Annotated in this window: 55 protein-coding genes (1 of these 55 only partly in view); 33 read left to right on the forward strand and 22 right to left on the reverse strand. The window is 75.0% G+C overall.

Going from position 1 to position 56,613, the window contains the following annotated elements; all coding sequences use genetic code 11:
* Positions 1-107: 107 nt before the first annotated feature.
* Both ACPCUX_RS14245 and dapD read right to left on the reverse strand, forming a co-directional pair.
* Positions 108-1,085, reverse strand: a complete 978-nt coding sequence (locus tag ACPCUX_RS14245; protein ID WP_423389022.1) for a hypothetical protein — start codon at positions 1,083-1,085, stop codon at positions 108-110.
* A gap of 32 nt (positions 1,086-1,117) precedes the next feature.
* The gene (dapD, locus tag ACPCUX_RS14250) at positions 1,118-2,110 is read right to left on the reverse strand and encodes a 2,3,4,5-tetrahydropyridine-2,6-dicarboxylate N-succinyltransferase (RefSeq protein ID WP_396050922.1); all 993 of its coding nucleotides are present in this window, start codon (positions 2,108-2,110) and stop codon (positions 1,118-1,120) included.
* Positions 2,111-2,145: 35 nt separating this feature from the next.
* Between dapD and dapE the strand changes: the two genes are divergently transcribed.
* The 6 genes from dapE to ACPCUX_RS14280 all read left to right on the forward strand — a co-directional run bounded on the left by dapE (position 2,146) and on the right by ACPCUX_RS14280 (position 8,262).
* Complete coding sequence (gene dapE, locus ACPCUX_RS14255; protein WP_249355854.1) at positions 2,146-3,273, forward strand: succinyl-diaminopimelate desuccinylase; 1,128 nt, start codon at positions 2,146-2,148, stop codon at positions 3,271-3,273.
* 10 nt (positions 3,274-3,283) lie between these two features.
* Entirely contained in the window at positions 3,284-4,123 is an 840-nt protein-coding gene (locus tag ACPCUX_RS14260) for a TIGR00730 family Rossman fold protein (RefSeq protein ID WP_144722453.1), read from the forward strand.
* A gap of 13 nt (positions 4,124-4,136) precedes the next feature.
* Positions 4,137-5,132 carry a dihydropteroate synthase gene (gene folP, locus ACPCUX_RS14265; protein ID WP_186325262.1) on the forward strand — a complete coding sequence of 332 codons (996 nt, stop codon included), beginning with the start codon at positions 4,137-4,139 and terminating at the stop codon, positions 5,130-5,132.
* Positions 5,129-6,346: a hypothetical protein gene (locus ACPCUX_RS14270; RefSeq protein ID WP_423389023.1), complete on the forward strand. Its 1,218-nt coding sequence runs from the start codon at positions 5,129-5,131 to the stop codon at positions 6,344-6,346. The genes folP and ACPCUX_RS14270 overlap by 4 nt, the downstream gene beginning before the upstream one ends.
* A 122-nt stretch (positions 6,347-6,468) precedes the next feature.
* A complete protein-coding gene (locus tag ACPCUX_RS14275; RefSeq protein ID WP_064506638.1) occupies positions 6,469-6,636 on the forward strand; it encodes a DUF3117 domain-containing protein in 168 nt (55 codons plus the stop codon).
* Positions 6,637-8,262 carry a leucyl aminopeptidase family protein gene (locus ACPCUX_RS14280; RefSeq protein ID WP_423389024.1) on the forward strand — a complete coding sequence of 542 codons (1,626 nt, stop codon included), beginning with the start codon at positions 6,637-6,639 and terminating at the stop codon, positions 8,260-8,262.
* A gap of 9 nt (positions 8,263-8,271) precedes the next feature.
* Here the strand turns inward: ACPCUX_RS14280 and ACPCUX_RS14285 are convergent, their stop codons facing one another.
* The gene (locus ACPCUX_RS14285; protein ID WP_043659884.1) at positions 8,272-8,877 is read right to left on the reverse strand and encodes an O-methyltransferase; all 606 of its coding nucleotides are present in this window, start codon (positions 8,875-8,877) and stop codon (positions 8,272-8,274) included.
* Positions 8,878-9,120: 243 nt separating this feature from the next.
* On the opposite strand from ACPCUX_RS14285, the gene sigE reads away from it, so the two are divergent.
* The 7 genes from sigE (at position 9,121) to ACPCUX_RS14320 (ending at position 15,407) form a co-directional block, all read left to right on the forward strand.
* Complete coding sequence (sigE, locus tag ACPCUX_RS14290; RefSeq protein WP_051028660.1) at positions 9,121-9,738, forward strand: RNA polymerase sigma factor SigE; 618 nt, start codon at positions 9,121-9,123, stop codon at positions 9,736-9,738.
* On the forward strand, positions 9,735-10,703 hold the full coding sequence (locus tag ACPCUX_RS14295) for a zf-HC2 domain-containing protein (protein WP_423389025.1): 969 nt from the start codon (positions 9,735-9,737) through the stop codon (positions 10,701-10,703). Before sigE ends, ACPCUX_RS14295 begins: the two co-directional genes overlap by 4 nt.
* Positions 10,700-12,139, forward strand: a complete 1,440-nt coding sequence (locus ACPCUX_RS14300; RefSeq protein WP_423389026.1) for a trypsin-like peptidase domain-containing protein — start codon at positions 10,700-10,702, stop codon at positions 12,137-12,139. Before ACPCUX_RS14295 ends, ACPCUX_RS14300 begins: the two co-directional genes overlap by 4 nt.
* Before the next feature lie 9 nt (positions 12,140-12,148).
* On the forward strand, positions 12,149-12,490 hold the full coding sequence (locus tag ACPCUX_RS14305) for a twin-arginine translocase TatA/TatE family subunit (protein WP_034651176.1): 342 nt from the start codon (positions 12,149-12,151) through the stop codon (positions 12,488-12,490).
* A 67-nt stretch (positions 12,491-12,557) separates the two neighbouring features.
* Positions 12,558-13,649, forward strand: coding sequence for a tryptophan--tRNA ligase (gene trpS / locus ACPCUX_RS14310; RefSeq protein WP_081599752.1), 1,092 nt, complete (start codon positions 12,558-12,560; stop codon positions 13,647-13,649).
* Positions 13,646-14,209, forward strand: coding sequence for a 2'-5' RNA ligase family protein (locus ACPCUX_RS14315; protein WP_034651171.1), 564 nt, complete (start codon positions 13,646-13,648; stop codon positions 14,207-14,209). The genes trpS and ACPCUX_RS14315 overlap by 4 nt, the downstream gene beginning before the upstream one ends.
* Positions 14,210-14,219: 10 nt before the next feature.
* On the forward strand, positions 14,220-15,407 hold the full coding sequence (locus ACPCUX_RS14320) for a YihY/virulence factor BrkB family protein (protein WP_423389027.1): 1,188 nt from the start codon (positions 14,220-14,222) through the stop codon (positions 15,405-15,407).
* Between the two features lie 219 nt (positions 15,408-15,626).
* Here ACPCUX_RS14320 and ACPCUX_RS14325 read toward each other — a convergent pair whose 3' ends face one another.
* The 4 genes from ACPCUX_RS14325 to sdhC form a co-directional block, all read right to left on the reverse strand.
* Entirely contained in the window at positions 15,627-16,394 is a 768-nt protein-coding gene (locus ACPCUX_RS14325; RefSeq protein ID WP_034651163.1) for a succinate dehydrogenase iron-sulfur subunit, read from the reverse strand.
* Complete coding sequence (gene sdhA / locus ACPCUX_RS14330) at positions 16,394-18,226, reverse strand: succinate dehydrogenase flavoprotein subunit (RefSeq protein WP_021481377.1); 1,833 nt, start codon at positions 18,224-18,226, stop codon at positions 16,394-16,396. Before sdhA ends, ACPCUX_RS14325 begins: the two co-directional genes overlap by 1 nt.
* Positions 18,227-18,297: 71 nt before the next feature.
* A complete protein-coding gene (locus ACPCUX_RS14335; RefSeq protein WP_021481378.1) occupies positions 18,298-18,756 on the reverse strand; it encodes a succinate dehydrogenase hydrophobic membrane anchor subunit in 459 nt (152 codons plus the stop codon).
* Positions 18,756-19,139 (reverse strand): succinate dehydrogenase, cytochrome b556 subunit, encoded by a 384-nt coding sequence (gene sdhC, locus ACPCUX_RS14340; RefSeq protein ID WP_021481379.1) that lies wholly within the window; start codon positions 19,137-19,139, stop codon positions 18,756-18,758. Before sdhC ends, ACPCUX_RS14335 begins: the two co-directional genes overlap by 1 nt.
* A gap of 234 nt (positions 19,140-19,373) precedes the next feature.
* On the opposite strand from sdhC, the gene ACPCUX_RS14345 reads away from it, so the two are divergent.
* From ACPCUX_RS14345 to deoC, 14 genes are all read left to right on the forward strand, one after another.
* A complete protein-coding gene (locus ACPCUX_RS14345; RefSeq protein ID WP_114552702.1) occupies positions 19,374-20,522 on the forward strand; it encodes a mannose-1-phosphate guanylyltransferase in 1,149 nt (382 codons plus the stop codon).
* On the forward strand, positions 20,519-21,748 hold the full coding sequence (locus ACPCUX_RS14350; RefSeq protein WP_354806077.1) for an amidohydrolase: 1,230 nt from the start codon (positions 20,519-20,521) through the stop codon (positions 21,746-21,748). The genes ACPCUX_RS14345 and ACPCUX_RS14350 overlap by 4 nt, the downstream gene beginning before the upstream one ends.
* A 226-nt stretch (positions 21,749-21,974) precedes the next feature.
* Positions 21,975-23,087 (forward strand): BMP family lipoprotein, encoded by a 1,113-nt coding sequence (locus ACPCUX_RS14355; RefSeq protein WP_395413729.1) that lies wholly within the window; start codon positions 21,975-21,977, stop codon positions 23,085-23,087.
* Positions 23,088-23,291: 204 nt separating this feature from the next.
* Entirely contained in the window at positions 23,292-24,914 is a 1,623-nt protein-coding gene (locus tag ACPCUX_RS14360) for an ABC transporter ATP-binding protein (RefSeq protein WP_051027470.1), read from the forward strand.
* Positions 24,911-26,227 (forward strand): ABC transporter permease, encoded by a 1,317-nt coding sequence (locus ACPCUX_RS14365; RefSeq protein ID WP_423389028.1) that lies wholly within the window; start codon positions 24,911-24,913, stop codon positions 26,225-26,227. The genes ACPCUX_RS14360 and ACPCUX_RS14365 overlap by 4 nt, the downstream gene beginning before the upstream one ends.
* Positions 26,224-27,519, forward strand: a complete 1,296-nt coding sequence (locus tag ACPCUX_RS14370; RefSeq protein ID WP_034651148.1) for an ABC transporter permease — start codon at positions 26,224-26,226, stop codon at positions 27,517-27,519. Before ACPCUX_RS14365 ends, ACPCUX_RS14370 begins: the two co-directional genes overlap by 4 nt.
* 7 nt (positions 27,520-27,526) lie before the next feature.
* On the forward strand, positions 27,527-27,991 hold the full coding sequence (locus tag ACPCUX_RS14375) for a cytidine deaminase (protein ID WP_021482587.1): 465 nt from the start codon (positions 27,527-27,529) through the stop codon (positions 27,989-27,991).
* Between the two features lie 29 nt (positions 27,992-28,020).
* Complete coding sequence (locus ACPCUX_RS14380) at positions 28,021-29,355, forward strand: thymidine phosphorylase (protein WP_085388819.1); 1,335 nt, start codon at positions 28,021-28,023, stop codon at positions 29,353-29,355.
* 2 nt (positions 29,356-29,357) lie between these two features.
* A complete protein-coding gene (locus tag ACPCUX_RS14385) occupies positions 29,358-29,765 on the forward strand; it encodes a YidH family protein (RefSeq protein WP_034651145.1) in 408 nt (135 codons plus the stop codon).
* Positions 29,762-30,112 carry a DUF202 domain-containing protein gene (locus tag ACPCUX_RS14390; protein ID WP_423389029.1) on the forward strand — a complete coding sequence of 117 codons (351 nt, stop codon included), beginning with the start codon at positions 29,762-29,764 and terminating at the stop codon, positions 30,110-30,112. The genes ACPCUX_RS14385 and ACPCUX_RS14390 overlap by 4 nt, the downstream gene beginning before the upstream one ends.
* A complete protein-coding gene (locus tag ACPCUX_RS14395; RefSeq protein WP_423389030.1) occupies positions 30,109-31,068 on the forward strand; it encodes a hypothetical protein in 960 nt (319 codons plus the stop codon). The genes ACPCUX_RS14390 and ACPCUX_RS14395 overlap by 4 nt, the downstream gene beginning before the upstream one ends.
* 28 nt (positions 31,069-31,096) lie before the next feature.
* Positions 31,097-31,336: a hypothetical protein gene (locus tag ACPCUX_RS14400; RefSeq protein WP_034653952.1), complete on the forward strand. Its 240-nt coding sequence runs from the start codon at positions 31,097-31,099 to the stop codon at positions 31,334-31,336.
* Between the two features lie 63 nt (positions 31,337-31,399).
* A complete protein-coding gene (locus ACPCUX_RS14405; protein ID WP_423389031.1) occupies positions 31,400-32,530 on the forward strand; it encodes an adenosine deaminase in 1,131 nt (376 codons plus the stop codon).
* Positions 32,527-33,252 (forward strand): deoxyribose-phosphate aldolase, encoded by a 726-nt coding sequence (gene deoC / locus ACPCUX_RS14410; RefSeq protein WP_051027477.1) that lies wholly within the window; start codon positions 32,527-32,529, stop codon positions 33,250-33,252. The genes ACPCUX_RS14405 and deoC overlap by 4 nt, the downstream gene beginning before the upstream one ends.
* A gap of 102 nt (positions 33,253-33,354) precedes the next feature.
* On the opposite strand, the gene ACPCUX_RS14415 is transcribed toward deoC, so the two are convergent.
* Positions 33,355-35,199 carry a phospho-sugar mutase gene (locus ACPCUX_RS14415; protein WP_423389032.1) on the reverse strand — a complete coding sequence of 615 codons (1,845 nt, stop codon included), beginning with the start codon at positions 35,197-35,199 and terminating at the stop codon, positions 33,355-33,357.
* 1 nt (position 35,200) lies between these two features.
* Complete coding sequence (locus ACPCUX_RS14420) at positions 35,201-36,052, reverse strand: purine-nucleoside phosphorylase (RefSeq protein ID WP_043651298.1); 852 nt, start codon at positions 36,050-36,052, stop codon at positions 35,201-35,203.
* Positions 36,053-36,173: 121 nt separating this feature from the next.
* Between ACPCUX_RS14420 and ACPCUX_RS14425 the strand changes: the two genes are divergently transcribed.
* On the forward strand, positions 36,174-37,637 hold the full coding sequence (locus tag ACPCUX_RS14425; RefSeq protein ID WP_061267658.1) for an NAD(P)H-quinone dehydrogenase: 1,464 nt from the start codon (positions 36,174-36,176) through the stop codon (positions 37,635-37,637).
* A gap of 33 nt (positions 37,638-37,670) precedes the next feature.
* Here the strand turns inward: ACPCUX_RS14425 and ACPCUX_RS14430 are convergent, their stop codons facing one another.
* From ACPCUX_RS14430 to ACPCUX_RS14445, 4 genes are all read right to left on the reverse strand, one after another.
* Complete coding sequence (locus ACPCUX_RS14430; RefSeq protein WP_051027479.1) at positions 37,671-38,252, reverse strand: shikimate kinase; 582 nt, start codon at positions 38,250-38,252, stop codon at positions 37,671-37,673.
* A 1-nt stretch (position 38,253) separates the two neighbouring features.
* Complete coding sequence (locus tag ACPCUX_RS14435) at positions 38,254-38,727, reverse strand: hypothetical protein (protein WP_034653947.1); 474 nt, start codon at positions 38,725-38,727, stop codon at positions 38,254-38,256.
* Between the two features lie 81 nt (positions 38,728-38,808).
* A complete protein-coding gene (locus ACPCUX_RS14440; RefSeq protein WP_423389033.1) occupies positions 38,809-40,824 on the reverse strand; it encodes an endonuclease/exonuclease/phosphatase family protein in 2,016 nt (671 codons plus the stop codon).
* 91 nt (positions 40,825-40,915) lie between these two features.
* A complete protein-coding gene (locus ACPCUX_RS14445) occupies positions 40,916-41,452 on the reverse strand; it encodes an NUDIX hydrolase (RefSeq protein ID WP_043651364.1) in 537 nt (178 codons plus the stop codon).
* Positions 41,453-41,560: 108 nt separating this feature from the next.
* On the opposite strand from ACPCUX_RS14445, the gene ACPCUX_RS14450 reads away from it, so the two are divergent.
* Complete coding sequence (locus ACPCUX_RS14450; protein ID WP_423389034.1) at positions 41,561-42,859, forward strand: MFS transporter; 1,299 nt, start codon at positions 41,561-41,563, stop codon at positions 42,857-42,859.
* Positions 42,860-43,008: 149 nt separating this feature from the next.
* On the opposite strand, the gene ACPCUX_RS14455 is transcribed toward ACPCUX_RS14450, so the two are convergent.
* The 8 genes from ACPCUX_RS14455 to ACPCUX_RS14490 form a co-directional block, all read right to left on the reverse strand.
* On the reverse strand, positions 43,009-44,784 hold the full coding sequence (locus ACPCUX_RS14455; RefSeq protein ID WP_076405403.1) for an acetyl/propionyl/methylcrotonyl-CoA carboxylase subunit alpha: 1,776 nt from the start codon (positions 44,782-44,784) through the stop codon (positions 43,009-43,011).
* 205 nt (positions 44,785-44,989) lie between these two features.
* Complete coding sequence (locus ACPCUX_RS14460) at positions 44,990-45,649, reverse strand: Maf family protein (protein WP_423389035.1); 660 nt, start codon at positions 45,647-45,649, stop codon at positions 44,990-44,992.
* A gap of 35 nt (positions 45,650-45,684) precedes the next feature.
* Positions 45,685-46,605: an AEC family transporter gene (locus ACPCUX_RS14465; RefSeq protein WP_043651312.1), complete on the reverse strand. Its 921-nt coding sequence runs from the start codon at positions 46,603-46,605 to the stop codon at positions 45,685-45,687.
* 71 nt (positions 46,606-46,676) lie between these two features.
* Complete coding sequence (locus tag ACPCUX_RS14470) at positions 46,677-48,419, reverse strand: DUF885 domain-containing protein (protein ID WP_021483144.1); 1,743 nt, start codon at positions 48,417-48,419, stop codon at positions 46,677-46,679.
* A 10-nt stretch (positions 48,420-48,429) separates the two neighbouring features.
* Positions 48,430-49,143 (reverse strand): hypothetical protein, encoded by a 714-nt coding sequence (locus ACPCUX_RS14475; protein ID WP_423389036.1) that lies wholly within the window; start codon positions 49,141-49,143, stop codon positions 48,430-48,432.
* Positions 49,140-49,406, reverse strand: a complete 267-nt coding sequence (locus ACPCUX_RS14480; protein WP_409141074.1) for an acyl-CoA carboxylase epsilon subunit — start codon at positions 49,404-49,406, stop codon at positions 49,140-49,142. The genes ACPCUX_RS14475 and ACPCUX_RS14480 overlap by 4 nt, the downstream gene beginning before the upstream one ends.
* Positions 49,403-49,912 (reverse strand): hypothetical protein, encoded by a 510-nt coding sequence (locus ACPCUX_RS14485; RefSeq protein WP_409141075.1) that lies wholly within the window; start codon positions 49,910-49,912, stop codon positions 49,403-49,405. Before ACPCUX_RS14485 ends, ACPCUX_RS14480 begins: the two co-directional genes overlap by 4 nt.
* A gap of 61 nt (positions 49,913-49,973) precedes the next feature.
* Entirely contained in the window at positions 49,974-51,605 is a 1,632-nt protein-coding gene (locus ACPCUX_RS14490; protein WP_409141076.1) for an acyl-CoA carboxylase subunit beta, read from the reverse strand.
* A gap of 154 nt (positions 51,606-51,759) precedes the next feature.
* Here ACPCUX_RS14490 and ACPCUX_RS14495 point away from each other — a divergent pair, with 154 nt between their 5' ends.
* Together ACPCUX_RS14495 and ACPCUX_RS14500 are read left to right on the forward strand one after the other, a co-directional pair.
* Positions 51,760-52,635, forward strand: a complete 876-nt coding sequence (locus tag ACPCUX_RS14495; RefSeq protein WP_085388241.1) for a biotin--[acetyl-CoA-carboxylase] ligase — start codon at positions 51,760-51,762, stop codon at positions 52,633-52,635.
* 133 nt (positions 52,636-52,768) lie between these two features.
* Positions 52,769-53,851 carry an adenylate/guanylate cyclase domain-containing protein gene (locus tag ACPCUX_RS14500; RefSeq protein ID WP_395410277.1) on the forward strand — a complete coding sequence of 361 codons (1,083 nt, stop codon included), beginning with the start codon at positions 52,769-52,771 and terminating at the stop codon, positions 53,849-53,851.
* A gap of 54 nt (positions 53,852-53,905) precedes the next feature.
* On the opposite strand, the gene ACPCUX_RS14505 is transcribed toward ACPCUX_RS14500, so the two are convergent.
* Positions 53,906-54,673, reverse strand: coding sequence for an SOS response-associated peptidase (locus ACPCUX_RS14505; protein WP_061267671.1), 768 nt, complete (start codon positions 54,671-54,673; stop codon positions 53,906-53,908).
* A gap of 165 nt (positions 54,674-54,838) precedes the next feature.
* On the opposite strand from ACPCUX_RS14505, the gene ACPCUX_RS14510 reads away from it, so the two are divergent.
* Both ACPCUX_RS14510 and ACPCUX_RS14515 read left to right on the forward strand, forming a co-directional pair.
* A complete protein-coding gene (locus ACPCUX_RS14510; RefSeq protein ID WP_085388240.1) occupies positions 54,839-56,074 on the forward strand; it encodes a multidrug effflux MFS transporter in 1,236 nt (411 codons plus the stop codon).
* Between the two features lie 79 nt (positions 56,075-56,153).
* Positions 56,154-56,613 carry the beginning of an LCP family protein gene (locus ACPCUX_RS14515; protein ID WP_423389037.1) on the forward strand. Its footprint extends 908 nt past the window's final position, so 460 of the gene's 1,368 nt are visible here — the first part of the coding sequence; it begins with the start codon at positions 56,154-56,156; its stop codon lies beyond the right edge, outside the window.

Raw genomic sequence — 56,613 nt, forward strand, 5'->3', positions numbered from 1 at the left:
GACGAGTCGCGAGACGGGCCCCGCCGCGGGGTGCGCGAGGGCCACTTCTCCCGTCTCGGCGAGGCACCGTCCGCGACACCGCGCCGGCGCGGGCCGACGGCGGTCGGTCAGGACGCGTCGGGGACGGCGACGTGGACGCGCAGGGTGCCCGGGTCGAGCGGGGCGAGGTCGGCCGGGTCGGGGGTCGTCCACGTCGCGCCGTCGCGCGACCAGCGGCGGTCGCCGACCTCGACGGCGACGACGTTCGTGGCGTCCGCCGTCGCCACGGCCCACTGGGCGACGGCCCACGCCGACCGCTCGACGCCGCCGTCCTCCGCGGCGCCGGGGAGCGCGGACGCGTCGACCACGACCAGGCCCCCGTCCCCGCCGTCCGACGGGGCGAGGCGGACGGCGTCCCCGAGGTCGCGCGCGACGCGCTCCCGGAACGGCTCGGCCGGGTCGCCGTCGGCCGGGACCTCCTCCGCCGGGACCGCCGCGAGGTCGCACGTGAGCGACGCGGGCGACCAGCCGGTCAGCGCGGAGGCCCACGCGCGCGAGCGGGGCTCGTGCTGCGCGTACGCGTCGGGGAACGCGGACCGCTGGACGGTCTGCGCGGCGACGGTGACCTCCATGCCCTCGTACCCCTCGACGGTCTCCAGCGCGTCGTAGAACGTGTTGGTCGAGTAGACCGGGTCCATGATCTCCGCGACGGTGCCCCACCCCTGCGAGGGGCGCTGCTGGAACAGGCCGACGGAGTCGCGGTCGCCGTAGTCGATGTTGACGAGCCGCGACTCCTGCAGCGCGGTCGCGAGCCCGATCGTCGCGGCGCGGGCGGGCAGCCCGCGCCGCACGGTGGCCCCGGTGATCAGCGCCGCGTTGTCGGCCTGCGTCACGGAGAGGTACCACGTGCGGCCGTCGGCGGTCGCGGCGCAGCGCTCCGCGACGGGCGTCGCGTCGTCGAGCCGGTTGAGCGCGACCACGACCGCGCCGACCCCCACCGCGGCCACCGTGACGAGGGTGACCGCGGTGCGCAGGGGGCGTCGGCGCGAGCGGACGCGCCCCGGCGCCGGGGCGTTCGGGGAGCGCGGGGGCTGCGTCGTCGTCATCGTCGAGGCGGGGCGTGCTCGGCAGGGGCCGGTCAGTTCGCGTGCAGCGCGGCGTTGAGCTCGACGCCCGCGCCGGTCCGCGAGACCGCCTCGACCCCGCCGGTCAGCGAGTTGCGCCGGAAGAGGATGCCGGACCGGCCGGCGAGGTCGCGCGCCTTGACGACGAGCGGCTCGCCCGAGGCGTCCTTCTGCCCGACGACCGTCACCTTGGTCCCGGCGGTGACGTACAGGCCGGACTCCACGACGCAGTCGTCGCCGAGCGGGATGCCGAGGCCCGCGTTGGCGCCGAGCAGGGAACGCTGCCCGACCGAGATGACCTCGCGGCCGCCGCCGGACAGCGTGCCCATGATCGACGCGCCGCCGCCCACGTCGGAGCCGTCGCCCACGACGACGCCCGCCGAGATGCGACCCTCGACCATCGACGTGCCGAGCGTGCCCGCGTTGAAGTTCACGAAGCCCTCGTGCATCACGGTCGTGCCGGCCGCGAGGTGGGCCCCGAGGCGCACGCGGTCCGCGTCGGCGATGCGGACGCCCGACGGGACGACGTAGTCCACCATGCGGGGGAACTTGTCGACGCCGAGCACGGTCACGGGCTGGCCGGTCGCGCGCAGGCGCAGGCGCGTCTCCTCGAAGCCGTCGACGGCGCACGGGCCGTGGTTCGTCCACACGACGTTCGTCAGCACGCCGAAGAGGCCGTCGAGGTTCAGGCCGTGCGGCACGACGAGACGGTGGGAGAGCAGGTGCAGGCGCAGGTAGGCGTCGGCGGTGTCGGCGGGGGCGGCGTCGAGGTCGATCTCGGTCCGCACCACGACGACGTCCACGCCGCGCAGCTCGTCGCGCTCGGCGAGCGCGTCGAGGGACGCGGGGACGGCGGCGTCCGCCGGGGCGGCGCCGAGCTCCGGCGCGGGGTACCAGACGTCGAGGGTCGTGCCGTCGTCGGTGACGGTCGCCAGGCCGTAGCCCCACGCCGTACGCGGCTCGGACGCGCCCGCCGAGGGGGCGGGCGCGGGGGTCGCAGAAGTCATGCGCCCACCCTATCCGGCACCGGTAGGGTGCTGGCGTGACGTCTCCCACCCCTGGTACCGGACCCGTGCTCGACCTCCGCGGCGACCTCGTCGCCCTGTTCCGCGCGGTGTGCGACGTGCCGTCCGTGAGCGGGGACGAGCGCGCGCTCGCGGACGCGGTCGAGGCCGCGCTGAGCACGGTCGCGCACCTGGAGGTCGTCCGCGACGGCGACACGGTCGTCGCGCGCACGGCGCTCGGCCGGGAGCGGCGCGTCGTCGTCGCGGGCCACCTCGACACGGTGCCGCTCACGGTCCCGCCGAACCTGCCGACGCGCGTCGTCGGCGAGGGCGCGCACGCCGAGGTCTGGGGCCGCGGCACGGTCGACATGAAGGGCGGCGTCGCCGTCGCGCTCGCGCTCGCCGCGGAGCTCGACGCCCCGGCGCAGGACGTCACGTGGGTCTTCTACGACAACGAGGAGGTCGCGGCGGACCTCAACGGGCTCGGGCGCCTCGCGCGCAACCGCCCGGACCTGCTGGAGGCGGACTTCGCGGTGCTCGGGGAGCCCACGTCCGCCGGCCTCGAGGGCGGGTGCAACGGGACGCTGCGCGCCGAGGTGCGCGTGCCGGGCGTCGCGGCCCACTCCGCGCGCTCCTGGACGGGGACGAACGCGATCCACGCCGCGCACGAGGTGCTGGACCGCCTGGCCGCGTACGTCCCCCAGGAGATCGAGGTCGACGGCCTCGTGTACCGGGAGGGCATGAACGCCGTCGGCATCACGGGGGGCATCGCGGGCAACGTCGTGCCCGACGAGTGCGTCGTCACGGTGAACTTCCGGTTCGCCCCCTCCCGCAGCGTGGCCGAGGCCGAGCAGCACGTCCGCGACCTCTTCACCGGGTTCGCGGTCACGCTCACCGACGCGGCGCCGGGCGCGCGGCCCGGCCTCGACGACCCGCTCGCGGCGGACTTCGCGGCGGCCGTCCTCGGCGTGACCGGCGGGGCGCCGGCCCCGAAGTACGGCTGGACCGACGTCGCGCGCTTCGCCGAGCTCGGCGTCCCGGCGGTGAACTTCGGCCCCGGGGACCCGCTGCTCGCGCACAAGGACGACGAGCGGTGCCCCGTCGGGCAGCTCGCGCTGTGCCGCGACGCGCTCCGTGCGTGGCTGACGGCCGCCCCTGCGGCATAGGCTCGTGACCATGAGCGACACGGTGCGTGACCAGCCAGGTTCCGACGACGGCGTGCCCCAGACGGGCAGCGGGTACCGCAAGGGTCCGGTGCTGCTGCGCGGGGACCAGATCCCGGGCCAGACGACGGACCAGCGCCTCCTCGACTCGCGGGGGAGCGCGGACTGGGTGCACTCCGACCCGTGGCGCGTGATGCGGATCCAGAGCGAGTTCGTCGAGGGTTTCGGCGCGCTCGCGGAGGTCGGCCCGGCCGTCTCCGTGTTCGGCTCGGCGCGGACCAAGCCGGACCACCCGGACTACGCGCTCGCCGAGGACGTCGGTCGCCTCCTGGTCGACGAGGGCTTCGCGGTCATCACGGGCGGCGGCCCCGGCATCATGGAAGCAGCCAACAAGGGGGCGTCGGAGGCGGGCGGCCTGTCGATCGGGCTCGGGATCGAGCTGCCGTTCGAGCAGGGCATGAACCGCTACGTCAACCTCGGCGTGAACTTCCGCTACTTCTTCGCCCGCAAGACGATGTTCGTCAAGTACGCGCAGGGCTTCGTGGTGCTGCCGGGCGGGTTCGGCACGTTCGACGAGCTGTTCGAGGCGCTCACGCTCGTCCAGACGCACAAGATCACCGAGTTCCCCGTCGCGCTCGTCGGGACGGACTACTGGACCGGCCTGCTCGACTGGGCGCGGACCGCCGTCGTGGGGCGCGGCATGATCAGCGAGCACGACCTCGACCTCATCCACCTGTGCGACGACCCGGCCGAGGCCGTCGAGTACGTGTGCGACCGCGGCGCCGAGCTGCGCGCGGAAGAGCGCGAGGCGACCGAGGAGCTCGCCCGGGCGCAGGCCGGCGACGCGAGCTGACGGGCGCGGCACGATGACCGCAGGTCCCGGCGCGCCCGGCTCCGGCGGGGGCGAGCCGGGGGCGCGCCCGTCCGAGGGCGCGCCCGTCCCGCTGCCGCCGCTCGGGGTGCCGCCGCGCGGCACGTCGCTCGTGCTGCGCGGGCGCGAGCTCGACCGGCCCGCCGTGATGGCCATCGTCAACCGCACCGACGACTCGTTCTACGCCGGCGCGCGCCAGCTCGACGACCGCCAGGCGCTCGCCGCCGTCGAGCGCGCGGTCCGCGAGGGCGCCGAGATCCTCGACGTGGGCGGCGTGCGCGCCGGGGTCGGCCCGGAGGTCACCCCGGCGGAGGAGATCCGCCGCGTCGTCCCGTTCGTCGCCCGCGTGCGGTCGGAGTTCCCGGAGCTCCTCGTCAGCGTGGACACGTGGCGGGCCGACGTCGCGCACGAGGCGGCGCTCGCGGGCGCGGACCTCGTCAACGACACGTGGGCCGGGCACGACCCGCGGCTCGTCGAGGTGGCCGGGCAGCACGGGATCGGGGTGGTGTGCTCGCACACCGGGGGAGCGCGGCCGCGCACGGACCCCGTCCGCGTCGACTACCCGGCCCGCCCCGGAGCGGCCGACCCGCGCGACGGCGTCGTGCAGGACGTCGTGACGACGCTGCGGGCCGCGGCCGAGCGGGCGGTGTCGTGCGGCGTCCCGCGCGCGTCGGTGCTCGTCGACCCGACCCACGACTTCGGCAAGAACACGTGGCACTCCCTGCACCTGCTCCGCCGCACCGAGGTGCTCGCGGGGCTCGGCTTCCCGCTCCTCATGGCCCTGTCGCGCAAGGACTTCGTGGGGGAGACGCTCGACCTCCCGGCCGACGAGCGCCTCGAGGGCACGCTCGCGGCGACGGCCGTCGCCGCGTGGCTCGGCGCGCGCGTCTTCCGCGCGCACGACGTCGCGGCGACGCGCCGCGTCCTCGACCTGGTCTCCGCCGCCCGCGACGAGACGGCCCCGGCAGCGGCCCTGCGGGGCCTGGCGTGACGACGCCGCGCACGGCCGCCCTCCCCGCGGCGCGGGCGCGGCTGCTGCGGCCCGCCACCTGGCGGTGGTGGGTGCAGGTGCTCGTGGTCTACGCCCTGGCCCGGGCGGTGAGCGCCGGCGTCCTGCTCGTCGCCGCGCGGTCCCAGGAGCAGAACCTGTGGACCGACGCCGCGCCCTCGTACCTCGCCTACGTCGGCCGGATGTGGGACGCGAGCTGGTACGAGCAGATCTACGTCTCCGGCTACCCGGACACGCTCCCCGTGGGCCCCGACGGCGCCGTGCAGCAGAACGTGTGGGCCTTCTTCCCGCTCTTCCCCGCGCTCGTCCGCGCGCTCGACGCGGTCACCGGGCTCGGCTGGGAGGTGCTCGCACCGACCGTCGCGCTCGCGTGCGGGGCGGGCGCGGCGCTCGTCGTCCATCGGCTCGTCGCGACGGCCGGGGCGGCCGCCGTCGAGCGCCGCCCGGGCCTCCCGCTCGCGACGGTGCTGCTCGTCAGCGTCTTCCCCTCCAGCCCGGTCCTCCAGGTCGCCTACACCGAGTCGCTCGCCCTGCTCCTCGTGGCCGGTGCGCTGCTCCTGCTCGCGCGGCGCCGCTACGCCGGGGCGGCGCTCCTCGTCGTGCTCCTCGGCTTCTGCCGCGCGGTCGCGCTGCCGATGGCGGCGGTCGTGCTGTGGCACGGGTTCGTGCGGTGGCGCCGGGGGGACCTGCGCGGGCCCGACGCCGCCCGGCTGGGCGGGCTGCTGGTCGTCGCCCTCGGGAGCGGGCTCGTGTGGCCCTGGCTGTGCGGCGCGGTGACGGGCGTGCACCAGGGGTACTTCCGCACCCAGGAGGCCTGGCGCGGGGGCGCGGAGGTCGTGCCGTTCGTGCCGTGGGTGGACGTCTCGCGGTGGCTCACGGGCGACGCCGGCCCGTGGCTCCTCGCGCTCGTCCTCGTGGTGGCCGCCGCGCTCGTGCTCAACCCGGTGGCGGCGCGTCTCGGCCCGGAGATGCACGCGTGGTCCGGGGCGTACCTGGCGTACCTCGTGGCGACGGTCCAGCCGGGCACGTCGCTCGTGCGCTTCCTCCTGCTCGCGTTCCCGCTCGGCGCGGTGACGGTCGGGTGGACGCGGTCGCGGGCGTGGCTCGCGGCGGTGACCGTCGCGTGCGTCGTGGGCCAGGTGTGGTGGGTCTGGTCGCTGTGGCGGCTGGTCCCGCCGTCGGGCTGGCCGCCGTGACCGGGACGCCCGGGATGTCGGCACGCGTGAACTAGACTGTCCCCCGGGCGTCGTCCGAGGTCGGACGCCCCTCCTCGCGCGTGCGGGGTGGACTCGGGACAAACGGAAATGGAGTGCCATCGATGGCTGCGATGAAGCCGCGGACGGGTGACGGACCGCTGGAGGTCACCAAGGAAGGGCGAGGCATCGTCATGCGGGTCCCGCTCGAGGGTGGCGGGCGTCTGGTGGTCGAGCTCAACGCGACCGAGGCCAGCGAGCTGGGTGAGGCGCTCCAGGCCGTGGTGGGCTGATTGCCCGCACGTGAGCGCCGGGTCTCCGGAACCTCGGAGATCCCGCGCGCGCTGCCGGAGGTGGTCGGTGCACGGGGCGCGCTGAGCGACGCCCCGCTCGTCGACGAGGCACAGGCCGACGCGGTCGTGGTCGCCGTCGCGCCGCCGCGCGAGGCGGAGGACGGGCTGCAGCCGCGCGCCGGCACGGTCGACGCGACCCTGCGGTACGGGGTCGACCTCGCCGAGCTGGCCGAGCGCGCGGGTGGCCCGGGCTTCCGCGGCGCGGCCGGCGAGGTCGTGCGCGTGGACCTGCCGCGCGCGCACGTCGGGTCCACGACCCGGCTGCCGTGGGCGGGCCTGCCGCCCCGCCTCCTGCTGCTCGGCGTGGGCGCCGGCACCGCGACGGACCTGCGCCGCGCCGGGGCCGCGCTGGCCCGTGCGTCCCGCGGCCTCGAGCGGGTCGTGAGCGCCGTGACCGCGGACGCCGGGGCGGCCGAGGTCCGCGCCTACGTCGAGGGCTACCTGCTCGCCGCGTACGCCCAGCCGCGCCGCGGCGACGCGCCCGCCGGCGCGCAGGACGCCGCCGCGCAGCTCGTGCTGCTCACGCCGCCCGACCGTCCCGACGTGGCGGCACCGATCGAGGCGGCGACCCGCGCGGCCTCCGCGACGTGGCTCGTGCGCGACCTCGCGAACACGCCGTCCGACGTCAAGGACCCGGCCTGGTTCGCCGACCGCGCGCTCGGGCTGGCCGACGCGCTCGGCCTCGACACCACCGTCCGCGGCCCCGCCGAGCTCGCCGAGGAGGGCTTCGGCGCCCTCCTCGCCGTGGGCGCCGGCTCGGCGCGCGGGCCCCGGCTCGTCACCGTCACGTACGACCCCGCGGACCACGGCGTGACCCCGGCGACGGACCGCTCCGCGCCGCGGCACGTGGTCGTCGTCGGCAAGGGCATCACCTACGACACGGGCGGCCTGTCCATCAAGCCGCGCGAGGCGATGGTGCCCATGAAGACCGACATGGCGGGCGCCGCCGTCGCGCTCGCCGTCGTGCTCGGGGCCGTCCGCGCGCGGTCGGACCGGCGCGTCACCGCCGTGCTGCCGCTCGCGGAGAACCACGTCGGCGCGGCGTCGTACCGTCCCGGTGACGTGCTGCGCACGTGGTCGGGGCGCACGGTCGAGGTCGCGAACACGGACGCCGAGGGCCGCCTCGTCCTCGCCGACGCCGTCGGGTACGCCGTGCAGGAGCTCGCCCCGGACGTGCTCGTCGACGTCGCGACGCTCACCGGCGCGGCCAGCGTGGGCCTGGGTCGTGGTCACGGCGCGTTGTTCGCGACCGACGACGCTGTCGCCGACGCGCTCGAGGACGCCGCCCGCACGACGGGCGAGCGGGTGTGGCGCATGCCGCTCGTCGAGGACTACGCGGGTGCCCTGCGCTCCGACGTCGCCGACCTGCGGCACGTCCCGGTCGAGAGCCCCGGCGGCGGGGCCATCACGGCCGCCCTGTTCCTCCGGGAGTTCGTGGGCGACGTGCCCTGGGCCCACCTCGACGTCGCGGGACCGGCGCGCGCGACGGCCGACCGGCACGAGGTCGTGGCCGGGGCGACGGGCTTCGGCGCCCGGCTGCTGCTCGAGGCGCTCGACCGGCTCTGACCTGGCCGGTCAGCGGCGGACGGCGAGCAGAAGGCCGTCGCCGCTGGGCAGCAGTGCCGGCAGCACGCGCTCGTCGGACCGGAGCGACCGGCCGACCTCGCGCACGATCGTCGTCACCTCGTCGCGCCGCGCGGGGTCGGCGACGCGGTCGTGCGACAGCGCGCCGTCGACCGCCAGCACGCCTCCCGGCCGCAGGAGGCGCAGCCCCTGCTCGACGTACTCGGGGTAGCTGTGCTTGTCGGCCCCGACGAGGACGAGGTCGTACGCGCCGTCGGTGAGGCGGGGGAGCACGTCGCTCGCGCGGCCCGGGATCGTGCGCGTGCGGGACGCGGGCACGCCCTCCTCCGCGAACGCCGCCTTCGCCGCGCGCTGGTGCTCGACCTCGACGTCGATCGTCGTCAGCACGCCGTCGGCGGGCATACCGCGCAGGAGCCAGATCGAGGCGACGCCCGTGCCGGTGCCGATCTCGACGACCGCGCGGGCCGCGAGGGACGCGGCCAGGACCTGGAGCACGGCCCCGACGCCCGGGAGGACCGCGGGGCAGCCGAGCTCGGCCGCGCGGTCGCGCGCCCGCAGGAGGACCTCGTCCTCGGAGACGAACTCCTCGCTGTACACCCAGCTCGCCGCCTTGGCGCTGCGGTGGGTGCCGACGTCGCTGGTGATCAGGTCCTCCTGGTGGTCCGTCGTCCGGCCCCGGGGGCCGGGCCGGCACTGTCTCGGATCGTACCCGCCCCCTCCCACGCCGGCCCGTTCCCGCGCCGCGCGCGTGTGCACGGGCCGTGGACGTCGCGCGCACGTCCCGCGTGAGCCGGGGAACACGCGCCGGGGGCGGGACGTTCTTCTGGGACGATGGACCACGTGGACGACGCACGACCGAGGACCAGCACGCACGGCCAGCAGGACGCGGGCACGTGGGTGCCGCCGTCGTGGGACGCGATCGTGCGCGAGCACTCGGCGCGGGTCTACCGGCTCGCCTACCGCCTCACCGGCAACCGCCAGGACGCGGAGGACCTCACGCAGGAGACGTTCGTCCGGGTGTTCCGCTCGCTGTCGAGCTACACCCCGGGCACGTTCGAGGGCTGGCTCCACCGGATCACGACGAACCTCTTCCTCGACCAGGTCCGGCGCAAGCAGCGCATCCGGATGGAGGCCATGGGCGACGACGACGGGCACTACCCGGCGCGCGCCGAGGCCCAGCCGGAGCGCGGGTTCGAGCACGCGAACCTCGACCACGACGTGCAGCGCGCGCTCGACGCGCTCTCGCCGGAGTACCGGGCCGCCGTCGTGCTGTGCGACATCGAGGGCCTCTCCTACGAGGAGATCGCCGTCACGCTCGGCATCAAGCTCGGCACGGTCCGCTCGCGGATCCACCGCGCGCGCTCCCAGCTGCGCGCCGCACTGCCGCACCGCGACCCCGCGGAGCGTCCGGCGTCGGACGACGCACCGACGGCCGTTGGCGCCCGGGGGGCGGCGTGACCCATCTCGGCTCGCGGCTCTCCGCGCTCGTCGACGGGCAGCTGTCGCCCGCGGAGGCGGAGCGCGCCCTGGAGCACGTGGCCTGCTGCCCGCGGTGCGCGGCAGAGCTCTCCGCGGCCCGGGCGGCCCGGCGCGCGCTGAGCACGGCCGGGCCGGTGGAGCCGGCGCCGGACCTCGCCGCACGCCTGCTCGCGCTGTCCGCCCAGATCCCGCCGACGGACGGCGACCCGCTGCGCGCGGCGCCCGCGCCGAGCGACCCCTGGGCAGAGACCGCGACGCTCCCGCGCGGCGCGTGGAGCGGCGAGGTGCGCCGCGTCTCGCTCCGGCGGCGGGTCGTCGGCCTCGTCGTCAGCGGCGTCGGCGTCGCGGCGGTGGGCCTCTTCGCGCTGGGGGAGAGCCCGCTCGTCACGCCGGACCTGCACCGCAGCGACCCGCTCACCGTGCTCGCGCAGGCCGCCCCCCGGGCCACGGGAGCGCTCGTCGTCGGCGGCGCACGGACCGACGGCCTGGACGGCGGGTCGGGCGGGGGGACGGTCGCCGACGGCGGCGCGTCCGCCCTCGCGGCGCTCGCCGCGCAGGGCTGGACCTGCCCGACGCCGCTCCCCGAGGGCTTCCGCGTGGCCGACGTGCGGGACGACGCGCGGCGCGGCGTGCTGGAGATCGACCTCGAGGCGCCGGGCGGGGAGGCGGTCGTGCGCGAGCAGACCGGCCTGCTGGACACGTCGGCGCTCGCGGGCGGCGAGACGTGGGACGTCGACGGTCGCCGCGTGCACGTGCTGTCGCAGGAGCCGTGGCACGTCGTGTGGCAGTCGGGCGACACGGTGATCGACGTCGTCGCCGACACCGAGCAGGAGACGGTCGCCGCCCTCGTGGCGGCGTTCCCGGCCCGTGACTACGATGCCGGGGTCCCGGCGCGCATCTCCCGGGGCTGGACGACCATGACAGGAGCGCTCGGCACCTCATGACCGACCCCCAGACCGGACCGGAGCAGCCCGGTCCGCGCGACGCCGCGCCGAACCCGTTCGCGCCGCCGTCGGCCTACCGCAGCGTGCCCGTCCCGCCGTCCGCCGAGGCGCCACGGCCCACCGAGGGAGCTGCGTCGGGCCACGCCGTGCCCGCGTACGGTCCGGGACCGGTCCCGCCGCCGCCCGCGGTGCCCGCGCCTGCGCAACCCTCGAGCGCGGGGCCCACGGACCCCTGGGAGCGGCTGAGCGCGTTCGGCCAGCCCGAGGCGCCGACGCGCCCGGGCGGGTCCGTCGACCCGACCCTCGTGGGCGTGCCCCGCGGAGCGGTCGGCACCGCCCCGCGACGCGGCCTGCGCCCGGCCGCCGTCGCGGGCGTCGCGGTGCTCGCGCTCGTCGCGGGCGCCGTCGGCGGCGTCGCGGCCGACCGCCTCGCCGACCCGCAGCCCTCCGGCTCGTCCGTCTCGGCGCTGCCGCCCGCGAGCGTCGAGCCCGGCGCGGACCGCCCCGACGGCTCGGTGGCGGACATCGCGGCGACCGTGCTGCCCAGCGTCGTCTCGCTCCAGGTCCGCGGGGCCGACGGCGTCGCGACCGGATCGGGCTTCGTGCTGCGGGAGGACGGCTTCATCCTCACGAACAACCACGTCGTCGCGTCGGCCGCCGACGGCGGCGACATCGTCGTGCTCTTCTCCGACGGGCACGAGAGCCCGGCCGAGCTCGTCGGGCGCACGGTCGACTACGACCTCGCGGTCGTCAAGGTCGAGGACTCGGGCCTCACGCCGCTCGCTCTCGGTGACTCCGACGAGGTGGTCGTCGGGGACCCGGTGGTGGCCATCGGTGCGCCGCTCGGGCTCAACGGGACCGTGACCACGGGGATCATCAGCGCGCTCAACCGCCCGGTCCAGGCGGGTGCCGCGGCGGAGACGGCGTTCATCAACGCGATCCAGACGGACGCCGCGATCAACCCCGGCAACTCCGGCGGCCCGCTCGTCGACGGCCGGGGCCAGGTGGTGGGCATCAACTCGGCCATCGCGCAGCCGCCGGGGAGCGGCGAGGCCACGGGCAGCATCGGGCTCGGGTTCGCCATCCCGTCGAACCAGGCCCGCCGGACCGCCGAGCAGCTCATCGCCGACGGCGTCGCGACGTACCCCGTGATCGGCGTGCTCCTCGACCAGCGCTACCAGGGCGAGGGCGTGCAGGTCTCGACCGACGCGCAGTCCGGGACGCCCGCCGTGACGCCCGACGGCCCGGCGGACGCCGCCGGGATCCGGCCGGGAGACGTGATCCTGTCCATCGACGGCCGGCCCGTCACCGAGTCGGACGAGCTCATCGTCGCGATCCGGGCGAAGGCGCCGGGGGACGCGGTGACCCTGCGCGTGCGGACCGGCGACCAGGAGCGCGACGTGCGCGTCGTCCTCGACGAGGCCACGAGCGAGTAGTCTGTCGGCGTGTTCGGGATCAACGGAGCCGAGTTCGTCGTGCTCCTCATCGTGGCGGTCGTCGTCATCGGTCCCGAGCGCCTGCCGCGCTACGCGGAGCAGCTCGGGGCGTTCGTGCGGTCGGCGCGGGGCTACCTGCGCGACGCGAAGTCGCGCGTGGACGCGGAGCTCGGCGAGGAGCTGTCGGACGTCGACTGGGCCAAGCTCGACCCGCGCCAGTACGACCCGCGCCGGATCGTCCGCGAGGCACTCCTGGACGACGACCCCCTGCCCGAGCGCGTCTCCCCGCCCCGCCCGGCCGCTCCCGTCGCGCCGACGGGGCCCGCCCCGTTCGACGACGAGGCCACCTGACCCCGTCGTCCGACCGCGGTACGACGGCGATTCGTTCCGGCGCCCGAGCACCTGTCAGAATGGGGCAATGTCCATCGAGGCGACGCACATCGGTCCGGCACCGGTCCCGGAGACCACGCAGGAGCCCGGGAGCCCGACGGGCACCCGGCCACGGATCCTCTCGGGCATGCAGCCCACCGAGGACTCGCTGCAGCTCGGGAACTACATCGGTGCGCTGCGCCAGTGGGTCTCCCTCCAGGACGCGTACGACGCCCTGTACTGCGTCGTCGACCTCCACGCGCTGACGGTCAACCCGGACCCGGAGCGGCTCCGCGAGCGCACCCGCCGCACGGCCGCCCAGTACCTCGCCGGCGGCGTGGACCCGGACCGCTCGGCGCTGTTCGTCCAGTCGCACGTGCCGCAGCACGCCGAGCTGTCGTGGGTGCTGTCGTGCCAGACGGGCTTCGGCGAGGCGGGCCGCATGACCCAGTTCAAGGACAAGTCCGCGAAGCAGGGCGCCGACGGAACGACCGTCGGGCTGTTCACGTACCCCGTGCTCATGGCGGCCGACATCCTGCTCTACGACGCGGCGCTCGTGCCGGTCGGCGAGGACCAGCGCCAGCACCTCGAGCTCACCCGTGACCTCGCGGAGCGGCTCAACGCCCGCTTCGGCGACGGGACCGCCGTCGTGCCGGAGGCCCACATCGTCCGGTCGGTCGCGAAGATCTACGACCTCCAGGAGCCGACGGCGAAGATGAGCAAGTCCTCGTCGAACGGCAAGGGCGTCATCTGGCTGCTCGACGACCCGAAGGTCGCCGCCAAGCGGATCCGGTCGGCTGCGACCGACTCCGGCACGGAGATCCGCTACGACCCGGTCGCCAAGCCCGGCGTGTCGAACCTGCTGACCATCTACTCGGCGCTCACGGGGCGGGACGTCGAGGCGATCGCCGCCGAGTACGACGGCCAGGGCTACGGGCGCCTCAAGGTGGACCTGGCGGACGTCGTCGTCGACTTCCTCGTGCCGTTCCAGGAGCGCGCGAACACCTACCTGGCGGACCCGGCCGAGCTCGACGCGGTGCTCGCGCGCGGCGCGCAGAAGGCCCGCGAGATCGCGGCCGGCACGCTCGCCCGCATCTACGACCGCGTCGGCCTGCTGCCCGTGGGCGGGACGACCGCGTGAACCTCCCGGAGCGCGAGCCCCACCAGGTGCGGATCGGCATCGCGATCGAGGTGCCCGAGCCGTTCGCGACGCAGCTCCAGGACGCGCGCGCACGGTTCGGCGACCCGCTCGCGCGGTCGATCCCGCCGCACGTGACGCTCCTCGGCCCGACGGTCCTGGACCGCACCGCGCTCGACACGGCGCGCGCGCACCTGACCGAGGTCGCGTCGACGGCGGCGCCGTTCCGCCTCCACCTGCGGGGGAGCGCGACGTTCCGTCCCGTCTCGCCCGTGGTGTTCGTCCAGGTGGTCGAGGGCATCGCGGAGTGCGAGCACCTCGAGAGCGCGATCCGCACCGGCCCGCTCGCCCAGGACCTGCGGTTCAACTACCACCCGCACGTGACCGTCGCGCACGAGGTGCCCGAGGCCGCGCTCGACGCGGCGTTCGACCAGATGGCGACCTACGACGCGCAGTTCGACGTCGCCGGCTTCTCGCTCTACGAGCACGGGGACGACGGCGTCTGGCGCCCGGAGCAGGTGTTCCCCCTCGGCGCGGATGCCGCGGGAGCGACCGCCTCGTAGGGTTCGGGGCGTGACGTCGCCCCGCCCTGCCGCCCCGCGCGTCGTCACGCGCACGCGCGCGCGGGTGGACGCGCTCGTCGAGCGCTGGAAGGACAGCCGGCCCGGCCGCGCGACCTACCGCTACCTGTACGCGCGCGGCGCGCTCCTGTGCGGCGGCATCGCGTACTCCGCGCTGTTCTCGCTGTTCGCCGCGCTGACGATCGGCTACACCGTCTTCATGCGGGTCCTGGGCGGCCGCGAGGAGCTCATGGACGTCGTCTTCGGCGAGATCAACGAGCTCGTCCCCGGGCTCATCGCCCTCGACGGCGAGCCCGGCGAGATCCGGCCTGACCAGCTCCTGCTCGACTCCGGGCTCAGCGTCACGAGCGTCGTCGCGGGCGTGGTGCTGCTCTTCTCCGTCGTGTCGTTCATGTACCACCTGCGTGGCGCCGTGCGGACCATGTTCGGCGTGAGCGACGTCGGCCAGAGCCCCGTGCTCGCCCGGGCGCGCGCCCTCCTCGGGTTCTTCCTGCTCGCGCTGTTCCTCCTCGTCTCCGCCGTCGCCGGCATCGCCGTCACGTCCCTCGGCAACCAGATCCTCGAGGCGATCGGGCTCTCCGGCGGGCCCGCCGTCCTCGTCACCGGTGCGGGCCTCGTCGTGAGCGTCCTGCTCGACGCGCTCGTCGTGGTCGTCGTCGTGCGGCTCCTCGCCGGGGTGCGGGTCCGACGCCGCGACCTCCTCGTCGGATCGCTCACCGCCGCCGTCGGGTTCGGCGTGCTCCGCTACCTCGGGTCGTCGTTCGTCGAGAGCAGCGCCACGCGGAACGCCCTCCTGGCGTCGTTCGCCGTCCTCGTGACGCTGCTGCTCCTCGTCAACTTCACCGCGCGCATCCTCCTGGCCGTGTGCGCGTGGATGGCGAACCCGCCGCGCCCGCCCGACCCGGTGCCCGACGGCGCCCGGCACGCGCGCGACGGCCGTCCCGAGCTGCCCGTGCTCGACGGCGACAACCCGGCCGACGGCCGCCACCTCCGGGCGCCCCGCCACGCCGTCGAGAACAGGCGCGACGATGTCGAGGACAGGCGCGACGCCGTCGAGGGCACGCGCGACGCCGTCGTCCCGTCGACCGAGGAGCACCTCCGCGCCGGTCACGGGTCGCACCGCCCGTGGAGCCCCCTGGTCCGCGGAATCCGCCGGGGCCGCCTGCCGCGCGGGACGTGACCGCCGCGCTCGGGCGGCGGGTCGAGATCGGCACGCGCTGCCGAGATCGGCATGTGCGGCTGCCGATCTCCGCCGCAGATGCCGATCTCGGTCGAGACTGCCGATCACGGTCGTGCCGGTCGGTCACGGAGGCGCTCGTCGAGGAGGCCGCGACGTCACCCGGGGACGACGAAGGGCGCCGACCGTCCGGTCGGCGCCCTTCGTGGCGGTGCGGGGGTGTCAGAACGCGCGGGTGATCATCGCGCGCTTGACCTCCTGGATCGCCTTCGTGACCTCGATGCCGCGCGGGCAGGCCTCGGTGCAGTTGAAGGTCGTGCGGCAGCGCCACACGCCCTCCTTGTCGTTGAGGATCTCCAGGCGCTGCGTGGCGCCCTCGTCGCGGCTGTCGAAGATGAAGCGGTGCGCGTTGACGATGGCGGCGGGGCCGAAGTACTGGCCGTCGGTCCAGAACACCGGGCAGGACGACGTGCACGCGGCGCACAGGATGCACTTGGTCGTGTCGTCGAAGCGCTCGCGCTGCGCGGCGGACTGGAGGCGCTCCTTGCTCGGCTCGTTCCCGGACGTGATGAGGAACGGCATGATCTCGCGGTAGGACGCGAAGAACGGCTCCATGTCCACGACGAGGTCCTTGACCACGGGCAGGCCCTTGATGGGCTCGACCGTGATCGGCTTGTCGGGGTTGACGTCCTTGAGGAGCGTCTTGCACGCGAGCCGGTTGCGGCCGTTGATGCGCATCGCGTCCGAGCCGCACACGCCGTGCGCGCACGAGCGGCGGAACGTCAGGGAGCCGTCGTGCTCCCACTTGATCTTGTGCAGGGCGTCGAGCACGCGGTCGGTGCCGTGCGCCTGGACGGTGAACTCGTCCCAGTACGCCTCCTCGCCGTGCTCCGACTCGGGGGAGTAGCGGCGGACGCGGAGCGTGACCTCGAACGAGGGGATCTCCCCGGCCTTGGGCTCGGCGGCCGGGCTCTCGAGTGTGGCAGTCATCAGTACTTCCGCTCCATGGGCTCGTACCGGGTCTGGGTGACGGGCTTGGAGCCCAGGGCGACCTTGTAGCCGTCGAACTGCTCGACGTGGTCGAAGTAGCCCGCGACGTGCCCGTCGGCGACGTCGCTGGCGGACGTCGGACGGCGGTAGGCCATCGTGTGCAGCATGTAGTTGGCGTCGTCGCGGTCCGGGAAGTCCTCGCGGTAGTGGCCGCCGCGGGACTCCTTGCGGTTGATCGCCGCGACCACGGTGACCTCGGCGATGTCGAGGAGGAACCCGAGCTCGATCGCCTCGAGGAGGTCGGTGTTGAAGAGGCGGCCCTTGTCCTGCACGGACACGTTCTTGTAGCGCTTCTGCAGGTCGCGGATGTCCGCGAGGGCCTGGTTGAGCGACTCGCCCGTGCGGAACACCTGGGCGTTGGCGTCCATCGTCTCCTGGAGCGCCTTGCGGACGTCGGCGACGCGCTCGCCGTCGGGACGGTTGCGCATCTCCTCGAGCTGCGCGACGACGGCCGCGGCGGGGTTCTCCGGGAGCTCGCTGTACGACGCGGTCGCGGCGTAGGCGGCGGCCGTGCGGCCGGCGCGCTTGCCGAAGACGTTGATGTCGAGCAGCGAGTTGGTGCCGAGACGGTTGGAGCCGTGCACGCTGACGCACGCGACCTCACCGGCGGCGTAGAGGCCCTTGACGACGTTGTGGCTGTCGCGCAGCACCTCGGCGTCGACGTTCGTCGGGATGCCGCCCATCGCGTAGTGCGCCGTGGGGTACACGGGCACGGGCTCGGTGTACGGCTCGATCCCGAGGTAGGTCCGGGCGAACTCGGTGATGTCGGGGAGCTTGGCGTCGATGTGCGCCGGCTCGAGGTGCGTGAGGTCGAGCAGGACGTAGTCCTTGTTCGGCCCGGCGCCGCGGCCCTCGCGGACCTCGTTCGCCATGGACCGGGCGACGATGTCGCGCGGCGCGAGGTCCTTGATGGTGGGGGCGTAGCGCTCCATGAAGCGCTCGCCGTCCGCGTTGCGCAGGATGCCGCCCTCGCCGCGGGCGGCCTCCGACAGGAGGATGCCGAGGCCCGCGAGGCCGGTCGGGTGGAACTGGAAGAACTCCATGTCCTCGAGCGGCAGGCCGCGGCGGTAGGCCAGGGCCATGCCGTCGCCCGTGAGCGTGTGCGCGTTGGACGTCGTCTTGAAGATCTTGCCCGCGCCACCGGTGGCGAAGATGATCGCCTTCGCCTGGAAGACGTGGATCTCGCCGGACGCGAGGTCGTAGGCGACGACGCCGGTCGCGGTGACCGTCTCGTCGTCGGGGATCTCGCCCGCGGAGAGGTCGTGGTCGGTGATGAGGTCGAGGACGTAGAACTCGTTGAAGAACTCGACGTCCTGCTTGACGCACTGCTGGTAGAGCGTCTGGAGGATCATGTGACCGGTGCGGTCCGCGGCGTAGCACGAGCGGCGCACCGCGGCCTCGCCGTGGTTGCGGGTGTGCCCACCGAACCGGCGCTGGTCGATGCGGCCCTCGGGCGTGCGGTTGAACGGCAGGCCCATGCGCTCGAGGTCGAGGACGGCGTCGATGGCCTCCTTGGCCATGATCTCCGCGGCGTCCTGGTCGACGAGGTAGTCGCCGCCCTTGACCGTGTCGAACGTGTGCCACTCCCAGTTGTCCTCCTCCACGTTCGCGAGCGCGGCGCACATGCCGCCCTGCGCGGCGCCCGTGTGCGAGCGCGTGGGGTAGAGCTTGGAGATGACGGCCGTCCGGACCTTGCCGGACGACTCCAGCGCCGCGCGCATCCCGGCGCCGCCTGCGCCGACGATGACGACGTCGTACTGATGGGTTTGCATCGGGGTCGATGCCTCCTGGGAGAGAGCCGGGTGGAGCGAGAGGAAGACGGGGGCGTGCGGTGGTGCGGTGCTCAGGCCGTGCAGAACGACGCGAGCAGCTCGGCCGGGGCGTTCGCGGGGCAGGGCTCGAACGTGAAGATCACGAGCGTGCCGAGGACCGTGACGATCGTGAAGGCGAGGTACAGCGCGAGCTTGAGGACGAGGCGAGTGCCGTCACGCTCGGCGTAGTCGTTGATGATCGTGCGGACGCCGTTGGTGCCGTGGAACATGGCGAGCCACAGCATGAGCAGGTCCCAGATCTGCCAGAACGGCGAGGCCCACTTGCCGGCGACGAAGCCGAAGTCGATCGCGTGCACGCCCTCGCCGACCATGAGGTTGACGAACAGGTGCCCGAAGATGAGGACGATCAGCACGACGCCGGAGGCGCGCATGAAGATCCAGCTGTACAGCTCGTAGTTGCTGCGCGTGGCCTTGCGGCGCTTGTACGGGTCGCGCGGGCTCGCGACCTCGACCGTGGGTGCGGCGGCCATCAGTGCCCCCCTCCGAAGACGTTCATCAGGTGGCGCGGCAGGAACCCGGCCATCGTCACGACGAACAGGCCGACGACGACCCAGAGCATCGTGCGCTGGTACCGCGGGCCCTTGGACCAGAAGTCGACCAGGATGATGCGGATGCCGTTGAAGGCGTGGAAGACGATGGCCGCGACCAGGCCCGCCTCACCGATGCCCATGATCGGCGTCTGGTACGTCCCGATGACGGCGTTGTACGCCTCGGGCGAGACCCGCACGAGCGCCGTGTCGAGCACGTGCACGAGCAGGAAGAAGAAGATGAGCACGCCGGTCACGCGGTGCGCGACCCACGACCACATGCCTTCGCGGCCGCGGTAGAGCGTGCCGGCTGGTGCACTGGGCACTTTGGGGGCCTCCTGTGGCGAGATCAGGGGGAGATGTCACGTTCCGGCCGTGGTCCGGAACTCCCTCAGTCCGGACCCCGGGACCGTCGTCGGCATCGGTCTCAGGGCTTCCACCATAGTGACATCGACGTCATGATGCGGACCGCCGGGGGCGGCGGATCGGCCCGCTGGCATGGGTTTGTGACTGATCCCACAGCCCGCGGGGGAACTGCGGCCCTCACTATGCTGGCCCTCATGGCCTCTTCGCCGCACGACTCCTCCGGCCCGTCCGGGTCGCCGATCCCCGGCTTCTTCGCCGTCGTCCCCGCGGGAGGCGCCGGCACCCGGCTGTGGCCGCTCTCGCGGGCGGGCTCCCCGAAGTTCCTGCTCGACCTCACCGGCTCGGGGCGCTCCCTGCTCCAGGCGACGGTCGACCGGCTCGTGCCGCTCGCGGGGGAGCAGGGCGTCGTGCTCGTCACGGGCGACCGGCACGTCGCGGCGGCGCGCACGCAGCTCCCGGGCCTGCCGGCCGAGAACGTGCTCGCGGAGCCGTCGCCCCGGGACTCGATGGCGGCCATCGGGCTCGCCGCGGCGGTGCTCGAGGCGCGGCACGGCGACGTCGTCGTCGGGTCGTTCGCCGCGGACCAGGTGATCACGGGTCGTGCCGCCTTCGAGTCCTCGGTGCGCGAGGCGGTGGAGGCGGCGCGCGCCGGGTACGTCGTGACGATCGGCATCGCGGCGTCGCGGCCGTCGACGGCGTTCGGGTACGTGCACAGCGGCGCCCCGCTCGGCGTCGCGGGGGCGCCGACCGCGCAGCACGTGCGCGGCTTCACGGAGAAGCCGGACGCCGCGACCGCGCAGCGCTACCTCGCGTCCGGGGAGTACCGGTGGAACGCCGGCATGTTCATCGTGCGCTCGTCCGTGCTCCTCGGGCACCTCGCGGACCAGCGCCCCGAGCTGCACGACGGCCTGCGCGCGATCGCGGCCGCGTGGGACGGCCCCGACCGCGACCGCGTGCTCGCGGAGCGGTGGCCGGCGCTCGAGCGGATCGCGATCGACCACGCGGTGGCCGAGCCGGTCGCCGCGGTCGGGGGCGTCGCCGTCGTCCCCGGCACGTTCGGTTGGGACGACGTGGGCGACTTCAACTCCCTCGCCGCCCTCCTCCCGTCCGTCGACGGGGCGGGCTCCAAGGTGCTCGGCGACACGGGGCGCGTCGTGCGACGCGAGAGCGCGGGCTCGGTCGTCGTGCCCGCGAGCGACCGCGTCGTGACGGTCCTCGGTCTCGACGACGTCGTCGTGGTCGACACCCCCGACGCACTCCTCGTCACGACGCGGGCGCGCGCGCAGCAGGTGAAGTCGATGGTCGACACGGTGCGCGAGCTCGGGATGGACGAGCTCCTGTGAGCGCCGACGTGACCCTCGCCGCCCGCATCGGGGCCGCCGTCGCGCGCCACGTGGACGAGGTCGTGGCGATCCGCCGCGACATCCACGCCCACCCCGAGGTCTCGCGCGCCGAGACGCGCACCACGGCACTGCTCGCCGACCGCCTGCGCGCCGCGGGCCTCGAGCCGCGGCTCCTGCCGGGCACGGGGCTCGTGTGTGACGTCGGCCCGGAGCCGGGCACGACCGCCGCGGGCGTGCCCGACGGCGCGGCCGCCCCGGAGGGCCGCGTCGCCCTGCGTGCGGACATCGACGCGCTGCCGCTCCAGGACCGCTGCGGCCTCCCGTGGGCGTCGACCGTGCCGGGCGTCGCGCACGCGTGCGGCCACGACGTGCACACGGCCGTCGTGCTCGGTGCCGGGCTCGTGCTCGCGGACCTCCACGCGCAGGGCGAGCTGCGCCGCGGCGTGCGGCTCGTGCTCCAGCCCGCCGAGGAGGTCCAGCCGGGCGGGTCGCTCGACGTCCTCGCGGCCGGGGCGATGGACGGCGTCGACGAGATCTACGCCGTGCACTGCGACCCGAAGGTCGACGTGGGTCGCATCGGCACGCGGATCGGCCCGATCACGTCAGCGTCCGACGAGGTCTCCGTGACGATCGCCTCCCCGGGCGGCCACACGTCGCGACCGCACCTGACCGGCGACGTGGTGTACGCGCTGGGCCAGGTCATCACGCAGGTCCCCGCGGTGCTCGGCCGTCGGCTGGACCCGCGCTCGGGCGTCAACCTCACGTGGGGGGCCGTCCACGCGGGCTCCGCGCACAACGCCATCCCGAGCACCGGCACGGTCCGCGGCACCCTGCGCTGCCTCGACGTGCGCGCGTGGGAGTTCGCGGGGCAGGTGCTGCACGACGCGGTGGAGCAGGTCGTCGCGCCGTACGAGGTCGAGGTGACCGTGCACCACACGCGGGGCGTCCCGCCCGTCGAGAACGACGAGCGCTGCACCGGCCTGCTCGAGGCCGCCGCGCGCGACGTCCTGGGCCCGGACAGCGTGGTGCTCACCGAGCAGTCGCTCGGCGGCGAGGACTTCGCCTGGTACCTGACGAAGGTGCCCGGGGCGATGGCCCGCCTCGGCACGCGGACGCCGGGCGGGCGCAGCTACGACATCCACCAGGGCGACCTCCAGGTGGACGAGCGCGCGATCGGCCTGGGCATGCGGCTCCTCGCGCGCGTCGCCGCGGGCCAGGACGGGTGAACCGGTCCCGACCCGTGGACAGGGGTGTGTCACGCCTCAGACGCAAAGTGACGCTTGCATAACGAAGCGCCCGCGTTACCGGCAAGTAACGTGCTGGACCCCTCGGGCTGATTAGTCTTCGGTCCTATAGAGGCCGACGGACCGGTCCTCCCGTGCAACGGTGCTCGGGAGGGCCCAGGGGTCCTTCCCTGCGCGGCACTGCTACGAGAACGACAGGAGCTATCAGGTGAAGAGAGCGACTCAGGTCACCGCCCTCGCGGCGGTCGCCGCGCTCGCGCTGGCCGCGTGCGGCGCCGCGCCCGAGGACGACGAGACGAGCGGCGGCGGCGACAGCACCGCGGGCGGCAACTCCGACTTCTCCGCGTGCATGGTCTCCGACGCCGGCGGGTTCGACGACCAGTCCTTCAACCAGTCGGGCTACGAGGGCCTCGAGAAGGCCAAGACGGAGCTCGGCATCACGACGCACGAGGTCGAGTCCCAGGCGGACACCGACTACGGCCCCAACATCGACAGCCTCGTCCAGCAGGGCTGCAACCTCATCATCGGCGTCGGCTTCCTCCTCGAGGACCCGATCCAGTCGGCTGCCGAGGCGAACACGGACGTGCACTTCGCCCTCATCGACTCGGCGTTCAGCAACCCGGGCGCCACGGCGGACGACCCGCCGGAGTCGGTCGAGATCGACAACGCGAAGCCGATCCTGTTCAACACCGCGGAGGCGGCGTTCCTCGCCGGGTACCTCGCGGCGGGCATGACCGAGACGGGCACGGTCGCCACGTTCGGCGGCATCCAGATCCCGTCGGTCGCCATCTTCATGGACGGCTACGCCGACGGCGTCGCGAAGTACAACGAGGACAACGGCACCGACGTCAAGGTCCTCGGCTGGGACAAGGAAGCGCAGACCGGCACGTTCACCGGCGACTTCGACAACCAGGCGAACGGCCAGAACGTCACGCAGGGCTTCATCGACCAGGGCGCGGACATCATCATGCCCGTGGCCGGCCCGGTGGGCCTCGGTGCCGCCGCGGCGGCCGAGAGCGGTGGCGCGAAGATCATCTGGGTCGACTCGGACGGCTTCCTCACGACGGACTACGGGAGCATCATCCTCACGTCCGTGATGAAGCAGATCGGCCCGGCGGTCTTCGACACCGTGAGCGAGTCGGCGGACGGCAACTTCACGAGCGAGCCGTACGTCGGCACGCTCGAGAACGAGGGCGTCGGCCTGGCGCCGTTCCACGACTTCGAGGACGCGGTCCCGGCCGAGCTGCAGGACCAGATCGCCCAGTACCAGGAGCAGATCATCGCGGGCGACCTCGTCGTCGAGTCGCCGAACGCGCCGTGACGCGACGCTGAACCCGCCGGCCGCCCACGGGCGACCGGCACCGGTGGCCCGGGCCCAGCGCCCGGGCCACCGTCATGACGACGACGGTGTCGTCGGGGCCGCGACGACGCGCCGCGCTCCCGCGGGTGCGGTTCGATGGAGTACCTCGACGGGATCGAGGTCGACACCGCGGTACGACTGCGAAGCACGAGGAGAGGCAGACCGGTGAAGCTGGAGCTGCGAGGGATCACGAAGGTCTTCGGGTCCCTGGTCGCCAACGACCACATCGACCTGGTCATCGAGCCCGGCGAGATCCATGCCCTGCTCGGGGAGAACGGGGCGGGCAAGAGCACGCTCATGAACGTGCTGTACGGGCTGTACGACCCGGACGACGGGCAGATCCTCGTCGACGACGTGCCCGTGCAGTTCGCGGGCCCGGGCGACGCGATGGCCGCCGGCATCGGCATGGTGCACCAGCACTTCATGCTGGTCCCGGTGTTCACGGTCGCCGAGAACGTCGCGCTGGGGCACGAGCCCGTGAAGGGCGCGGGTCTCATCGACGCGCGGCGCGCGCGCCGCCTCGTCCAGGAGATCTCGGACCGGTTCGGGTTCGAGGTGAACCCGGACGCGATGGTCGAGGACATCCCCGTCGGCGTGCAGCAGCGCGTCGAGATCATCAAGGCCCTGTCGCGCGACGCGCGCGTGCTCATCCTCGACGAGCCGACCGCCGTCCTCACGCCGCAGGAGACGGACGAGCTCATCGCGATCATGCGCGAGCTCAAGGCGGCGGGGACGTCGATCGTCTTCATCACGCACAAGCTGCGCGAGGTGCGCGCCGTCGCCGACCGCATCACGGTCATCCGCCGCGGCAAGGTCGTCGGCACCGCCGACCCGAGCGCGAGCGAGACCGAGCTCGCGTCCCTCATGGTCGGGCGCTCCGTCTCCCTCGGGGTCGACAAGGCGCCTGCGGAGAACGGGGACACCACGTTCCACGTCGACGAGCTGACGGTCATGGACGACGCCGGCACGGCCGTCGTCGACCGCGTGAGCCTGGAGGTCGCGCGCGGCGAGATCCTCGTCGTCGCCGGGGTCCAGGGCAACGGCCAGACCGAGCTCACGGAGACGATCGTCGGGCTGCGCAAGCCGGTCGCGGGCTCGATCCTGCTCGACGGCAAGGAGCTCGTGGGGCGCAGCGTGTCCCAGGTGCTCGAGGCGGGCGTGGGCTACGTGCCCGAGGACCGCAGCACCGACGGGATCATTGGGACGTTCTCCGTCGAGGAGAACCTCGTGCTCGACCTCGTGACGTCCGCGCCCTACTCGCGCGGCGGCGCGCTCGCGCGCGGCACGATCCGCGCGAACGCGGAGCAGCGCATCGGCGAGTTCGACGTGCGCACCCAGTCGGTCGAGACCCCGGCGGGCACGCTCTCCGGCGGCAACCAGCAGAAGGTCGTCCTCGCGCGCGAGATGTCGCGCCCGCTGCGCCTGTTCATCGCGTCGCAGCCGACGCGCGGCCTCGACGTCGGCTCGATCGAGTTCGTGCACCGGCGCATCGTGCAGGAGCGCGACAACGGCACGCCCGTGATCATCGTCTCGACCGAGCTCGACGAGGTGCTCGCGCTGGCCGACCGGATCGCCGTGATGTACCGCGGCCGCGTCGTCGGGGTCGTGCCCGGCGACACCGACCGCGACGTCCTCGGCCTCATGATGGCCGGGGTCCCGCTCGAGGAGGCCGTCGTGCAGGCCGCCGAGCACCACACGACCCTCGGCGAGGCGGACGCCGTCGCCGAGGACGCGCCGTCGGGCGCCGCGCAGGACGCGGCCGCCGCCCGCGAGGAGGAGATCCAGTGACCCAGCAGGCCACGCCCGACGACGCGTCGGCGCTCCCGCCGACGGCCGCACCGCCGAGCGACCCCCAGAAGCCGGAGGCGCCGGCCGGGCAGGGCGTCCTGCGCGAGATGCTCGAGAGCAGCTGGCTCGTCTCGCTCCTCGCGATCGTCGCCGCGCTGGTCCTGGGCGGCGTCCTCATCGCGGCCGCCGACCCCGCGGTCCAGGAGGCGGCGTCCTACTTCTTCGCGCGCCCGTCGGACTTCTTCCAGGCCGTCTGGGACGCGGTGTTCGGCGCGTACGCCGCGCTCTTCCAGGGCGCGGTCCTTAACGTCGACGCGCCCGACGTCTCGCGGGCGCTGCGCCCCCTCACCGAGACGATGACGGTCGCGACGCCGCTCATCCTCGCGGGCCTCGGGCTCGGCATCGGCTTCCGCGCGGGCCTGTTCAACATCGGTGCGCAGGGCCAGATCATCGTCGGCGGCATCTTCGCCGGGTTCGTCGGCTGGACGTTCGCGCTCCCGCCGGGGCTGCACCTCCTGCTCGCCGTGCTGGGCGCCGCGCTCGGCGGGGCGCTGTGGGCGAGCATCGCGGGCGTGCTCAAGGCCCGCACGGGCGCCCACGAGGTGATCGTCACGATCATGCTCAACAACATCGCGATCTACCTCGTCGCGTACCTGCTCACGACGAAGCCGTTCCAGGCGCCGGGCAGCTCCAACCCGATCAGCCCGCGCATCCCGGGGAACGCGCAGTTCCCGCTGCTGCTGGGCGAGGGCTTCCGCCTCCACGCGGGGTTCGTCCTCGCGCTGCTCGTCGCGGTCGGCGTGTGGTGGCTCATGGAGCGCTCGACGCTCGGCTTCCGCTTCCGCGCCGTCGGCGAGAACCCGCACGCGGCCCGGACCGCGGGCATGTCGGTCCCGTGGACGACGGTGTGGGTCATGGCCATCGCGGGCGCGCTCGCGGGTCTCGCGGGCAGCGCGCAGGTGCTCGGCACGGAGCACGTGCTCACCGCGGGCGTCGCGGCGAGCTTCGGGTTCGACGCGATCACGGTGGCGCTGCTCGGGCGGTCCCGTCCGCTCGGGACGGTGCTCGCCGGCCTGCTGTTCGGCGCGCTGCGCGCGGGCGGGTTCGTCATGCAGGCCCGCACGGGCACGCCGATCGACATCGTCCTCGTCGTGCAGTCGCTGATCGTGCTCTTCATCGCCGCGCCGCCGCTCGTGCGGGCGATCTTCCGCCTCCCGACCCCGGGCGGCCCGACGCGCGCCGAACGGCAGGCAGCCCGCCGCCGCGCGAAGGCCGTCCCGACCACGACGACCACCCAGGAGGCCGGAGCATGAGCACCGCGACCACCACCCCGGCACCGGCCGCCGCGCCGGAGCGCGCGGCCAAGCCGCTGCCGCCCATCAGCTGGAAGGCCCCGGTCGCGTACGGGGTCATCGGGCTGCTGGCCCTCGTCTTCTTCGCGCTGCTCCCCGCGGGCGGCCAGCAGACGACGTTCCGCCTCTCGACGGCGAAGGACTTCTTCCAGATCGAGCCGATCACGGTGAGCTCCACCGGGGCGGCGCTGTTCCTGTCGATCCTCGCGCTGCTGCTCGCGGGCCTGTCGTTCTGGGCCGCGCGCGACCGGCGCAAGGTCGGCGTGTGGCTGCCGATCGTGTACGGCGTCGCGGTCGTCTTCGCGTTCCTCTCCTGGGCCGGGGCCGGGAAGTCGGCGATCCCGCTGACGGGCCTGCTCCAGGGCTCGCTCTTCCTCGCGGTCCCGCTCGTGTTCGGCGCGCTCTCCGGCGTGCTGTGCGAGCGCGTCGGCATCATCAACATCGCGATCGAGGGCCAGCTCCTCGCGGGGGCCTTCCTCGCCGCGGTCGTCGCCTCGCTCACGTCGTCGGCGTACGCCGGCCTCATCGCCGCGCCGATCGCGGGCGCGCTCGTGGGCGTGCTGCTCGTGATCTTCTCCGTGAAGTACTGGGTGAACCAGATCATCGTCGGCGTCGTGCTCAACGTGCTGGTCGTCGGCGTGACGAGCTACCTCTACTCGACGGTCCTCAGCGCGGACCCGGCGACGTGGAACTCGCGCAACCCGCTGCCCGTCATCGAGATCCCGGTGCTGTCGCAGATCCCGGTCGTCGGGCCGGTGCTGTTCCGCCAGACCCTCCTCGTGTACCTCATGTACGTGGTCGTGATCCTGCTGCAGGTCTTCCTGTTCCGCAGCCGCTGGGGCCTGCGCCTGCGCGCGGTCGGCGAGCACCCGAAGGCCGCCGACACCGTCGGCATCAAGGTCAACGCGACGCGCGTGCGCAACACGATCCTCGGCGGCGCGGTCGCCGGCCTCGGCGGCGCGTTCTTCACCGTCGCCGCGGGGCTCGCCTTCGGCAAGGAGATGACGGGCGGCAAGGGCTTCATCGCGCTCGCCGCGATGATCCTCGGGCGCTGGAACCCGGTCGGCGCGCTCGTCGCGGCGCTCCTGTTCGGGTTCTCGGACAACCTCCAGACGGTGCTCGGCATCGTCGGGACGCCGATCCCGAGCCAGATCATGCTCATGACGCCGTACGTCGTGACGATCTTCGCCGTCGCCGGCCTCGTCGGGCGCGTGCGCCCGCCGGCCGCCGAGGGCATCCCCTACGTCAAGTGAGGACGGCATGACGGACGTGCACGACGGCGGTACCCGGCCGGGCGGGGGGACGGACCCGGACGGGTCCGCCGCCGGGCCGGCCGTCGACTGGGACGCGCTGCGCACCGCGGCGCGCGACATCATGACCCGCGCCTACGCGCCGTACTCGGGCTTCCCCGTGGGTGCGGCCGCGCTCGTGGACGACGGCCGCGTCGTCGTCGGCTGCAACGTGGAGAACGCCGCCTACGGCGTGACGCTGTGCGCGGAGTGCTCGCTCGTGAGCTCGCTCGTCGGCTCGGGCGGCGGCCGCCTCGTGGCGTTCGCGTGCGTCGACCGCCACGGCGCGCCGCTCATGCCGTGCGGCCGGTGCCGCCAGCTCCTGTGGGAGCACGGAGGGCCCGACCTGCTGGTCGAGACGGTGCGTGGTATCAAGACGATGAGGGACGTGCTGCCCGACGCCTTCGGGCCCGAGGATCTGGAGGAGCGCTCGTGACCAGCGACGACGTGGCCACGCAGGACGGCATCGAGGACGACGGCGAGGACCGCGCCACCGAGGGGCCGGCCCCGGAGGCGTTCGACGCGGTCGACGTCATCCGGACCAAGCGCGACGGGGCGCGGCTCGCGCCCGAGCAGATCGACTGGGTGATCGACGCGTACACGCGCGGCGTCGTGGCCGAGGAGCAGATGGCCGCCCTCGCGATGGCGATCTACCTCAACGGCATGGACCGCGCCGAGATCGGCCGCTGGACGCAGGCGATGATCGCGTCGGGCGAGCGCATGGACTTCTCGGGGCTCTCGCGCCCGACGGCGGACAAGCACTCGACCGGGGGAGTCGGCGACAAGATCACGCTGCCCCTCGCGCCGCTCGTCGCGGTGTACGGCGTCGCGGTGCCGCAGCTCTCCGGCCGCGGCCTGGGCCACACGGGCGGCACGCTCGACAAGCTCGAGGCGATCCCGGGGTGGCGCGCGGCGCTGACCAACGCGCAGATGATGAACGCGCTCGAGCACGTCGGCGCCGTGATCTGCCAGGCGGGCTCGGGCCTCGCGCCCGCCGACCGCCTCCTGTACGCGCTGCGCGACGTCACGGGGACGGTCGAGTCGATCCCGCTCATCGCGAGCTCGATCATGAGCAAGAAGATCGCGGAGGGCACGGGCGCGCTCGTGCTCGACGTCAAGGTCGGCTCGGGCGCGTTCATGAAGGAGCTCGGCTCGGCGCGCGAGCTCGCGCGCACGATGGTCGACCTCGGGACCGACGCCGGCGTGCGCACGGTCGCGCTGCTCACCGACATGTCGACCCCGCTCGGCCTCACCGCGGGCAACGCGCTCGAGGTGCGCGAGTCCGTCGAGGTGATGAAGGGCGAGGGGCCGCAGGACGTCGTCGACCTCACGGTCGCGCTCGCGCTCGAGATGCTCGCCGGGGCGGGCCGCCCGCAGGACGAGGACGACGTGCGCCACGCGCTCCTGGGCGGGCGCGCGCTCGACAAGTGGCGCGAGATGATCGCGGAGCAGGGCGGCGACTCGCGCGCCCCGCTGCCCGTCGCGCGCGAGCGCGAGCACGTCGTGGCCGACCGCGACGGGGTGCTCGAACGGCTCGACGCGTACGCCGTCGGGGTCGCCGCGTGGCGCCTCGGGGCGGGCCGGGCCCGCAAGGAGGACCCGGTGCAGGCGGGCGCGGGCGTCGAGCTCTTCGCCAAGCCCGGCGACACCGTCCGCAAGGGCCAGCACCTCATGACCCTGCACACCGACACCCCGGAGCGCTTCGAGCGCGCGGTGCAGGCCCTCGACGGCGCGTGGTCCGTCGCGGAGCCCGGCACCGTGGTCGAGCGCGGCTCGGTCGTCCTGGACCGCGTCGACTGAGCGTGACGGGCGACGAGCAGGCCCCGCCCGAGCCGGCCGACACGCGTCGGCCGCGGTCGGTCTACGGCGTGGGGACCGAGCCCGACGCGCGGTTCAGCCTCGCCAACGAGCGCACGGCCCTCGCGTGGGTGCGCACCGGGCTGGGCCTGGTCGCGGGCGGCGTCGCGCTGACGTCGTTCGCGACGTTCGCGGGCATGGCGGGCCTGCTCGACGTCGTCGCGGGCGTCGCGTGCCTCGCCGGCGCCGGGTTCGCGGGCTACGCGCTCGTGTCGTGGCGCCGTAACGAGCGGGCCCTGCGGCTGCGGTGGCGCCTCCCGGCGCCGAGCGGCCTGCCGGTGCTCGTCGTCGGCGTCGTCGTGCTGGCACTGCTGCTCGCGGGCTACGCCGTCGGGGCGGCGACCGGAGGGTGAGCGTGCCGTCGGGGGAGCCCGGCGCCGTGCCGCCGCAGGACGAGGGGCTGCAGCCCGAGCGCACGGCGCTCGCGTGGCAGCGCACGGTGCTCGGGGTCGTGGTCGGTGCGCTCGTGCTCGCCGCCGCCGGGCTGCGCTCCGGCTCCGTGGTCACGGTGTGCGCGGCGGTCGCGGTGGCCGTGCTCGCGCTCGTCCCCGCGGTGCTGCGCCCGCCGACCGGCGGGCTCCCGCGTGACGGGCGGCTCCACTCGTGGTCGTTCCTCGTGCGCGTCGGCGGCCTCGTCGTCGTGCTCGCCCTCGTGGGCGCGGCCTGGGCGTTCGGCCGGGTCCTCGGCGGTGCCGCGTGAGGCGCGGGCCGGGGGCGCTGCGGGCGACCGACCTCGCGCGCCTCCTCCCGGCGCGCACCCTGCCGCCGTCCCCGCCGTCCGGCGCCTACGCGCCCGACGCCGCGACCTCCCACGTGCTCGACCTCGCGCGCCGCGCGGGGCACCCCGAGCACCGCGTGCGCGCGCTCGCGACGACCCTCGACGGGCTGCGGCCCGCGGACCGGCGTGCCGTCGTCGACCCGCTGCGCCGGCTCGACGGACCTGGCGAGGGACCCGCTGTCAGGCCGCTCGAGATCGCGGGCGCGCCCGCGCGCCAGACGGACGGGACGACGTGCGGCTCGGCCGTGCTGGGCCTCCTCGCCGCGGCGGGCGACCCGGTGCTCGCCCTGTGGCTCGCCACCGGGCTGCGCCCGGGGGAGGCCGCGCGGCACGACCCGGTGGACGTCCGTGCCCGGGGTGGCGCCGCGCGGTTCCGGGCGCTCCAGCACGCGCTCAAGCGCCGCACGAACCGGCGCGCGCTCGGGCCGCTGCCGTGGCCCACGGCGCTCGGGACGCCGCCCTGGGGCGCCGCCCGGACCGCACGTCACGCGGACGTGCGGTTCGTGGACCGGGTCGTCGCGGGCCCGGGCGCGGAGCGCGTCGTGGGCGCCGCGCTCGCGGCGGCGGCGCGCGGCGTGCCGGTGCCGCTCTTCACCGGGGGAGACCTCGCGCTCGGGCTCGCGACCGCCGTCCCGCGCCACGTCGTGCTCCTCACCGACGCCGACGCCGTGGCGGGACGGTGCCGGGTCTACGAGCCGTCGTCGGGCACGCTCCGCACCGTCGCGGCGGGCGCGCTCCTCGACGGTGCCCGGGTGCCCGCCGTGCGCCGCGCGCTCGGGGGCTGGCCGCACGTGTGCTGGGCGCTCCTGCCCGACGGCCGCGCTGGCGAGGCCGTGCGCCCGGCGGCAGGATGGGCGCAGCCGCCACGACCGTGGTGAGCACGCCGATCGTCGAGGAGGAGTCGCGATGAGCACCGTGCCCGGGAACGACGCATGGCGGGACGCCGGTCTGGACGAGCACGGCGAGGACGCCGTCAGCCTGGTGGAAGAGGTCGAGGACGACGACCCCGGGGTCGAGGACCCCGTGCACGAGGTCGACGAGTACCAGCCGCGCACCCCGCGCCCCGACCTGGAGGGCGAGGCCGCCGAGGCCGACGTCGTCGAGCAGGCGTCCGCCGTGCCCGGCAGCGACGACGACTACGCCTGACCGTCCGCACCCGGCCGGTGCGCTCGGCGCGAGGCGGGGCGTACCGGCCGGTACCGTGAGCGCATGACCACCGAGAACGCCCCGCTGACGGTCGACGTCATCCGCGCGCTGCCCAAGGTCGTGCTGCACGACCATCTTGACGGCGGGCTCCGCCCCGCCACGATCCTCGAGCTCGCCGCCGACGTGGGGCACCAGCTCCCCGCGGACGACGCCGAGGCGCTCGGCGCCTGGTTCGCGGAGTCCGCGGACTCCGGGTCGCTCGCGCGCTACCTCGAGACGTTCGACCACACGATCGCCGTCATGCAGACGCGCGACGCCCTCGCCCGCGTGGCGCGCGAGGCCGTGCTCGACCTCGCGCGCGACGGCGTCGTGTACGCCGAGCAGCGCTGGGCGCCCGAGCAGCACCTCCAGCGCGGCCTCACCCTCCAGGAGACGGTCGACGCCGTGCAGTCCGGCATCGAGCAGGGCGTCGCCGAGGCGGCCGCGGAGGGGCGGACCATCCGCGTCGGGCAGCTCGTCACCGCGATGCGGCACGCCGACCGCTGGTCCGAGATCGCGGAGCTCGCGGTCGCGAACCGCGGGAACGGCGTCGTCGGGTTCGACATCGCGGGCGCGGAGGACGGCTTCCCGCCCTCGCGCCACGTCGAGATCTGGCGCTACCTGGCCGAGCAGAACTTCCCCGTGACGATCCACGCGGGCGAGGCGGCGGGCCCGCAGTCGATCGCCGAGGCCGTGCACCTCGGCCAGGCGAGCCGCATCGGCCACGGCGTGCGCATCGTCGAGGACATCGCGTTCGACCCGGAGTTCCCGCACAGCGCCGAGGGCGAGCCCGGGACGGCCGCGCTCGGCCTCCTCGCGCACTGGGTGCGCGACCACCAGATCCCGCTCGAGCTGTGCCCGTCGTCGAACGTGCAGACCGGGGCGGCGACGTCGATCGCCGACCACCCGATCACGCGCCTCAAGGAGCTCGACTTCGCGGTCACGCTCAACACCGACAACCGGCTCATGTCGCGCACGACGATGACCCAGGAGATGGCGCTCCTCGTCGAGCACGCGGGCTGGACCATCGACGACCTCGCGGACGTCACGATGACCGCCGCGTGGAGCGCGTTCGTGCACCACGACGAGCGTCGTGCGCTCGTCGACGACGTGATCCTCCCCGGCTACCAGCAGATCGAAGGAGCGCAGCTGTGAGCGACACGACCGGCACGCAGCCCCTGGACGCGGCGGGCCTGGCCCGCTTCGTCGACCACACGCTGCTCAAGCCCGAGGCCACCCCCGCGGACGTCGCGGCGCTCGTCGAGGAGGGCGTCCGCCTGGGCGTCTACTCCGTGTGCGTCTCCCCGTCGATGCTGCCCCTGGACCCGGCGACCACGCGCGAGCGCGGGCTGCTCGTCGCGACGGTGTGCGGCTTCCCGTCGGGCAAGCACCACAGCGACGTCAAGGCGTTCGAGGCCGCCCGGTCCGTCCGCGACGGCGCCGACGAGGTCGACATGGTCATCGACGTCGGCGCGGCCAAGGCCGGCGCGTGGGACGCGGTACGCGACGACGTCGCGGCCGTCCGCGCCGCCGTCCCTGTGGACAGGGTCCTCAAGGTCATCATCGAGTCCGCCGCGCTCACGGACCACGAGATCGTCGAGGCGTGCCGCGCGTCCGAGGCGGCGGGCGCGGACTTCGTCAAGACCTCGACCGGGTTCCACCCGGCCGGAGGCGCGTCGACGCACGCCGTCTCGATCATGGCCGAGACCGTCGGCGGTCGCCTGGGCGTCAAGGCGTCCGGCGGCGTCCGCACGCTCGCCGACGCGCTCGCGATGATCGAGCACGGCGCCACGCGCCTCGGGCTGTCCGGTACCGCCGCCGTCCTCGCGGGGTTCGGCGGCGCGGACGCCCCCTCTGCCGGGGACGCGGCCTACTGAGCGTCGTGACGGCGGCGGTGACCGTCGTCGCGCAGGTGTGACGAGCCGGGGTCCCCGGTCACCGGAACGTTCCGGCGACCGGGGACCCCGGCTCGTGGTGGCTCAGAGGCCGAGCGCGCGCGTCATGTCGGCCTTGACGCGGTCGATGCGGTCGCGGGCGAAGGCGCGGGCCGCGGTGAGGTCGTCGTGCGAGGCGTCCGGGGCGACCGGGACCACGACCTCCAGGTAGCACTTGACCTTCGGCTCGGTGCCGCTCGGGCGCACGATGACGCGCGTGCCGTCCGCGGTGAGGATCCGCACGCCGTCCGTCGGCGGGAGCCCGTCCAGGCCCGCGGAGAGGTCGGTGACGTCGGAGACGCCGGCCCCCGCGAGGGTGCGCGGGGGAGCGGCCCGCAGGTGGGCCATCGTCTCGCCGATGCGGTCGAGGTCCTCGAACCGGGCGGAGAGCTGGTCGCTCACGTGCAGGCCGTGGGCGCGCGCCAGGTCGTCGAGCGCGTCGACGATCGAGCGTCCCTCGGCCTTGAGGCGGTTCGCGAGCTGCGCGACGAGCAGCGCCGCGCTGATGCCGTCCTTGTCCCGGACGTGGGCCGGGTCGACGCAGTAGCCGAGCGCCTCCTCGTAGCCGAACACGAGGCCGTCGACGCGCGAGATCCATTTGAACCCGGTGAGCGTCGTCGCGAAGCCGAGCCCGTGCGCGGCCGCGATCTTGCCCAGCAGCCGCGACGACACGATCGAGCAGGCGAGCACGCCCCCCGGGGCGCCCGACGCGGCGACGCGGCGCGCGACGTCGTCGCCCAGGAGCGCGCCGACCTCGTCGCCGTGCAGCATGCGCCAGCCGTTCGACCGGGCCGTCTCCGCGCCCTGGTAGGTCCCGACGCGCGGGTCGAGCACCGCGACGGCGCACCGGTCGGCGTCGGGGTCGTTGGCGAGCACGACGTCGGCCGCCGCGTCCTGCGCGACGGCGAGCGCGAGGTCCATCGCGCCCGGCTCCTCGGGGTTGGGGAAAGCGACGGACGGGAAGTCGGGGTTCGGGTCGAGCTGCTCCTCGACCGGCACGACCGTCGTGAAGCCCGCGTCGCGCAGGACGTGCGCGACCGTCTCGCCGCCCACACCGTGCAGCGCCGTGGTGACGACCTTGAGGTCGCGCCGTGCGCCGTCGGACAGCGCGAGGACCGACCGCTCGTAGGCGACGACGACCTCGCGGTCCAGCACGGTCCAGCCGGACGACGCGCGCGGGACGGACCGCGCCGGCCCGACGGCCGCGATCGCGGCGGCGATGTGCGCGTCGTACGGCGGGACGATCTGGGCGCCCTGGCCGGAGTCGGTGACGACGCGGCCGCCCAGGTAGACCTTGTACCCGTTGTCGGCGGGCGGGTTGTGGCTCGCGGTCACCATGACGCCCGCGTCGGCGCCGAGGTGGCGCACCGCGAAGGCGAGGACGGGCGTCGGCAGGGCCGACGGCAGGACGAGCACGTCGAGGCCCGCCGCCGTGAGCACGGCCGCGCTGTCCACCGCGAACGTGCGGGAGCGGTGCCGCGCGTCGAACCCGACGACGACGCGCGGTCGCGCCGCGCCGCCCGCGCCCGCCGGGCCCAGGGTGTCGAGCAGGTAGGCGCCCAGGCCCGCGGCCGCGCGGATCACGACCGCGCGGTTCATGCGGTGCGGCCCCGCCTCCATGCGCCCGCGCAGGCCCGCCGTGCCGAACTCGAGCGGGCCGGAGAACCGGTCCTGCAGGTCGGCGAGCGCGCGCACGCGCACGTCGTGCTTGCGCGGGTCGGGGGAGTCGACGAGCTCGAGCAGACGGCGCAGCTCGTCCTGGTCGCCCGCGTCGACGTCGTCGTCGATCCACGCCGTGACGCGCGCGAGGAACGCCGCGTGGTCGGTCCCCGGGTCGAAGGTCGGGTCGTCGGCCGGGTCGGCCCGGTGCCCCGCAGTGCGGTCCGTCATGTCACACCAGCTTCGCGATGTCGGCCAGGAGGGCGCTGATCCGGGGTCCCGCGGCCTGGCCGGCCTCGATGACCTCGGCGTGGGAGAGCGGCGTCGGGCTGATCCCGGCGGCGAGGTTCGTCACGAGCGAGACGCCGAGCACCTCCAGGCCGCAGTGCCGGGCCGCGATGGCCTCGAGCGTCGTGGACATGCCGACGAGGTCGGCGCCGAGGACCCCGGCCATCCGCACCTCGGCGGGCGTCTCGTAGTGCGGCCCGGGGAACTGGGCGTACACGCCCTCGGGCAGCGTCGGGTCGACGCGGTGCGCGAGCTCGCGCAGGCGCGGCGAGTACACGTCGGTCAGGTCGACGAACGTCGGCCCCTCCAGCGGGCTGCGGGCCGTGAGGTTGATGTGGTCGGAGAGGAGGACGGGCGTGCCCGCGCCCCACTCCTGGTTGAGCCCGCCGCAGCCGTTCGTGAGGATGAGCGTCTCCGCGCCCGTCGCGGCGGCCGTGCGCACGCCGTGCACGACGGCGCGCACCCCCTTGCCCTCGTACAGGTGCGTGCGCGAGCCGAGCACGAGGGCGTGCCGCACCGAGCCGTCGGCGCGCTCGACGCGGATGGACCGCGTCACCGAGAGGTGCCCCGCGACCGCGGGTGCGGAGAAGCCGGGGATCTCGTGCGTCGGGACCTCCGCGACGACCTCCCCGAGCAGCTCCGCGGCGCCGCCCCAGCCCGACCCGAGCACGAGGGCCATGTCGTGGCCCTCGACCCCGGTGGCCTGCGCGATGTGGTCGGCCGCGGCCCGGGCCACGAGGAAGGGGTCGGTCGCGGGATCGTCGAGCGGGGGTGTGCTCGGAGGCGTCGTCGTCATGGTCGCAAGGCTAGTCCGTCCCCGGGCCCGCGACCTGACGAGCACCGCCGTCCCGTGCGGCGCGCCGGACCTGCCGCGACGTCTCGCATGCTGACACCGAGGGACGCGACGGCCTGACAGAATGTCCGGCGTGACGCACGTGAGCATGGACTCCTCGACCGCCCCGGACAGCACCCGCATCGTCGTCGTGGGGGGTGGGCCCGGCGGCTACGAGGCCGCCCTCGTCGCCCGTCGCCTCGGCGCCGACGTCACCGTCGTCGAGCGCCACGGGCTCGGCGGCGCGGCCGTCCTGACGGACGTCGTCCCCTCGAAGACGCTCATCGCCACCGCCGACTGGATGACGATCGCCGAGCGCGCCGCCGAGCTCGGCATCCGCCTCCCCGTCGACACGGCCAAGGCGCAGCACCCCGCGATGCGGCGGCACATCGTCGACCTCGAGGCCGTCAACACGCGCGTCATGGCGCTCGCGGCGGCGCAGTCCGCCGACATCCACGCGCGGCTCGAGCGCGAGGGTGTGCGCGTCGTCATCGGCGAGGGCCGGCTCGACGGCCCCGAGCGCGTCGTGGTCGACGCGCCCGACGGCACCGACGGCCCGCTCGTGCTCGACGCGGACGTCATCCTGCTCGCGCTCGGTGCGACGCCGCGCGTGCTCCCGACCGCGCAGCCCGACGGCGAGCGCATCCTCACGTGGACGCAGCTCTACAACCTCTCCGAGCTCCCGGAGCGGCTCGTCGTCGTGGGGTCGGGCGTCACCGGCGCCGAGTTCGCGGGCGCGTACAACGCGCTGGGCTCGGACGTCGTGCTCGTGTCGAGCCGCGACCGCGTGCTCCCCGGCGAGGACGCCGACGCCGCCGAGCTGCTCGAGGGCGTGTTCCGCTCGCGCGGCATGACGGTCATGTCCCGCTCGCGCGCCGAGTCCGCCGAGCGCACCGAGGACGGCGTGCGCGTCACGCTCTCCGACGGCCGCGTCGTCGAGGGCTCGCACGTGCTCATCGCCGTCGGCGCGATCCCCTCGACGAGCGGCATCGGCCTCGAGGAGGCCGGGGTCCGGCTCACGCCCAGCGGGCACGTCGAGGTCGACAAGGTGTCGCGCACGTCGGTGCGGGGGATCTACGCCGCGGGCGACTGCACCGGCGTGCTGCCCCTCGCATCCGTCGCGGCGATGCAGGGCCGCGTCGCCATGTCGCACGCGCTCGGCGACGCCGTCGTGCCGATCAAGCTGCGCACCGTCGCGGCGAACATCTTCACCGCGCCCGAGATCGCGACCGTGGGGTACAGCGAGGAGCAGCTCAAGGCGCAGAGCAGCAAGTACGTCACGACCGTCCTGCCGCTCGCGCGCAACCCGCGCGCCAAGATGCTCGGCATGCGCGACGGCTTCGTCAAGCTGTTCGCCCACCCGGAGGCGGGGGTCGTGCTGGGCGGCGTGGTCGTCGCGCCGCGCGCGAGCGAGCTCGTGTTCCCCATCACGCTCGCGGTCTCGCACCGCCTCACGGTCGACGACGTCGCGTCGGCCTTCACCGTCTACCCGTCGCTCAGCGGCTCGATCGCCGAGGTGGCGCGCATGCTGCACCACCGGGAGGACTGAGCACCCGCAGGCGGTCCCGGCGGGCGCGGCGCCTCAGCCGAGCGCGGCGGCCAGCCGGCGGGCGCTCGCGGCGGGGTCCTCGGTACCCGTGACGAGCGTGCGGTGCGCGAGGCTCCGCGTCCCCGGGTCGTCGAACCACTCGGCGAGGAAGTCGTGCCCCGCGGGTCGCCAGTCGGTGCCCTTGGCGGCGAGGGAACGGGCACGCAGCACGCCGAGCGCGTGCTCGCGGTCGGTGCTCGGCAGCACGAGGACGACGTGCGGGACGGACGCGAGCGCGGCGCGGACGCGGGCGAGCTGCGCGGGGTCGGTGTACGACGCGTGCCCCGCGCCGAGCGCCAGCACCGAGCCCGGGTGCTCCGCGACCGCGCGCTCCGTCGCGTGCGCGCGGGCCGGCTCCCACTCGCGCTCGGCCGCCACGCGGCCCACGACGCCGACGCGCTCGACGAGCCGCTCGACGCTCCAGCCGACCTCCGGGTAGTAGCGGTCGGCCACGGTGTCGAGGTCGACGAACGGCACCCGGAGCCGCTGCGCGACGAGCGCGCCGAGCGTCGACTTGCCGGTCGCCGCGGGACCGAGCAGGACGAGGACGGGCGCCGGGGGACGAGCGTCCGGCACGTCAGAGCCGTCCGTCGAGACGCAGGCTCCCGTCCGACCACGCGAGCTCGGTGAGCTGGAAGCCGGGGAACGTGTGCTCGAGCACGCCGCCCAGGAGCGCCTGCACGTCGACCGCGACGCGCGCCTCGGGCAGCACGCGCACGGCCTCGGGCGGCAGACCGTGCGAGCGCAGCGCGCCCTGCAGCGGCGCCTCGACGAAGCCGAGAAGCTTGTGGGCGGGCAGACCGGCGGCGCTCGCCTCGACCGCGAGCACCGCGGTGCCCGCGACGACGGACTCCACGCGCAGTGTCGCGCGGACGACCGGGACGAGCCGGGCCGCGAGCCGGAGGGCCGACGGCGGGTCGGGCACCTCGCGCAGGTCGACGACGACCCGCACGTCGTCGCCCTCGCTCGCGACCGACCGCACGTACGGCGGCAGGCCGCCCGTCGCGCGGGCGATCTCGACGGCCTCGGTCACGGTCAGCTCGATGCGCACCCGTCGACCCTAACCCGCCGCCCCGCGCCCGGGTCGGGCCGCGGGCGCCGGGATCCCGGGCCGAGGTGGCCGGGACGGGTCTCAGTCCTGCACGCGGAGCTCGGCGAGCAGCGGGCGGTGGTCGGACGTCGTGACGTCGAGGACCTCGACCGACCGGAACGTCACCGCGGGGGAGCCGAGAACCCAGTCGATGCGGTGCGCCGGGGCCACGGCGGGGGACGTGAGCGCCGCGGGGTCGCCCGCGACGTCCTGCCCGCTCTCGAGACCGGCGTCCTCGAGGAGGGCGATCTCGTCCCAGCCGGGCTCCGCGTTGAGGTCGCCCGCCAGGACGTACGCGTCCCCGACCGGCTCCGCGGCGAGGAGCGCGTCGAGCTGGTCGAGCCGGGTCGGGGTGTTCTCCTCGCGGTGCTGCACGTGCACCGACGTGACGCGCACCGGGACGCCTGCGGCGTCGACCGTCGCGGAGACGGCCGAGCGCTCCTGGGGACCGGCGCCGTAGGGGAGGGCGTGGCGCACGACGTCGGTGAGGTCGCCCCGCAGCGGGTCCCAGAGGATCGCGTTGCCGAACTGGCGGTCGGCCGCGGGCGCGAAGACGACCCGCATGCCGGTCGCGCGCGCGAGGTACGTCGCCATGTCGGCACCGCCGCCGAGCACCCAGCCGCGGGACACCTCCTGGAGCGTCACGACGTCGGCCCCTGACTCCGTGATCGTCGCCGCCATCTCGTCGAGCCGGACCGACGGGTCGGCGCTCACGCCGTAGTGCAGGTTCCAGTCCAGCAGCCGGAGGTCGCCCACCGGGTAGTCGGCGACGGCGGACGTCGTCGTCGGCACGTGGACCTGGGTGACGCCGACGAGCGCGAGCAGCGCGACCGCGCCCCCGAGGGCGAGCGCGAACGGCCCGCGCTCCCGACGGGCGGGCCGCTCGTCGTCCCGGGTCGGCGCGGCGCGGTGCGCACGCCCTCCCTCGACCACGGCGGGGACGGCCACCGCGAGCGCGGCCGCGACGGGCAGCAGGGTGTGGGGGAACGGCAGCGGCACGTCGTACTCGAGCTGGTAGCCCAGCAGCGGGACGGCGACGCCGAGACCCGCGGCGCTCGCGGCGCCGGCGAGCCGGAGCCACGTGAGCGGCAGGGCCGGGCGGGTCAGCGCGAGGGCGAGCGAGCGCCCCGCGACCGGGACCAGCAGCACGAGCAGGGCGAGCAGCACCCAGCCCCACGCGCCCGGCCCGTCGAGGCGGGGGACGGCGAGCAGGACGACGGCGACGCCCACCACGAGCACCGCGGGCGGGAGCCACACCGCACCGGGACCGGACCGCGCGGGGCGCGGGACGGCCCAGGCCGTGAGCAGCGCGGCGACGGCGAGCCCGGCGACCGCGAACGGGAGCGCGACCCCCGTCTGCGCCGCCGCGAACGCCGGGTTGACCAGCACCTGCACGGCGAGCGCGACGAACGGGCCGAGCACCCACAGCCCGCGCGACCCCGGCAGGGCGTCGCGCCCGCGCAGCACCCACGCGCAGGCGAGCGCCGCCCCCGTGACGACGACCGTCACGACCCACGCGCCGACGTCGGCCCGCCAGTAGGCGTCCCACGTGCCCAGGACCGCGCTCAGCGCCGCGGCGAGGAGGGCGCCGAGCACGACGCCCAGGGCCACGAGGCGGCCCCGTGCGAGGCCGTCGGCAGCGCCCGCGCGGACGCCGCTCGCGAACCCCGCCACGAGGACGAGCACGCCGATCCCGAGCGCGACGGTCGCCAGGCCCACGCCGTACCGGACGAGCCCGAGGTCCGCGCCCGAGGCGATCGCCGTGCCGAGCCCCTGGAGCACGAGCCGCGCCACGACGAGCGCGGAGACGGCGAGCAGCACGACGCGGCCGGTGAGCTCGAGCCGCGCGGCGATCATCGCGACGAGCAGCCCCGGCGCCGCGTACGTCGCGAGGGCCGTCAGGGCCACGGTGACGACCCCCGCGGAGAACGCGTGGTCGAGCAGCGGGCCGCTCGACCGCACGAGCTCGACCACCGTCGCCGTGACGGTGACGACGAGGAGCAGGAGGGCGAGGTCGGCGCGGTCGCGCGGGACGACGGGGGCCGGCGCGGGGTTCACGAGGTGTGACGCTACCGCCCCGGGCCCGCGCGGCACAGGGCGGCCGGTGTCCGGGCGGGCGGGGTCGGTGCTCGGGACGGCGCCCGGGCCCTCAATCCTCGGGCGGGCCCTCCAGCAGGGCACGCAGCCCCGGCCAGGCGTCCGCGAAGGCCGGGAGGAGGTCGAGGCCCGCGACGTCGTCGACCGGGACCCACCGGACCTCGATGCTCTCGGCGTCGGTCGCACGCGGCTCGACCGGTGTGCCGTCCACGACCTCCGCGAGGACCGTCGTGTACCGCCACGGGCCGTGGTCGAGCACGCGCTCGCCCACGACGCGCACGGCCGCGGGGTCGATCCCCGCCTCCTCCTCCGCCTCGCGCAGGGCTCCCTGCGCGGCGGTCTCGTCCGGCCCGACGGCGCCCCCCGGCACGCCCCACGTCCCGCCCTGGTCGGACCACGGGGCCCGGTGCTGGAGCACGACGTCGGTCGGCCGCCCGGCGCCGTCGCGCCGGGCGAGCAGCAGCCCGGCCGCCCCGAACAGCCCCCAGTGCCGGCGTCCGCACGCGCACTCGACCCAGCCGTCGCCGGGCTGGAGGTGGCGGGGGAGCCGGGTCGGCGGCTCGTCGGGGTCGCGGGGGGCGGTCGGGATCGTCACGAGCCCCATGCTGCCAGCCCGGTGCCGTGCCCCGCCGCGCGCGGCGGTGCGCCGTCGGCGAATTCCGTGGACCGTGTGGGTGGCGCCCGGCACGATGTCCGGGTGAGCCATACGCCGTACGAGAACACCGACGCCGCGCCCGCGGACGCTGTCGACCGTCCCGTCGAGGACGACGCGCTCGCCCGGCCCCGGTGGCGCCGGGACACGGCGGTGTTCCTGTCGGGGCAGACGGTGTCCCTGTTCGGCTCGATGCTCGTCCAGTACGCCGTCATGTGGCACCTGACGATCGAGACCAAGTCCGGCTCGGTGCTCGCGCTGAGCTCGCTGTTCGGGTTCCTGCCGCAGGCCGTCGTCTCGATCTTCGGCGGCGTGTGGGCGGACCGGGTGAACCGCAAGGTGCTCGTCATCGCCGCCGACGCCACGATCGCCGTGACGACGCTGGCGCTCGCGCTCCTCATGCTCGGCGGGGCCGACGACCTCTGGCTCATCTACGCCGCGCTCGCAGTCCGCTCGACGGGCGCCGGCGTCCAGACCCCGGCCGTCGCCGCGCTGCTCCCGCAGATCGTGCCCACGAGCAGGCTCCTGCGGGTCAACGGCATCAACCAGTCGATCCAATCCGCGATGATGCTCCTCGCGCCCGCGGTCGCCGCCGCCCTGTACGCGAGCCTGTCCCTGGTCGCCGTGTTCTTCGTCGACGTCGTCACCGCCGTGGTCGGGATCGGGCTCCTCCTGCTCGTGCCCGTCCCGACCCTCGCGCGCGCCGCCGCGGGCGAGCGTGCGGGGTACTTCGACGACCTCGTCGAAGGGTTCCGCTACCTCGGGTCGCACCCGTTCGTCCGGTGGGTGCTGGGCCTCTACGCCGTCGTGTTCCTGCTCATCGTCGCGCCGTCGTACCTCACGCCGCTCATGGTCGCGCGCACCTTCGGCGAGGAGGTCTGGAAGCTCACCGTCAACGAGGTCGCGTTCTCCGTCGGGATGCTCCTCGGGGGCGTGCTGCTCGCGACGTGGGGCGGCCTCAAGAACCGGATCGCGATGATCGTCGGCTCGACGTTCGTCTTCGGCCTGCTGTCGGTCGCGATGGGCGTCTCGACGAACATGTGGGTGTTCTTCGCCTTCATGTTCCTGCTCGGGCTCTCCGTGCCGCCCTTCTCCACGACGTCGATGACCGTGCTCCAGGAGACCGTCGAGCCGGAGCGCCAGGGCCGGGTGTTCGGGTTCGTCGGCATCGTCATGGCCGTCTCGATGCCGCTCGGCATGGTCGTGTTCGGCCCGCTCGCGGACCGCTTCTCCGTCGAGTCGCTGCTCGTGGTCTCCGGCGTCCTCATGTTCGTCGTCGTGACCGTCGCCGTCGCGCTGCCCTCGGGACGGCGGGCGATGCGCGCCGCCGCCCAGCCCGGCTGACGGCAGGCAGACGGCGAGCTCGGCACCCGCGGTCGGGATCGGCAGTCGGTGCTACCGACCTCGACCTCGGGTGCCGAGCTCGGTCGGAGGTGCCGATCTCGGGACGCTCGTGCCGACCCCGGTCGGTCGCCGGGGGCAGGACGCGCTGGTCAGTCGACGATCTCGCAGATGGCGGTGCCCGAGCTGACGCTCGCGCCCGCGGTCGCCGAGAGCGAACGGACGGTGCCGGCGCGGTGGGCGAGGAGGGGTTGCTCCATCTTCATCGCCTCGAGCACGACGACGAGGTCGCCCTCGGCGACCTGGGTGCCGTCGGCCACGGCGACCTTGACGATGGTGCCCTGCATGGGCGAGGCGAGCGTCGTGCCCGAGCCGCCGCCGTTGGACTTCGCGGCGCTGCGACGCGCGGGGCGGCGGGCGGCGTTCGCGGTGCGGGCACGCCCGGCGGCCATGCCGAGCCCGGCGGGCAGCACGACCTCGAGCCGCTTGCCGCCGACCTCCACCACGACGCGCTCGGTCGCGAGCGGCTCGTCGTCCTCGTCCGCGGGCGCCGCGGGAGCGGGCGCGAGCGTGGCGAGCCGGTCGGCGAACTCGGTCTCGATCCACCGGGTGTGCACGCGGAACGGCTCGTCGTCGGTGGGGACGAACGCCTCGGCGTCGAGCACGGCCCGGTGGAACGGGACGACGGTCGGGATGCCCTCGACCTCGAGCTCGCGCAGGGCGCGGCGGGCGCGCTGGACGGCCTGCTCGCGCGTGGCGCCGGTGACGACGAGCTTGGCGATCATCGAGTCGAACGCGCCGGAGATGGTGTCGCCCTCGACGACGCCGGAGTCGACGCGCACGCCCGGTCCGGACGGGAAGCGCAGGCGCGTGATGCGCCCCGGGGCGGGGAGGAAGTTGGCCGCCGGGTCCTCGCCGTTGATGCGGAACTCGATCGAGTGGCCGCGCACCTGCGTGGAGGTGTACCCGAGCGGCTCCCCGGCGGCGATGCGCAGCTGCTCGCGCACGAGGTCGATGCCGGTGACCTCCTCGGAGACGGGGTGCTCGACCTGCAGGCGGGTGTTGACCTCGAGGAAGGAGATGGTGCCGTCGGCGCCGACGAGGAACTCGCACGTCCCGGCGCCCACGTACCCGGCCTCCCGGAGGATGGCCTCGGACGCCTTGTACAGCTCGGCCTCCTGCGCGGCGCTGAGGAACGGCGCGGGCGCCTCCTCGACGAGCTTCTGGTGGCGACGCTGGAGCGAGCAGTCGCGCGTGGACACGACGACGACCGTGCCGTGCTCGTCGGCCAGGCACTGGGTCTCGACGTGCCGGGGGGTGTCGAGGTACCGCTCGACGAAGCACTCGCCGCGCCCGAACGCCGCGGTCGCCTCGCGGACGGCGGACTCGTAGAGCTCGTCGATCTCGTCGGTGGTGCGTGCGACCTTGAGGCCGCGGCCGCCGCCGCCGAACGCCGCCTTGATCGCGATGGGCAGCCCGTGCTCGGCCGCGAACGCGTGGACCTCGCTCGCGTCGGCGACCGGGTCGGGCGTGCCGGGCACGAGGGGGGCGCCCGCACGGTGCGCGATGTGGCGGGCGCTGACCTTGTCGCCGAGCGCGTCGATCGCGGCGGGCGGCGGGCCGATCCAGACGAGCCCGGCGTCGAGCACGGCCTGCGCGAACTCGGCGTTCTCGGCGAGGAAGCCGTACCCGGGGTGCACGGCGTCGGCGCCGGAGCGGCGGGCGACGTCGAGGAGCTTCGCGATGTCGAGGTAGGTCTCGGCCGCGCGCGTGCCGCCGAGCGCGAACGCCTCGTCGGCGAGGTGCACGTGCAGGGCCTGGCGGTCGGGGTCGGCGTAGACCGCGACGGACGCGATGCCGGCGTCGGCGCACGCGCGGACGATCCGGACGGCGATCTCGCCACGGTTGGCGACGAGGACCTTGCTCAGGGGGCGGGTGGGGTTCGCGGGCACGGCTCACGGTAACGCGTGCGCACGGCGCGGTTCACGCTCCTGCGCGTGGTACCGGACAAGATTGGAGAACAAACCAAGCCGCGCCGAGGGCGGTTGTCGGAAACCTCCATAGCGGCCCGTCCCTGGGCTCCGTGAGGTGCGCGGCGTTGTCCGGCCTCGACAACGGGCGCCGCGCAGCGCGTCAGGCGCGCAGCGCGTGCCAGGCCACGCCGACCTCGCGCAGGAGCGACCGCACGAGCGGCAGGCTGATCCCGACGACGCCGTGGTGGTCGCCCTCGATCCGCTCGACGTACGGGCCGCCGAGGCCGTCGACCGTGAAGGCGCCGGCCACGTGGAGCGGCTCGCCGGTGGCGACGTACGCGTCGATCTCGTCGTCGGCGAGGTCGGCGAAGTGCACGACGGTCGAGCTCGTCGCGCCGACGGCGGCGCCCGTCCCCCCGGCGTCGGCCGGGCGCAGGTCCACGAGCCAGTGCCCGGTGTGCAGGACGCCGGCACGGCCGCGCATGGCGCGCCAGCGGGCACGCGCGTCGTCCGCGTCGGCGGGCTTGCCGAGCACGTCGCCGTCGAGCTCGAGCATCGAGTCGCACCCGACGAGCAGCGCGGCGTCGTCCTCCGGCGTCCCTGCGGCGGCCGGGTCGAGCGTGCGCACGACCTCCTCCGCCTTGGCGCGCGCGAGCACGAGCACGGCGTCGACGGGCGCGAGCCCGCCGCGCTCCGCGGCGGCGTCGCGCAGCACGGCGTCCTCGTCGACCCCGGACACGCGCACGAGCGGGTCGACGCCGGCCGCGCGGAGCGTCGCGAGGCGGGCGGGGGAGCGGGAGGCGAGGAGCAGTCGGAGCACCCGCGCAGACTACCCGGCGCGGCTCGCCGCCCCGGCTACGCGAGGAGCAGCGCGGCGACGAGGAGCACGACGGGCGAGCCGACCGTCGTGACGAGGATCGTGTCGCGCGCGAGGATCTCGCCGCGCCCGAACCGCGCCGCGTAGTTGTAGACGTTCTGCGCGGTGGGCAGCGCGGCGAGCGTCACCGCCGAGGCGACGGCCGCGTCGTCGAGCCCGAGCACGAGCCGGGCGACGACGAACGCGACCACCGGCATGACGACGAGCTTGGCGGCGCTCGCGACGCCCACGGCCGCGCGCGGCTCTCCGCGCCGCAGCGGGCGCGTGCCGTGCAGCGACATGCCGAACGCGAGCAGGATCATGGGGATCGCGGCCCCGCCGAGGATGTCGAGCGGGGCCATGACCGCGACCGGCGGCGTCCAGCCGCTCACGGAGACGACGGCGCCCGCGAGCGACCCGAGGATGATCGGGTTGCGCACGGGCTGGGCGAGGACGAGCCGCCACGACGCCCGTCCGCTCGTCGTCACGTCGAGCACGAGCAGCGTGACGGGCGCGAGCACGAGGAGCTGGAGCAGGATCACCGGCACGACGGCCGTCGCGTCGCCCAGCACGTAGACCGCGACGGGCAGGCCGATGTTGTTCGCGTTCACGTAGCCGGAGCCGACGGCGCCGACCGTCGCCTCGGGGGCGGGCAGCCGCAGCCAGAGCCGGTCGACGACGACGAACACGCCGGCCGTGACGACGGCGGACGTCGCGGCCACCGCGAGGGGCGCCTGGAACAGCGCGCCGACGTCGGCCCGGGCGAGGACGGTGAACAGCAGCGCCGGGCTCGCGACGAAGAACCCGACACGGTTGAGCGCCGTCCGCGCGTCGGGGCCCCCGATGCCCAGGCGCGCGGTGACGTACCCGGCGGCCACGACGACGGCGATGACGGCGAAGCCGGTGAGGACGGCGCCCACGGGTCAGGACGCCCGGACGCCGGCCGGCCCGGGACGGCGCGCCGCCGTCCCGGGCCGGTCGGGCGCGGGGGTCACGACGAGAGCGCGTCGCGCAGCACGTCGAGGCCCACCGAGCCGAGGTTGAGCGCACGCTCGTGGAACGCCTTCGCGTCGAACTGCTCGCCGCGCGACTGCGCCGCGGCGCGCGCGTCGTCGCGCGTGGCCTCCCACAGGCGCTGCCCGACCTTGTACGACGGCGCCTGCCCCGGCCAGCCGAGGTAGCGGTCGAGCTCGAACCGCACGAACGAGTCGGGCATGTTGACGTTGGCGCGCAGGAACGCGAGCGCCTTGTCGGCGTCCCACGTGCCGCCGCCCCACTCCTGCGGCGCGGGGAGCCCGAGGTGCACGCCGATGTCGAGCACGACGCGCGCGGCACGCATGCGCTGCGCGTCGAGCATGCCGAGGCGGTCGCCGTCGTCGTCGAGGAACCCGAGGTCCGCCATGAGGCGCTCCGCGTACAGGGCCCAGCCCTCGCCGTGGCCCGAGACCCAGCACGCGAGGCGGCGCCACGTGTTGAGCGTCGCGCGCGCGTACACGGCCTGGCCGCACTGCAGGTGGTGGCCGGGGACGCCCTCGTGGTAGACGGTCGTCTTCTCGCGCCACGTGTTGAACTCGGTGACGTCCGCGGGGACGGACCACCACATGCGGCCCGGGCGGGAGAAGTCGTCGCTCGGCGGGGTGTAGTAGATCCCGCCGGTCTGCGTCGGCGCGATCATGCACTCGAGGTCGAGCACCGGCGCGGGGATGTCGAAGTGGACGCCGTTCAGCGCGGCGACCGCGGCGTCCGACGTCTCCTGCATCCAGGCCTTGAGGGCGTCCTTGCCGAGCAGCTTGCGGCTCGGGTCGGCGTCCAGCGCCGCGACCGCGTCCTCGACGCTCGCGCCGGGACCGGCGATGCGGCGCGCGATCTCCTCCTGCTCCGCGACGACGCGCGCGAGCTCCTCCAGACCCCACGCGTACGTCTCGTCGAGGTCGACCTCGGCACCGAGGAACGTGCGCGAGAAGAGGGCGTAGCGCTCGCGGCCGACGGCGTCCTCGGCGCGGGCCTGCGGGGCGAGGGTCGTCTCGAGGAAGTCCGCGAGCCGGCCGTACGCCTCGCGCGCGGCGGCGGCGCCGTGCTCGAGCTCCTTGCGCACGAGCGAGCACGCGGCGGAGTCGTCGAGGACGGCGTCGGCCTCGGGGCCCGAGACGAAGGTCGTGAAGAAGGAGCCCTGCGGGTCGGCGAGCTCGCGCGACTGCGCCACGCCGATCCGCACCTGGCGGATCGCGGCGACGTTGCCGCGCGACGCCGCCTCCGCGAGCGACGCCATGTAGCCGTCGATCGCACCGGGAAGGCCGTTGAGGCGGGCCGCGATGTTCTCCCACGCCTCGACGGTGCCCGTCGGCATGATGTCGAAGACGTCGCGCAGCTCCTGCACGGGCGACGCGATGTTGTTGAGGCTCGCGAGCGGCTCGCCGGCCTCGTGCAGCTCGAGCTGCAGGCCGATGCGCTCGCGCATCGCCGCGAGGGTGACGCGGTCGACGTCGTCGACCGGCTCGAGGCCGTCGAGCTCGCGCAGCACCGCGCGGTCGGCCTCGGCGCGCGCCTCGTGCCCGGCGGGGGACAGGTCGGTGACGAGGTGGTCGTAGCCGGACAGGCCCATCGAGGTGGCGGCCAGCGGGTCGAGCTCGGCGACCCGCGTGACGTACGCCTCGGCGACGGCGTCGATCGGCGTGGGGGTGCGGTCGGGGGTCCCGGCGGAGGCGCCGGCGGGGGTGGTGGTGGTGTCGCTCACCCGGACGAGACTACTCGGCGCGGGGCGAGCGCTCCGTGCGAATTTCGGGCTCGTCCGGCCCGTCCACGTCTGCCCCGTCGTCCGCGGCCGGGCCGCCCCCGCGCAGCGCGGCGAGCAGGTCGTCGGCCCAGTCGCGCTGGTAGCGGACGAGCAGCACGCCGGTCGCGTCCTCGTCGTCGGCCGCGTGCCAGACGGCGACCGGGTCGCCCGGGCGCGGGGCCGTCGTGCCCGCGGGCACGACGACGCGCACCGGCCGTGCCGTCGCCACGCCCGATCCCGTCGTGACGACGAGCGTCCCGCGCACGTCGCGCGCACCGGGCTGCGGGTCGTCGGTGGCCGGTGCGGGCACGGTGAGCGTGCCCGTGGCCCGGACGGGGGCGGCGAGCAGCGCGTCGCGACCGCGCGCGAGGCGCGCCGCGGCGCGGTCGTCCTGGTAGCGGACGAGCGCGAGCACGGCCGTCAGGAGCAGGCCGAGGGTCGCGACGACGACGAGCGCCTCCGGCACGGGCCAGCCGCGCGACGCGCCCGCGCGCTGGTAGACGAGGAGCGCGACCGTCGGCACGAAGGCGACCGCCCAGGCCCAGCGTCGCCACGCGGCGACGGGCACGACGGGCGGCAGCGCCGTCGGGTCGGCCTCGACGGCGTCGGCCGTCGGAGCCTGCTCCACGAGCACCGCCCGCTCGGGCAGCCGCCGCACGCGCGGGGAGGGGCCGGCCGTCGTCACGAGCGCAGGCTCCAGCGCCAGGAGTCGGCGTTGTGCCGGCCCGCGCGCCCGCCGAAGCTCTTCGCCGTCGCGCCGTCGCCCGTCCCGCGCAGCACGCGCGCGCGGTTGGTCCACTCGTCCACGGGCGCGACGTCGTCGGGCACGTCGCCGGCCGCGGCCGCCGCGGCGAGCCCGGCCACGAGCGCGGCGACCTCGAGATCGTCCGGGGCGCCGCGCACGACGCGCACGCTCGGGGCGCCGGGCACCGGCTGCTGCTCGCTCACGCGTCGTCCTCGGGCTCGTCCGTGCCGCGGCCGACGCCCCACTCGGGGACGTCGTAGCCCGCCTCGGTGAGGCGCGCGTGCGCCTCGTGGCCCCACGAGTCCAGCAGCCCGACGACGTCGTCCAGGTCCGGGCCGCCGGGGTGCGAGACGACGACGTACTCCAGGGTGAACGTGTCGTCCTCCAGGTCCGCCGGGGCGGCGTCCGCGTCGTCGGCCTCCTCGCCCTCCGTCGGCTCCCACACGGACGACGTGAGGTCGGGGTGGATGCCGAGCGCCTCGTGCAGCACGTCGAAGAGCTGGGCGTTGAGCGCGCCGACGCGCGCCTCGAGCGCGAGGACGCGCGGGTCCTCGTCCGCCTCCGACGCCCCGAACTCGGCGCGCACCCCCACGGCGGTGCCGACGTACTCGTGCAGCGCCGCGGCGAGCGCGTCGACCGCGGCGTGCATCGGTGCCGGGTCGACCGCGCCGAGCGGCGCGGGGCCGTGCGTGGCGTCCTCGTGGCTCATGACCGTCCTTCTCTCGGGCCGCTCGCGCGGCGGGTCGTCGGGTGCGTGCGGTCCGCGGCGCTCACAGGGGGATGTTGCCGTGCTTCTTGGGCGGCAGGCTCGCGCGCTTGGTCCGCAGGGCCCGCAGCGCGCGCACCACCTGCACGCGCGTCTCGGACGGGCGGATCACGGCGTCCACGTAGCCGCGCTCCGCGGCGTCCCACGGGTTGACGATCGCGTCCTCGTACTCCGCGACGAGGCGCGCGCGCTCCGCCTCGACGTCGTCGCCCGCGTCGGCCGTCCGCTTGAGCGCCGCGCGCTGCAGGATGTTCACCGCGCCGCCCGCACCCATGACCGCGACCTGCGCCGTCGGCCACGCGAGGTTGACGTCCGCGCCGAGCTGCTTGGACCCCATGACGATGTAGGCGCCGCCGTACGCCTTGCGCGTGATGACCGTGACGAGCGGGACCGTGGCCTCCGCGTAGGCGTAGATGAGCTTCGCGCCGCGGCGGATGATGCCCTGGTGCTCCTGGTCGACGCCCGGCAGGAAGCCCGGGACGTCCACGAGCGTGAGCACGGGGATGTTGAACGCGTCGCACGTGCGCACGAACCGCGCCGCCTTCTCGGCCGCGTCGATGTCGAGCGTGCCCGCCATGGCGAGCGGCTGGTTCGCGACGACGCCGACCGACTGGCCCTCCACGTGCCCGAACCCGACCAGCACGTTCTTGGCGAACAGCGGCTGCACCTCGAGGAACGCGCCCTCGTCGAGCACGTGCTCGATCACCGTGCGCATGTCGTACGGCTGCGAGTCCGAGTCCGGGACGAGCGCGTCGAGCACCTCGTCCTCCTCCGTGACCGCGAGCTCGACGTCGTCGGGCAGGAACGACGGCGCGTCCGAGAGGTTGTTCTGCGGCAGGTACGACACGAGGTGGCGCACGTAGTCGATCGCGTCGTCCTCGTCGCTGCCCAGGTAGTGCGCGACACCGGACTTCTCGTTGTGCGTCAGGCCGCCGCCGAGCTCCTCGAAGCCCACGTCCTCGCCCGTCACCGCGCGGATCACGTCCGGCCCGGTGATGAACATGTTCGACGTCTTGTCGGCCATGACGATGAAGTCCGTGAGGGCGGGGGAGTACACCGCGCCGCCCGCGCTCGGGCCGAGGATGAGCGAGATCTGCGGGATCACGCCCGACGACGCGACGTTGCGGCGGAAGATCTCCGCGAACTGCGTGAGCGCCGCGACGCCCTCCTGGATGCGCGCCCCGCCGCCGTCGGAGATGCCGATGAGCGGCACCCCGGTCCGCAGCGCGAGGTCCTGCACCTTGGTGATCTTCTGCCCGTGGACCTCGCCGAGGCTCCCGCCGAACACCGTGAAGTCCTGCGAGTACACGCACACCTGGCGGCCGTCGATCGTGCCGTGCCCGACGACGACGCCGTCGCCCGCCAGCCGCTTCTTCTCCAGGCCGAAGTTGTGGGAGCGGTGCTTCGCGAACGCGTCGAGCTCGACGAAGCTCCCCTCGTCGAGGAGCGCGTCGATGCGCTCGCGGGCCGTCTTCTTGCCGCGCGCGTGCTGCTTGGTCCGCGCCGCCTCCTCGGGCAGCCCGACCGCCTCCGCGCGACGGCGGTCGAGGTCGGCGAGCTTCGCCGCGGTCCCGGTGAGGCGGGGCGCGTCGGCGCTCTCGGTCGTCGCGGGCGAGGTCGTCGCAGAGTCCGTCACGCACCCGAGCCTAGTTGGAGGATCGCACCCACTCGATGCGGCCGCCGCCAGCACCGCGGGGGCCGGTGTTGGTGGGTCCCCACAACTCCGCCGGTCGCCGGTCGGCCGGTCCCCGCCTCGTGCGGCGCCCGCGCCGTGCGCGAGGATGGCGGGCATGGCGACCGCGCGAGACCCCGAGACCCCGTCCGGCGACGAGCGACCCCCGCTGCGGGCCGACTTCCTGCGCGAGCTGCTCGTGGCGCCCGCCGGTCCGCTCGCCCGGCTCGAGGTCGTGCCCGAGTCCGCGTCCACCAACGCGGAGCTCGCGGCCGCCGTCGCGCACGACCCGGCGGCGTGGCCCGCCCCCGCGCTCCTCGTCGCCGAGCACCAGCCCGGGGGCCGCGGCCGGCTCGGCCGCTCGTGGACGACGCCGCCCCGCACCGCCCTGCTCGGCTCCCTCCTGCTGCGGCCCGACGTGCCGCGCGAGGCCCTGAGCTGGCTCCCGCTGCTCGCCGGGCTCGCGACCGCCCGCGCGCTGCGCGCCACCGCCGGCGTCGAGGCCGTCGTCAAGTGGCCCAACGACGTCCTCGTCCCCGACCCCGGCGCGGGCGAGCCCGCACCGCTGCGCAAGGTCGCCGGCATCCTCGCCGAGGTGCTGCCCGACGGCGGGGTCGTCGTCGGCGTCGGCCTCAACGTCGCACAGCGGCGCGACGAGCTGCCCGTCCCGACCGCCACGTCGCTCGCCCTCGCCGGAGCCGCGACCACCGACCGGGAGGTCGTGCTCGTCGCGCTGCACGAGGCCTTCGGCGAGGTTCTCGCGCGCTGGCAGGACGCCGGGGGCGACGCGCACGCCGCCGGGCTCGACGCCGACTGCGCCGAGGTCAGCGCCACGCTCGGCACGCGCGTGCGCGTCGAGCGCGTCGCGGGCGGGGACGTCGTCGGGCTCGCGATCGGGCTCGCCCCCGACGGCGGCCTCGAGGTCCGCCTCGACGACGGCACGACGACCGTCCACCACAGCGGCGACGTGCACCACCTGCGCCCCCACGACTGACCGGCCCACGCCTGACCCGCCCCCGGACGGCCCCTCGAGATCGGCGGTCCGCGGCCGGATCGGCGGTCGTGCGTGCCGATCTCGCGTGCGCCCGCCGACGTCGACGAGCCCGGCCGAGGAATAGGATCGCCGGGTGCCAGTGGACCCGGAGAACGAGCTCGCCCCCGCACCGTCCGCGACGACCGCGGAGGACGGCGCGCCGACCACCGAGGCCGAGGCGACCGAGGCGGTGCTCGACGAGGCGCTCCTCGGCGGACCCCGCACCCTGACCGTCGAACGGCTCGCCGAGCGGGCCGGCGTCGACGAGGACCGCGTCCGCGCCTACTGGCAGGCGCTCGGCCTTCCGCTCACCGAGGGCGAGGAGCACGCCTTCACCGAGCGCGACGCGCAGGCGCTCGCGGACGTGTTCGCGTTCGCCGCGCAGGAGCAGCTCGACCAGCGCGCGCTCACGACGCTCATCCGCTCGACGGGGCACACGACCGAGCGCCTCGTGCTGTGGCAGGTCGAGGCGCTCGTCGAGCACCTCACGCGGCGGTTCGACCTCGACGACACGAGCGCGCGCCTGCTCGTGCTCGACCGGCTGCCCGAGCTCGCGCCCGTCCTCGAGGAACAGCTCCTGCACGCGTGGCGGCGCCAGCTCGCGGCCGTCGCCGGCAGGTTCGCGGTCGAGTTCTCCGACGCCCGCGCGACGGCGGTCGACGAGCACGAGCTCCCGCTGCCGCGCGCGGTCGGGTTCGCGGACATCGTGTCCTTCACGCAGCGCACGCGCGGCCTCGGCTCGAGCGAGCTCGCCGAGTTCGTGCAGCTCTTCGAGACGAGCGCGCGCGACGTCATCACCGCGGCGGGCGGTCGCGTCGTCAAGACGATCGGCGACGCGGTGCTCTACGTGGCCGACGACGTCGCGACCGGTGCGCGCGTCGCGCTCGGCCTGGCCGCGGCGGGCGGCCGGGAGGAGGACGTCGACGTGCCGCCCGTGCGCGTGAGCCTCGTGTGGGGCCGCGTGCTGTCCCGGTTCGGCGACGTGTTCGGCCCGAGCGTCAACCTCGCGGCGCGCCTCGTCGACATCGCCGACCCGACGACCGTGCTCGTCGACCGCGAGACGGCGGGCCTGCTCGCCGGCGACCAGCGGTTCGCGCTCACGGCACAGCCCGAGACGGAGGTGCAGGGTCTCGGGACGATCGAGCCCGTGCGCCTCCAGTGGGCCTACCGCGGCTGACCGGCTGCGCCCGGCGCGCGGTCGCCGACGTCCGCGCGGCGGGACAGGGCCCGGTCAGACGGCCTCGAGGAGCCCCGGGCCGTCGTTCGTCACGGAGTTGACGAGGGTCGAGATCTCGCGCGCGACCATGGGGACGTCGTCGTGCGGGCCGCCGAGCCCGAGGAGGTCGGCGGCGCCCCGCGCGTCGACCGCCGGGTCGAGCCACGCGTCCCAGGCGTCGGACGGCAGGGCGAGCGGCATGCGGTCGTGGATCTCGGCGAGGTAGGGCGCCGCGTCGGTCGTGATGATGGTCGTCGAGACGAGCCAGCGGTCCGGGTCGTCGTCCGCCTTGGTGCGGTCGCGCCAGAACTCGTAGAGCCCCGCGAACGCGGCGCTGCGCCCGTCGCCGGGCGCGATCCAGTACGGCTGCTTGGGGACCTTGCCCCGGCGCGCCGGCGCGCCCGCGGACCCGGCGGGGGACGCGCCGTCGGGCAGGACGCGCCACTCGTAGTAGCCGTCGGCGGGCACGAGGCACCGCCGCACGCCGAACGGCTTGGCGAACGCCGGCTTGTCGAGGATCGACTCCGCGCGCGCGTTGATCATCCGTGCGCCGCCCTTGGGGTCCTTCGACCACGACGGGACGAGGCCCCAGCGTGCGAGCCGCAGCGAGCGGCGCACCTCGCCCGTGTCCTTCGCGGCGCGCTCGACGACGATCCGCACCGGGTCTGTCGGCGCGAGGTTCCACGACGGCGGGAGGAGGCGCGCGTCGTCGGCCACGTCGGCGATCGCGAACTCGTCCGCGAGGTCCTGGGCGTCCCGGAAGGAGGCATAGCGTCCGCACATGCCTCCAGGGTGCCGCACGCCACCCACGCTCGCGCCGGGCCGGCGGGCGGGCGCCCGGGGAGGGCCGCCGGGCTGCGCGCGCGACGGTCGGGGCCGTACCAAGGGAGAGCAGGGTCACGCCCGTGAGCCCGGTCCGCACGCGATCGAATCGTTACGATGGGAGTCATGCCACCCTCCTCGGTCGACCCCGCCGTGCCCCGACCGAGATCGTCCGCCCGCTGGGTCCTGCTCCTCGGCGCGCTCGCCACGCTGCCCGCGCTCACGGTGGACATGTACCTCCCGCTCCTGCCCGAGGTGGGCGCCGAGCTCGGTGCGCCCGACTCCCTCGCGCAGCTCACGCTGTCCGGCATGCTTCTCGGCGGCGCCGTCGGGCAGCTCGTCATCGGGCCGCTCTCCGACCGCTACGGCCGTCGTCTGCCCGTGCTCGTCGGGCTCTCGCTGCACGTCGTCACGTCGATCCTGTGCGCGTTCGCGCCCAACATCGGCATCCTCGTCGGCCTGCGCGTGCTCCAGGGGTTCTTCAACGCGTCCGCGTCCGTCGTCGCGATCGCCGCCATCCGCGACCGGTTCACCGGGTCCGAGGCCGCGCGCGTCCTGTCGCGCCTCATGCTCGTCATCGGGCTCGCGCCGCTCCTCGCGCCCTCCATCGGCTCGTTCATCGGCGCGCACGCCACCTGGCGGGCGGTCTTCTGGGTCCTCGCGCTCGGCGGCGTCGTGCTCGGCGCGATCGTCCTGTTCTTCATGCCCGAGTCCCTGCCGCTCGAGCGTCGTCGCCCCGCCGGAGCGCGCACCGTCCTGCGCGGGTACGCGGGCCTCCTGCGCGACCGGCACTTCGTCGCGCTCGCCGTGCTCCCCGGTCTCGGGCAGGCCGTGCTCATGAGCTACGTCGTCGGCTCACCCTTCGTCCTGCAGGAGGGGTACGGGCTCAGCCACGGGCAGTTCGCGCTCCTGTTCGCCGTGAACGGCATCGGGCTCGTGCTGTCGGCGCAGGCGAACGCCGCGCTCGTCCGCCGCGTCGCGCCCGTGCGGCTGCTCCGGACGGCGCTCGTGGTGCAGGGCGTGTTCGCCGTCGGCCTCCTCGTGGTCGCCCTGACGGGGGCGGGCGGCATCGTCGGGATCGTCGCCGCGCTGTTCCTCGTCCTGTCCATGCAGGGCCTCATCCCCGCGAACGCCTCCGCGCTCGCGCTCACCCGGCACGGCGAGATCGCCGGCACCGCCGCCGCGGTCATCGGCGCGTTCCAGGCCGGCGTCGCCGGGCTCGTGAGCCCGCTCGTCGGCGTCCTCGGCGGCGACGCCGTCGCGATGTCCACCGTCATGCTCGGGGCGGTCGTCGCGTCGATCCTCGTGCTCGGGCTCGCCACGCCCGCGTTCCGCCGCGGAGGCTGGCACACGCCCGTCTGACCCGTTCTTCGCCGCCCTTTCACACGTCCTCCTGCCGGTCCGGCGCACGTTTCCGCGCGCGACCCTCTACTCTCGGACCGTGCCGAAGTCCGCCCCCGCCTCGCCGCCCGCACGCGCGAGGTCCCGCGCGACGCAGGAGACGCGTTCCCGGGAGGGCGGGACGGACAAGCCCACCGGGGGCCCGCACCACGCCCGCGCGCTCCGTTCGCACCGCGTCGCGAGGGCGATCGGGCTCGTCCTCACCGGCGCGCTCGTCTTCGTCGCCGTCGGCGCGGGAGCCGTGTACCTCGACCTCAAGTCGAAGATCACCGTGAGCGACGTGTCCGAGTACGTGGTCGGCATGCCGACCGAGGAACCACCGAAGGACCCCTCCGACCCGTTCGCGGGCAAGGCGCTCAACATCCTCGTCATGGGCACGGACTACCGCGACGCCGAGAACGCCGCGCTCGCGGGCGAGGAGGAGGGCATGCGGTCCGACACCACGTTCATCGTGCACGTGTCCGGCGACCGCACGCGCATGGAGGTGGTGTCGATCCCGC

Source organism: Cellulosimicrobium sp. AB352, from assembly GCF_049538415.1.
Lineage (GTDB): Bacteria > Actinomycetota > Actinomycetes > Actinomycetales > Cellulomonadaceae > Cellulosimicrobium > Cellulosimicrobium funkei.

Bases quoted from the DNA above. Each gene is read 5' to 3' on its own strand.
- ACPCUX_RS14245 (WP_423389022.1), bottom strand. From the start codon at position 1,085: ATGACGACGACGCAGCCCCCGCGCTCCCCGAACGCCCCGGCGCCGGGG.
- dapD (WP_396050922.1), bottom strand. From the start codon at position 2,110: ATGACTTCTGCGACCCCCGCGCCCGCCCCCTCGGCGGGCGCGTCCGAG.
- ACPCUX_RS14260 (WP_144722453.1), top strand. From the start codon at position 3,284: ATGAGCGACACGGTGCGTGACCAGCCAGGTTCCGACGACGGCGTGCCC.
- folP (WP_186325262.1), top strand. From the start codon at position 4,137: ATGACCGCAGGTCCCGGCGCGCCCGGCTCCGGCGGGGGCGAGCCGGGG.
- ACPCUX_RS14275 (WP_064506638.1), top strand. From the start codon at position 6,469: ATGGCTGCGATGAAGCCGCGGACGGGTGACGGACCGCTGGAGGTCACC.
- ACPCUX_RS14300 (WP_423389026.1), top strand. From the start codon at position 10,700: ATGACCGACCCCCAGACCGGACCGGAGCAGCCCGGTCCGCGCGACGCC.
- trpS (WP_081599752.1), top strand. From the start codon at position 12,558: ATGTCCATCGAGGCGACGCACATCGGTCCGGCACCGGTCCCGGAGACC.
- ACPCUX_RS14325 (WP_034651163.1), bottom strand. From the start codon at position 16,394: ATGACTGCCACACTCGAGAGCCCGGCCGCCGAGCCCAAGGCCGGGGAG.
- sdhA (WP_021481377.1), bottom strand. From the start codon at position 18,226: ATGCAAACCCATCAGTACGACGTCGTCATCGTCGGCGCAGGCGGCGCC.
- ACPCUX_RS14335 (WP_021481378.1), bottom strand. From the start codon at position 18,756: ATGGCCGCCGCACCCACGGTCGAGGTCGCGAGCCCGCGCGACCCGTAC.
- ACPCUX_RS14345 (WP_114552702.1), top strand. From the start codon at position 19,374: ATGGCCTCTTCGCCGCACGACTCCTCCGGCCCGTCCGGGTCGCCGATC.
- ACPCUX_RS14370 (WP_034651148.1), top strand. From the start codon at position 26,224: ATGAGCACCGCGACCACCACCCCGGCACCGGCCGCCGCGCCGGAGCGC.
- ACPCUX_RS14375 (WP_021482587.1), top strand. From the start codon at position 27,527: ATGACGGACGTGCACGACGGCGGTACCCGGCCGGGCGGGGGGACGGAC.
- ACPCUX_RS14400 (WP_034653952.1), top strand. From the start codon at position 31,097: ATGAGCACCGTGCCCGGGAACGACGCATGGCGGGACGCCGGTCTGGAC.
- ACPCUX_RS14405 (WP_423389031.1), top strand. From the start codon at position 31,400: ATGACCACCGAGAACGCCCCGCTGACGGTCGACGTCATCCGCGCGCTG.
- ACPCUX_RS14415 (WP_423389032.1), bottom strand. From the start codon at position 35,199: ATGACGGACCGCACTGCGGGGCACCGGGCCGACCCGGCCGACGACCCG.
- ACPCUX_RS14420 (WP_043651298.1), bottom strand. From the start codon at position 36,052: ATGACGACGACGCCTCCGAGCACACCCCCGCTCGACGATCCCGCGACC.
- ACPCUX_RS14425 (WP_061267658.1), top strand. From the start codon at position 36,174: ATGTCCGGCGTGACGCACGTGAGCATGGACTCCTCGACCGCCCCGGAC.
- ACPCUX_RS14485 (WP_409141075.1), bottom strand. From the start codon at position 49,912: ATGAGCCACGAGGACGCCACGCACGGCCCCGCGCCGCTCGGCGCGGTC.
- ACPCUX_RS14495 (WP_085388241.1), top strand. From the start codon at position 51,760: ATGGCGACCGCGCGAGACCCCGAGACCCCGTCCGGCGACGAGCGACCC.
- ACPCUX_RS14505 (WP_061267671.1), bottom strand. From the start codon at position 54,673: ATGTGCGGACGCTATGCCTCCTTCCGGGACGCCCAGGACCTCGCGGAC.
- ACPCUX_RS14510 (WP_085388240.1), top strand. From the start codon at position 54,839: ATGCCACCCTCCTCGGTCGACCCCGCCGTGCCCCGACCGAGATCGTCC.